General features: G+C 47.6%; 50 protein-coding genes and 2 pseudogenes (1 of these 52 running past the window's edge). 35 read left to right on the top strand and 17 right to left on the bottom strand.

All coding sequences use genetic code 11. The features are described from left to right. Positions 1–425 carry the 5' end (the start) of a low affinity potassium transporter Kup gene (gene kup / locus ATB02_RS19690; protein ID WP_000102319.1) on the bottom strand. The gene continues 1,444 nt to the left of window position 1, outside the view, so only the first 425 of its 1,869 coding nucleotides appear in the window; it begins with the start codon at positions 423–425; its stop codon lies off the left edge, out of view. Positions 426–647: 222 nt separating this feature from the next. Here kup and ravA point away from each other — a divergent pair, with 222 nt between their 5' ends. Together ravA and viaA are read left to right on the top strand one after the other, a co-directional pair. After that, on the top strand, positions 648–2,144 hold the full coding sequence (gene ravA, locus ATB02_RS19685) for an ATPase RavA (RefSeq protein ID WP_001353548.1): 1,497 nt from the start codon (positions 648–650) through the stop codon (positions 2,142–2,144). Further along, entirely contained in the window at positions 2,138–3,589 is a 1,452-nt protein-coding gene (viaA, locus tag ATB02_RS19680; protein ID WP_105272129.1) for an ATPase RavA stimulator ViaA, read from the top strand. The genes ravA and viaA overlap by 7 nt, the downstream gene beginning before the upstream one ends. A 4-nt stretch (positions 3,590–3,593) precedes the next feature. Here viaA and asnA read toward each other — a convergent pair whose 3' ends face one another. Beyond that, positions 3,594–4,586 (bottom strand): aspartate--ammonia ligase, encoded by a 993-nt coding sequence (asnA, locus tag ATB02_RS19675; RefSeq protein WP_105272128.1) that lies wholly within the window; start codon positions 4,584–4,586, stop codon positions 3,594–3,596. Between the two features lie 151 nt (positions 4,587–4,737). Between asnA and asnC the strand changes: the two genes are divergently transcribed. The 27 genes and pseudogenes from asnC (at position 4,738) to ATB02_RS19535 (ending at position 33,758) form a co-directional block, all read left to right on the top strand. Further along, on the top strand, positions 4,738–5,196 hold the full coding sequence (asnC, locus tag ATB02_RS19670; RefSeq protein WP_000432970.1) for a transcriptional regulator AsnC: 459 nt from the start codon (positions 4,738–4,740) through the stop codon (positions 5,194–5,196). An 89-nt stretch (positions 5,197–5,285) separates the two neighbouring features. Beyond that, entirely contained in the window at positions 5,286–5,729 is a 444-nt protein-coding gene (gene mioC, locus ATB02_RS19665) for an FMN-binding protein MioC (protein WP_000763742.1), read from the top strand. Between the two features lie 378 nt (positions 5,730–6,107). Then, positions 6,108–7,997 (top strand): tRNA uridine-5-carboxymethylaminomethyl(34) synthesis enzyme MnmG, encoded by a 1,890-nt coding sequence (gene mnmG, locus ATB02_RS19660; RefSeq protein ID WP_105272127.1) that lies wholly within the window; start codon positions 6,108–6,110, stop codon positions 7,995–7,997. A gap of 63 nt (positions 7,998–8,060) precedes the next feature. After that, complete coding sequence (gene rsmG, locus ATB02_RS19655; protein ID WP_000932851.1) at positions 8,061–8,684, top strand: 16S rRNA (guanine(527)-N(7))-methyltransferase RsmG; 624 nt, start codon at positions 8,061–8,063, stop codon at positions 8,682–8,684. 616 nt (positions 8,685–9,300) lie between these two features. Continuing rightward, positions 9,301–9,681, top strand: a complete 381-nt coding sequence (gene atpI / locus ATB02_RS19650) for a F0F1 ATP synthase subunit I (RefSeq protein WP_000116699.1) — start codon at positions 9,301–9,303, stop codon at positions 9,679–9,681. A gap of 8 nt (positions 9,682–9,689) precedes the next feature. Continuing rightward, entirely contained in the window at positions 9,690–10,505 is an 816-nt protein-coding gene (gene atpB / locus ATB02_RS19645; protein WP_000135618.1) for a F0F1 ATP synthase subunit A, read from the top strand. 46 nt (positions 10,506–10,551) lie between these two features. Beyond that, on the top strand, positions 10,552–10,791 hold the full coding sequence (gene atpE / locus ATB02_RS19640; protein ID WP_000429386.1) for a F0F1 ATP synthase subunit C: 240 nt from the start codon (positions 10,552–10,554) through the stop codon (positions 10,789–10,791). 61 nt (positions 10,792–10,852) lie between these two features. Continuing rightward, positions 10,853–11,323, top strand: a complete 471-nt coding sequence (atpF, locus tag ATB02_RS19635; RefSeq protein WP_001052219.1) for a F0F1 ATP synthase subunit B — start codon at positions 10,853–10,855, stop codon at positions 11,321–11,323. Positions 11,324–11,337: 14 nt separating this feature from the next. Beyond that, positions 11,338–11,871 carry a F0F1 ATP synthase subunit delta gene (atpH, locus tag ATB02_RS19630; protein WP_001288587.1) on the top strand — a complete coding sequence of 178 codons (534 nt, stop codon included), beginning with the start codon at positions 11,338–11,340 and terminating at the stop codon, positions 11,869–11,871. Between the two features lie 12 nt (positions 11,872–11,883). Beyond that, positions 11,884–13,425, top strand: a complete 1,542-nt coding sequence (atpA, locus tag ATB02_RS19625) for a F0F1 ATP synthase subunit alpha (RefSeq protein ID WP_001176745.1) — start codon at positions 11,884–11,886, stop codon at positions 13,423–13,425. A 50-nt stretch (positions 13,426–13,475) separates the two neighbouring features. Beyond that, positions 13,476–14,339: a F0F1 ATP synthase subunit gamma gene (gene atpG / locus ATB02_RS19620; RefSeq protein ID WP_000896498.1), complete on the top strand. Its 864-nt coding sequence runs from the start codon at positions 13,476–13,478 to the stop codon at positions 14,337–14,339. A gap of 26 nt (positions 14,340–14,365) precedes the next feature. Further along, positions 14,366–15,748 (top strand): F0F1 ATP synthase subunit beta, encoded by a 1,383-nt coding sequence (gene atpD / locus ATB02_RS19615; protein ID WP_000190506.1) that lies wholly within the window; start codon positions 14,366–14,368, stop codon positions 15,746–15,748. A 20-nt stretch (positions 15,749–15,768) separates the two neighbouring features. Continuing rightward, positions 15,769–16,188, top strand: a complete 420-nt coding sequence (locus ATB02_RS19610; RefSeq protein WP_001251965.1) for a F0F1 ATP synthase subunit epsilon — start codon at positions 15,769–15,771, stop codon at positions 16,186–16,188. A gap of 196 nt (positions 16,189–16,384) precedes the next feature. Then, the gene (locus tag ATB02_RS19605) at positions 16,385–17,083 is read left to right on the top strand and encodes a Bax inhibitor-1/YccA family protein (protein ID WP_000008757.1); all 699 of its coding nucleotides are present in this window, start codon (positions 16,385–16,387) and stop codon (positions 17,081–17,083) included. Positions 17,084–17,358: 275 nt separating this feature from the next. Next, positions 17,359–18,729: a bifunctional UDP-N-acetylglucosamine diphosphorylase/glucosamine-1-phosphate N-acetyltransferase GlmU gene (gene glmU / locus ATB02_RS19600; protein WP_000933745.1), complete on the top strand. Its 1,371-nt coding sequence runs from the start codon at positions 17,359–17,361 to the stop codon at positions 18,727–18,729. Positions 18,730–18,890: 161 nt separating this feature from the next. Next, positions 18,891–20,720, top strand: coding sequence for a glutamine--fructose-6-phosphate transaminase (isomerizing) (gene glmS, locus ATB02_RS19595; RefSeq protein ID WP_000334093.1), 1,830 nt, complete (start codon positions 18,891–18,893; stop codon positions 20,718–20,720). Between the two features lie 305 nt (positions 20,721–21,025). Next, positions 21,026–21,598: a long polar fimbria major subunit LpfA-O113 gene (gene lpfA-O113, locus ATB02_RS19590; protein WP_032185533.1), complete on the top strand. Its 573-nt coding sequence runs from the start codon at positions 21,026–21,028 to the stop codon at positions 21,596–21,598. Between the two features lie 47 nt (positions 21,599–21,645). Continuing rightward, entirely contained in the window at positions 21,646–22,377 is a 732-nt protein-coding gene (gene lpfB-O113, locus ATB02_RS19585) for a long polar fimbrial chaperone LpfB-O113 (RefSeq protein ID WP_105272126.1), read from the top strand. A 24-nt stretch (positions 22,378–22,401) separates the two neighbouring features. Then, on the top strand, positions 22,402–24,924 hold the full coding sequence (lpfC-O113, locus tag ATB02_RS19580) for a long polar fimbrial usher protein LpfC-O113 (RefSeq protein ID WP_105272125.1): 2,523 nt from the start codon (positions 22,402–22,404) through the stop codon (positions 24,922–24,924). A 9-nt stretch (positions 24,925–24,933) separates the two neighbouring features. Beyond that, positions 24,934–26,007 carry a fimbrial protein gene (locus ATB02_RS19575; protein WP_105272124.1) on the top strand — a complete coding sequence of 358 codons (1,074 nt, stop codon included), beginning with the start codon at positions 24,934–24,936 and terminating at the stop codon, positions 26,005–26,007. A gap of 246 nt (positions 26,008–26,253) precedes the next feature. Next, on the top strand, positions 26,254–27,294 hold the full coding sequence (pstS, locus tag ATB02_RS19570) for a phosphate ABC transporter substrate-binding protein PstS (protein WP_000867152.1): 1,041 nt from the start codon (positions 26,254–26,256) through the stop codon (positions 27,292–27,294). Between the two features lie 85 nt (positions 27,295–27,379). Then, positions 27,380–28,339: a phosphate ABC transporter permease PstC gene (pstC, locus tag ATB02_RS19565; RefSeq protein ID WP_000741620.1), complete on the top strand. Its 960-nt coding sequence runs from the start codon at positions 27,380–27,382 to the stop codon at positions 28,337–28,339. After that, entirely contained in the window at positions 28,339–29,229 is an 891-nt protein-coding gene (gene pstA, locus ATB02_RS19560) for a phosphate ABC transporter permease PstA (protein WP_001251991.1), read from the top strand. Before pstC ends, pstA begins: the two co-directional genes overlap by 1 nt. 90 nt (positions 29,230–29,319) lie before the next feature. Beyond that, positions 29,320–30,093: a phosphate ABC transporter ATP-binding protein PstB gene (gene pstB, locus ATB02_RS19555; RefSeq protein ID WP_000063126.1), complete on the top strand. Its 774-nt coding sequence runs from the start codon at positions 29,320–29,322 to the stop codon at positions 30,091–30,093. 14 nt (positions 30,094–30,107) lie between these two features. Further along, entirely contained in the window at positions 30,108–30,833 is a 726-nt protein-coding gene (gene phoU, locus ATB02_RS19550; RefSeq protein WP_000377789.1) for a phosphate signaling complex protein PhoU, read from the top strand. Positions 30,834–31,259: 426 nt separating this feature from the next. After that, positions 31,260–31,407: pseudogene (locus ATB02_RS26210) on the top strand (hypothetical protein). Then, positions 31,374–33,758 carry a type III effector protein gene (locus ATB02_RS19535; protein ID WP_157945212.1) on the top strand — a complete coding sequence of 795 codons (2,385 nt, stop codon included), beginning with the start codon at positions 31,374–31,376 and terminating at the stop codon, positions 33,756–33,758. Before ATB02_RS26210 ends, ATB02_RS19535 begins: the two are co-directional and overlap by 34 nt. A 469-nt stretch (positions 33,759–34,227) precedes the next feature. On the opposite strand, the gene ATB02_RS19530 is transcribed toward ATB02_RS19535, so the two are convergent. Then, a complete protein-coding gene (locus ATB02_RS19530; protein WP_105272122.1) occupies positions 34,228–35,415 on the bottom strand; it encodes a pentapeptide repeat-containing protein in 1,188 nt (395 codons plus the stop codon). Between the two features lie 297 nt (positions 35,416–35,712). On the opposite strand from ATB02_RS19530, the gene ATB02_RS19525 reads away from it, so the two are divergent. Beyond that, the gene (locus ATB02_RS19525; RefSeq protein WP_105272121.1) at positions 35,713–38,115 is read left to right on the top strand and encodes a type III effector; all 2,403 of its coding nucleotides are present in this window, start codon (positions 35,713–35,715) and stop codon (positions 38,113–38,115) included. Between the two features lie 136 nt (positions 38,116–38,251). On the opposite strand, the gene yieH is transcribed toward ATB02_RS19525, so the two are convergent. After that, complete coding sequence (gene yieH, locus ATB02_RS19520; protein ID WP_105272120.1) at positions 38,252–38,917, bottom strand: 6-phosphogluconate phosphatase; 666 nt, start codon at positions 38,915–38,917, stop codon at positions 38,252–38,254. Positions 38,918–39,083: 166 nt separating this feature from the next. Between yieH and adeP the strand changes: the two genes are divergently transcribed. Next, positions 39,084–40,421, top strand: coding sequence for an adenine permease AdeP (adeP, locus tag ATB02_RS19515; RefSeq protein WP_001353551.1), 1,338 nt, complete (start codon positions 39,084–39,086; stop codon positions 40,419–40,421). Positions 40,422–40,477: 56 nt separating this feature from the next. On the opposite strand, the gene yieF is transcribed toward adeP, so the two are convergent. The 7 genes from yieF to tnaC all read right to left on the bottom strand — a co-directional run bounded on the left by yieF (position 40,478) and on the right by tnaC (position 47,263). Next, entirely contained in the window at positions 40,478–41,044 is a 567-nt protein-coding gene (gene yieF / locus ATB02_RS19510) for a class I chromate reductase YieF (protein ID WP_105272119.1), read from the bottom strand. A 21-nt stretch (positions 41,045–41,065) separates the two neighbouring features. Next, the gene (locus ATB02_RS19505) at positions 41,066–41,815 is read right to left on the bottom strand and encodes a 4'-phosphopantetheinyl transferase family protein (protein ID WP_001355068.1); all 750 of its coding nucleotides are present in this window, start codon (positions 41,813–41,815) and stop codon (positions 41,066–41,068) included. 156 nt (positions 41,816–41,971) lie between these two features. Next, complete coding sequence (gene yidZ / locus ATB02_RS19500; RefSeq protein WP_105272118.1) at positions 41,972–42,931, bottom strand: HTH-type transcriptional regulator YidZ; 960 nt, start codon at positions 42,929–42,931, stop codon at positions 41,972–41,974. Continuing rightward, complete coding sequence (gene mdtL, locus ATB02_RS19495; RefSeq protein WP_105272117.1) at positions 42,906–44,081, bottom strand: multidrug efflux MFS transporter MdtL; 1,176 nt, start codon at positions 44,079–44,081, stop codon at positions 42,906–42,908. Before mdtL ends, yidZ begins: the two co-directional genes overlap by 26 nt. A gap of 132 nt (positions 44,082–44,213) precedes the next feature. After that, positions 44,214–45,461, bottom strand: a complete 1,248-nt coding sequence (gene tnaB, locus ATB02_RS19490; RefSeq protein ID WP_000131914.1) for a low affinity tryptophan permease TnaB — start codon at positions 45,459–45,461, stop codon at positions 44,214–44,216. A gap of 91 nt (positions 45,462–45,552) precedes the next feature. Next, complete coding sequence (tnaA, locus tag ATB02_RS19485) at positions 45,553–46,968, bottom strand: tryptophanase (protein ID WP_015953902.1); 1,416 nt, start codon at positions 46,966–46,968, stop codon at positions 45,553–45,555. Positions 46,969–47,188: 220 nt separating this feature from the next. Continuing rightward, positions 47,189–47,263, bottom strand: a complete 75-nt coding sequence (gene tnaC / locus ATB02_RS19480) for a tryptophanase leader peptide (RefSeq protein ID WP_001364348.1) — start codon at positions 47,261–47,263, stop codon at positions 47,189–47,191. Between the two features lie 400 nt (positions 47,264–47,663). On the opposite strand from tnaC, the pseudogene ATB02_RS19475 reads away from it, so the two are divergent. Continuing rightward, positions 47,664–49,834: pseudogene (locus ATB02_RS19475) on the top strand (ShET2/EspL2 family type III secretion system effector toxin). Positions 49,835–49,981: 147 nt separating this feature from the next. Here ATB02_RS19475 and mnmE read toward each other — a convergent pair. From mnmE to ATB02_RS26205, 6 genes are all read right to left on the bottom strand, one after another. Further along, the gene (mnmE, locus tag ATB02_RS19470; RefSeq protein ID WP_001282361.1) at positions 49,982–51,346 is read right to left on the bottom strand and encodes a tRNA uridine-5-carboxymethylaminomethyl(34) synthesis GTPase MnmE; all 1,365 of its coding nucleotides are present in this window, start codon (positions 51,344–51,346) and stop codon (positions 49,982–49,984) included. 105 nt (positions 51,347–51,451) lie between these two features. Next, positions 51,452–53,098, bottom strand: coding sequence for a membrane protein insertase YidC (gene yidC / locus ATB02_RS19465; RefSeq protein ID WP_000378258.1), 1,647 nt, complete (start codon positions 53,096–53,098; stop codon positions 51,452–51,454). A 2-nt stretch (positions 53,099–53,100) separates the two neighbouring features. After that, a complete protein-coding gene (yidD, locus tag ATB02_RS19460) occupies positions 53,101–53,358 on the bottom strand; it encodes a membrane protein insertion efficiency factor YidD (protein WP_001307474.1) in 258 nt (85 codons plus the stop codon). Continuing rightward, positions 53,322–53,681: a ribonuclease P protein component gene (gene rnpA / locus ATB02_RS19455; protein ID WP_000239730.1), complete on the bottom strand. Its 360-nt coding sequence runs from the start codon at positions 53,679–53,681 to the stop codon at positions 53,322–53,324. The genes yidD and rnpA overlap by 37 nt, the downstream gene beginning before the upstream one ends. A gap of 16 nt (positions 53,682–53,697) precedes the next feature. Continuing rightward, entirely contained in the window at positions 53,698–53,838 is a 141-nt protein-coding gene (rpmH, locus tag ATB02_RS19450) for a 50S ribosomal protein L34 (RefSeq protein WP_000831330.1), read from the bottom strand. A 229-nt stretch (positions 53,839–54,067) separates the two neighbouring features. Further along, on the bottom strand, positions 54,068–54,148 hold the full coding sequence (locus ATB02_RS26205) for a hypothetical protein (RefSeq protein WP_122134670.1): 81 nt from the start codon (positions 54,146–54,148) through the stop codon (positions 54,068–54,070). A gap of 296 nt (positions 54,149–54,444) precedes the next feature. Here ATB02_RS26205 and dnaA point away from each other — a divergent pair, with 296 nt between their 5' ends. The 3 genes from dnaA to recF form a co-directional block, all read left to right on the top strand. Next, entirely contained in the window at positions 54,445–55,848 is a 1,404-nt protein-coding gene (gene dnaA / locus ATB02_RS19440; protein ID WP_000059102.1) for a chromosomal replication initiator protein DnaA, read from the top strand. A gap of 4 nt (positions 55,849–55,852) precedes the next feature. Further along, positions 55,853–56,953 carry a DNA polymerase III subunit beta gene (dnaN, locus tag ATB02_RS19435; RefSeq protein ID WP_000673464.1) on the top strand — a complete coding sequence of 367 codons (1,101 nt, stop codon included), beginning with the start codon at positions 55,853–55,855 and terminating at the stop codon, positions 56,951–56,953. Beyond that, positions 56,953–57,671: DNA replication/repair protein RecF (gene recF / locus ATB02_RS19430; protein WP_105272116.1), on the top strand; the 719-nt coding region annotated here is incomplete at its 3' end. The genes dnaN and recF, both read left to right, overlap by 1 nt.

Here is a 57,671-nt window from a genome sequence, read left to right as displayed (position 1 = left end):
CAGGTATCCAGCTGCGGGGCGACGATTTCCAGACCTTCAATGGCAGACATCACCGAAATAGCGGGTGTTATGACGACTTCACCATAGAAAAAGCTGCCGCCGATTAGCCCCATAATCACCAGCATTGATGTGGTTCGCGCCGACGTATTACGCCCGGCAAGCGACATCAACGTCAGGATCCCCCCCTCACCGGCGTTATCTGCCCGCATCACGAAGGTGAGATATTTAATGGAAACCACAAAGATTAGCAGCCAGAAGATCAGCGATAAAAAGCCAAACACGGCATCGCGTTCAACGCCAAAACCAAACTGGCCGGACAAACATTCACGAAGTGTATATAACGGGCTGGTACCAATATCGCCGTAGACAACTCCAATCGCCGCGAGGGTAATCGCGGGCAACGATTGCTTATTATCAGTGCTCATAGACTAGTCTTTCGTTGAAATATGAAATGTGTGCTTAGTCCCTTGGCCCACAAAAAAGCGCACAGTATGCACGATTAACGGCAAAATCGTACTCCTAAATGCGGCCACATTAACCTGGCTCAAAGAAAAATAACCCCTCTTTGAGACTATTTTAGCCACCAGCAAGAAACGTCTATACTCGCAATTTACGCAGAACTTTTGACGAAAGGACGCCACTTCATTATGGCTCACCCTCATTTATTAGCGGAAAGAATTTCCCGCCTGAGCAGTTCGCTGGAAAAGGGGCTTTATGAACGTAGCCACGCTATTCGCTTATGTTTGTTAGCGGCATTAAGTGGTGAAAGTGTTTTTCTGCTTGGCCCGCCAGGTATTGCAAAAAGTTTGATCGCCCGGCGCTTAAAATTCGCCTTTCAGAATGCCCGTGCGTTTGAATATCTGATGACCCGCTTCTCCACGCCGGAAGAAGTTTTTGGTCCCCTTTCCATTCAGGCGCTAAAAGATGAAGGGCGCTATGAACGTTTAACCAGCGGTTACCTGCCAGAAGCAGAAATCGTCTTTCTGGATGAGATCTGGAAAGCGGGCCCGGCAATACTTAATACCCTGCTCACTGCCATTAACGAACGCCAGTTTCGCAACGGCGCACACGTAGAAAAAATCCCGATGCGCTTGCTGGTGGCTGCCTCCAACGAACTGCCGGAAGCAGACAGCAGCCTGGAAGCGTTATATGACCGTATGCTGATTCGTCTGTGGTTAGATAAAGTGCAGGATAAAGCGAATTTCCGCTCCATGCTGACCAGTCAACAGGATGAAAATGACAATCCGGTTCCTGCCTCCTTGCAGGTCACAGATGAAGAATATGAACGCTGGCAGAAAGAGATTGGTGAAATTACGCTGCCCGATCATGTATTTGAGCTGATTTTTATGCTGCGCCAGCAACTGGATAAATTACCGGATGCGCCTTATGTCTCGGATCGTCGCTGGAAAAAAGCGATCCGCTTATTGCAGGCCAGCGCCTTTTTTAGCGGTCGCAGTGCTGTTGCCCCGGTAGATCTCATTTTGCTGAAAGATTGCCTGTGGTATGACGCGCAAAGCCTGAATTTGATACAACAACAAATTGATGTATTGATGACCGGTCATGCCTGGCAACAGCAAGGGATGTTGACCCGCCTGGGCGCGATTGTGCAACGTCACCTGCAACTACAGCAGCAACAAAGCGATAAAACAGCCTTAACGGTAATTCGTCTGGGCGGCATTTTCAGCCGTCGTCAGCAGTATCAACTCCCTGTTAACGTTACTGCTTCCACTCTGACTCTGCTGCTGCAAAAACCGTTAAAACTGCATGATATGGAAGTGGTTCATATCTCCTTTGAGCGTAGCGCGCTGGAACAGTGGCTGAGCAGAGGTGGTGAAATTCGCGGCAAACTGAACGGTATCGGCTTTGCCCAGAAACTGAATCTGGAAGTTGATAGCGCCCAACATCTTGTCGTACGCGATGTAAGTTTACAAGGCAGTACGCTGGCACTTCCCGGTTCATCGGCTGAAGGTCTGCCAGGTGAAATAAAACAACAACTGGAAGAGCTTGAAAGCGACTGGCGCAAGCAACACGCTTTATTCAGCGAACAGCAAAAATGTCTGTTTATCCCTGGCGACTGGTTAGGTCGCATTGAAGCCAGCCTACAGGATGTCGGCACCCAGATTCGCCAGGCACAACAATGCTAACGCTGGATACGCTTAATGTGATGCTGGCCGTCAGCGAAGAGGGATTGATCGAAGAGATGATCATCGCGCTGCTGGCCTCACCGCAGCTGGCAGTCTTCTTTGAAAAATTCCCACGACTGAAGGCGGCAATCACTGATGATGTTCCCCGCTGGCGTGAGGCGCTGCGCAGTCGGCTGAAAGATGCCCGAGTCCCGCCGGAACTCACCGAAGAGGTGATGTGCTATCAGGAAAGCCAGCTCCTCTCCACGCCGCAGTTTATTGTGCAGCTACCACAGATCCTGGACTTACTGCATCGTCTGAATTCCCCATGGGCAGAACAAGCCCGACAGTTGGTTGATGCTAACAGCACGATCACTTCAGCGTTACACACACTTTTTCTCCAGCGTTGGCGTTTAAGTCTGATCGTGCAAGCAACGACGTTAAATCAACAGCTATTAGAAGAAGAACGCGAACAACTGTTGAGTGAAGTTCAGGAACGCATGACGCTGAGCGGGCAACTTGAACCGATTCTCGCAGATAACAATACCGCAGCTGGTCGTCTGTGGGATATGAGCGCCGGTCAGCTTAAACGTGGTGACTATCAGTTGATTGTGAAATACGGTGAATTTCTTAACGAACAGCCGGAACTGAAACGCCTGGCAGAACAGTTGGGGCGTTCCCGGGAAGCCAAATCAATACCGCGCAACGATGCGCAGATGGAAACCTTCCACACCATGGTGCGCGAACCGGCGACAGTTCCTGAGCAGGTTGATGGTCTGCAACAAAGCGACGATATTTTACGTCTCCTGCCGCCAGAACTGGCGACACTGGGGATAACGGAACTGGAGTATGAGTTTTACCGTCGGCTGGTGGAAAAACAGTTGCTCACCTATCGCCTGCACGGTGAGTCGTGGCGTGAAAAAGTGATCGAACGCCCGGTGGTGCATAAAGATTACGACGAACAGCCGCGCGGACCGTTTATTGTCTGCGTGGATACTTCCGGCTCAATGGGCGGCTTTAATGAACAGTGTGCGAAAGCGTTCTGTCTGGCATTGATGCGCATAGCCCTCGCTGAAAATCGTCGCTGCTTTATTATGTTATTTTCCACCGAGATCGTCCGTTATGAGCTTTCAGGCCCACAAGGCATCGAACAAGCAATCCGTTTTTTAAGCCAGCAGTTTCGTGGCGGTACCGATATTGCCAGTTGTTTCCGCGCCATTATGGAACGCTTGCAAAGCCGGGAATGGTTTGATGCCGATGCGGTGGTGATTTCTGATTTTATCGCCCAGCGGTTGCCTGATGATGTGACGAGTAAAGTAAAAGAGTTGCAGCAGATACATCAGCATCGCTTTCATGCCGTGGCGATGTCAGCGCACGGCAAACCCGGCATCATGCGCATTTTCGATCATATCTGGCGCTTTGATACCGGGATGCGAAGCCGCCTGCTCAGACGCTGGCGGCGATAAATTATTACAGCAGAGAAGGGACGCTCTCGCGAACAGCAGTAGGCCATACACCACACTGAACCTGACCGATATGTGGTAGTTGCAACAGCAGCATGGTCAAACGAGACTGGCCGATACCGCCGCCAATGGTCTGCGGCATTTCACCGCGCAGCAGCGCCTGATGCCACTCCAGCTGCAGGCGATCTTCGTCACCGGTCAGCGCCAGCTGATGCTTCAGCGTTTCGGCATCCACGCGAATCCCCATGGAAGAAAGCTCAAACGCATCTTCCAGTACCGGGTTCCACACCAGAATATCGCCGTTCAAACCCGCATGGCCCAGCTCTGACGGGGTGCTCCAGTCATCATAATCAGGTGCGCGCACGTCGTGGCGATGACCATCACTCAACTTGCCGCCAATCCCGACGAGAAATACCGCGCCAAGATCTTTCGCAATCGCCCGCTCACGCCCTTTGGCATCGAGATCCGGATAACGAGACAGTAACTCCTGGCTATGTACGAAGTGGATCTGATCCGGCAGGAACGGTGCCAGGCCAAACTCTTCGCTAACCGCAGCTTCGGTTGCTTTAATTCCCGCCCAGATCGCCTCTACCGTGCTTTTCAGAGTCGAGAATTGACGCTCGCCGTCGCCCATTACGCGTTCCCAGTCCCACTGGTCAACATAGACCGAGTGCAACGGGGAAAGACGGTCTTCATCGGGGCGAAGGGCTTTCATGTGCGTGTACAGCCCTTCGCCCGCGCTGAAGTCGTGTTGCCCTAAGGTCTGACGTTTCCACTTCGCCAGTGAATGAACCACTTCGAACTGGGCATCAGGCAGAGCTTTCACTTTTACCTGCACCGCTTTTTCACAGCCCGACAAGTTATCCTGCGTGCCATCCCCCACACGGCTAAGAATCGGTGCCTGGACTTCGATCAGCCCCAGACGTTCTTCCAGTTGACGAGAAAAGTGAGATTTCACGAAGCTAATTTGACGTTGTTTGGCAATGTAAGCGGTTTTCATTTTTTATACTCCTGCGTCCTGTTGCTTATGATTAAGCAACAAAAACCGACACACATGCAATAATCATTCAATAAAAAGACTCACATACTTTTGATTCATTAAAAAAGAAGGCTAAAATAGAATGAATCATCAATCCGCATAAGAAAATCCTATGGAAAATTATCTGATCGACAATCTGGACCGTGGCATCCTGGAAGCATTAATGGGCAATGCGCGCACCGCTTACGCCGAACTGGCGAAACAATTTGGCGTCAGTCCGGGGACAATTCACGTTCGAGTAGAGAAAATGAAGCAGGCGGGGATCATTACCGGGGCGCGTATTGATGTCAGCCCGAAGCAGCTCGGTTATGACGTAGGCTGCTTTATCGGAATTATATTAAAGAGCGCCAAAGACTATCCTTCCGCGCTGGCAAAGCTGGAAAGCCTCGATGAAGTCACTGAAGCCTATTACACAACTGGCCACTACAGCATCTTTATCAAAGTGATGTGCCGTTCGATCGATGCTCTCCAGCATGTACTTATCAACAAGATCCAAACAATTGATGAAATTCAGTCCACCGAGACACTGATCGTCCTGCAAAACCCGATCATGCGTACCATTAAGCCATGATCAGCTTTTTTAATCCCATACTTTTCCACAGGTAGATCCCAACGCGTTCACAGCGTACAATACGCCACTCTTAATAAAGGTGGCGGTTTATGGCAGATATCACTCTTATCAGCGGCAGCACCCTCGGCGGTGCCGAATATGTGGCAGAACACCTGGCTGAAAAGCTGGAAGAGGCGGGTTTTACCACCGAAACGCTGCACGGTCCGCTGTTGGAAGATTTATCTGCCTCGGGGATCTGGCTGGTTATCAGCTCAACCCACGGTGCCGGAGATATTCCGGACAACCTTTCTCCTTTCTATGAAGCATTGCAGGAACAGAAGCCCGATCTTTCTGCGGTCCGCTTTGGCGCTATCGGTATTGGCAGTCGTGAATATGACACCTTTTGTGGGGCTATCGATAAACTCGAGGCAGAACTCAAAAATTCCGGTGCAAAACAGACAGGCGAAACACTGAAGATCAACATCCTTGATCACGACATTCCGGAAGATCCGGCAGAAGAATGGCTGGGATCGTGGATTAATTTACTCAAATAAGTATACAGATCGTGCGATCTGTTGTGGATAACTCTGTCAGGAAGCTTGGATCAACCGGTAGTTATCCAAAGAACAACGGTTGTTCAGTTTTTGAGTTGTGTATAACCCCTCATTCTGATCCCAGCTTATACGGTCCAGGATCACCGATCATTCACAGTTAATGATCCTTTCCAGGTTGTTGATCTTAAACGCCGGATCCTTGTTATCCACAGGGAAGTGCGATCCTAATAAGAGATCACAATAGAACAGATCTCTAAATAAATAGATCTTCTTTTTAATACCCAGGATCCCAGGTCTTTCTCAAGCCGACAAAGTTGAGTAGAATCCACGGCCCGGGCTTCAATCCATTTTCATACCGCGTTATGCGAGGCAATCACCATGTTTTATCCGGATCCTTTTGACGTCATCATCATTGGCGGGGGTCATGCAGGCACCGAGGCCGCGATGGCCGCGGCGCGTATGGGTCAACAGACTCTGCTTTTGACACACAATATCGACACGCTGGGGCAGATGAGCTGCAACCCGGCGATCGGCGGTATTGGGAAGGGACATCTGGTAAAAGAAGTGGATGCACTCGGCGGCCTGATGGCTAAAGCGATCGATCAGGCGGGTATCCAGTTTAGGATACTAAACGCAAGCAAGGGACCGGCAGTTCGCGCTACCCGAGCTCAGGCGGATCGTGTGCTCTACCGTCAGGCGGTACGTACGGCGCTGGAGAACCAACCGAACCTGATGATCTTCCAGCAGGCGGTTGAAGATCTTATTGTCGAAAACGATCGCGTGGTCGGTGCTGTTACCCAAATGGGACTGAAGTTCCGTGCCAAAGCCGTCGTGCTCACCGTTGGGACGTTCCTCGACGGTAAAATTCATATCGGTCTGGATAACTACAGCGGTGGCCGTGCTGGTGATCCGCCGTCCATTCCGCTCTCTCGCCGTTTGCGTGAACTGCCGCTGCGCGTTGGTCGTCTGAAAACCGGGACACCGCCGCGTATTGATGCGCGTACTATCGACTTCAGCGTGCTGGCGCAACAGCATGGCGATAACCCAATGCCGGTATTCTCGTTTATGGGCAATGCGTCCCAGCATCCCCAGCAGGTGCCGTGTTATATCACCCATACCAACGAGAAAACCCATGATGTGATCCGCAGTAACCTCGATCGTAGCCCAATGTACGCAGGGGTGATCGAAGGTGTCGGCCCACGCTACTGCCCGTCGATCGAAGACAAAGTCATGCGCTTCGCCGACAGAAATCAGCATCAGATCTTCCTTGAACCGGAAGGGCTGACCTCTAACGAAATTTATCCGAACGGTATCTCCACCAGCCTGCCGTTCGATGTGCAGATGCAAATCGTCCGCTCCATGCAGGGGATGGAAAACGCGAAGATCGTGCGTCCGGGTTATGCCATTGAGTATGACTTCTTCGATCCACGCGACCTGAAACCGACGCTGGAGAGCAAGTTTATCCAGGGACTGTTCTTTGCTGGTCAGATTAACGGCACTACCGGTTACGAAGAAGCCGCTGCGCAAGGTTTGCTGGCCGGTCTTAACGCTGCCCGTCTGTCTGCTGACAAAGAAGGTTGGGCTCCGGCGCGTTCTCAGGCGTATCTCGGCGTACTGGTTGATGACCTGTGCACTTTAGGAACCAAAGAACCGTACCGTATGTTTACCTCGCGTGCAGAATATCGCCTGATGCTACGCGAAGATAATGCAGATCTGCGTTTGACTGAAATCGGTCGTGAACTGGGCCTGGTGGATGACGAACGTTGGGCGCGCTTTAACGAGAAACTTGAGAATATCGAGCGTGAGCGTCAGCGTCTGAAATCGACTTGGGTAACCCCGTCGGCGGAAGCTGCAGCCGAAGTGAATGCTCACCTGACTGCGCCGCTTTCCCGTGAAGCCAATGGTGAAGATCTGCTGCGTCGTCCGGAAATGACTTATGAAAAATTAACCATGCTGACGCCTTTTGCCCCTGCGTTGACAGACGAACAGGCGGCGGAACAGGTTGAGATTCAGGTTAAATACGAAGGTTATATTGCGCGCCAGCAAGATGAGATCGAAAAGCAGCAGCGTAACGAGAATACCTTGCTGCCAGCGACGCTGGATTACCGCCAGGTATCCGGTCTTTCTAACGAAGTGATCGCCAAACTTAACGATCACAAACCGGCTTCTATCGGTCAGGCTTCGCGTATTTCTGGCGTCACGCCTGCTGCCATCTCCATTCTACTGGTGTGGCTAAAAAAACAGGGTATGCTGCGTCGTAGCGCATAACGCATTAAAAATGCCTGGTAAGCACCCGCTTACCGGGCTACGCATCAAGAACAGGTAATCACCGTGCTCAACAAACTCTCCTCTCTGCTGAAAGACGCAGGAATTTCGCTTACCGATCACCAGAAAAACCAGCTAATTGCCTACGTGAATATGCTGCATAAATGGAATAAAGCGTACAACCTGACTTCGGTCCGCGATCCTAATGAGATGCTGGTACGCCATATTCTCGATAGCATTGTGGTGGCACCGTATCTGCAAGGTGATCGGTTTATCGATGTCGGCACCGGACCAGGACTGCCTGGCATTCCACTCTCTATCGTGCGTCCTGAAGCCCATTTCACGTTGTTGGATAGCCTTGGTAAACGCGTGCGTTTCCTTCGTCAGGTGCAACATGAGCTTAAACTGGAGAATATTGAGCCAGTACAGAGCAGGGTAGAAGAGTTTCCTTCTGAGCCGCCATTTGATGGCGTAATTAGCCGCGCCTTTGCCTCTCTGAACGATATGGTGAGCTGGTGCCACCATCTTCCTGGTGAGCAAGGTCGTTTCTACGCGCTGAAAGGCCAAATACCGGAAGATGAAATCGCTTTGTTGCCCGAAGAATATCAGGTCGAATCAGTGGTTAAACTTCACGTTCCGGCCCTGGATGGCGAACGTCATCTGGTGGTGATTAAAGCAAATAAAATTTAATTTTTATCAAAAAAATCATAAAAAATTGACCGGTTAGACTGTTAACAACAACCAGGTTTTCTACTGATATAACTGGTTACATTTAACGCCACGTTCACTCTTTTGCATCAACAAAGTAACGTGGCTTTTTTTGGTAAGCAGAAAATAAGTCATAAGTGAAAATATCAGTCTGCTAAAAATCGGCGCTAAGAATCATCATTGTCTGTTAAAACATTATTAAAAATGTCAATGGGTGGTTTTTGTTGTGTAAATGTCATTTATTAAAACAGTATCTGTTTTTAGACTGAAATATCATAAACTTGCAAAGGCATCATTTGCCAAGTAAATAAATATGCTGTGCGCGAACATGCTCAATATGTGATCTGAAGCACGCTTTATCGCCAGTGTTTACGCGTTATTTACAGTTTTTCATGATCGAACAGGGTTTGCAGAAAAGTCGCAATTGTATGCACTGGAAAAATATTTAAACATTTATTCACCTTTTGGCTACTTATTGTTTGAAATCACGGGGGCGCACCGTATAATTTGACCGCTTTTTGATGCTTGACTCTAAGCCTTAAAGAAAGTTTTATACGACACGCGGCATACCTCGAAGGGAGCAGGAGTGAAAAACGTGATGTCTGTGTCGCTCGTGAGTCGAAACGTTGCTCGGAAGCTTCTGCTCGTTCAGTTACTGGTGGTGATAGCAAGTGGATTGCTGTTCAGCCTCAAAGACCCCTTCTGGGGCGTCTCTGCATTAAGTGGAGGCCTGGCAGTCTTTCTGCCTAACGTTTTGTTTATGATATTTGCCTGGCGTCACCAGGCACATACACCAGCGAAAGGCCGGGTGGCCTGGACATTCGCATTTGGCGAAGCTTTCAAAGTTCTGGCGATGTTGGTGTTACTGGTGGTGGCGTTGGCGGTTTTAAAGGCGGTATTCTTGCCGCTGATCGTTACGTGGGTTTTGGTGCTGGTGGTTCAGATACTGGCACCGGCTGTAATTAACAACAAAGGGTAAAAGGCATCATGGCTTCAGAAAATATGACGCCGCAGGATTACATAGGACACCACCTGAATAACCTTCAGCTGGACCTGCGTACATTCTCGCTGGTGGATCCGCATAACCCCCCAGCCACCTTCTGGACAATTAATATTGACTCCATGTTCTTCTCGGTGGTGCTGGGTCTGTTGTTCCTGGTTTTATTCCGTAGTGTAGCCAAAAAGGCGACCAGCGGTGTGCCAGGTAAGTTTCAGACCGCGATTGAGCTGGTGATCGGCTTTGTTAATGGTAGCGTGAAAGACATGTACCATGGCAAAAGCAAGCTGATTGCTCCGCTGGCCCTGACGATTTTCGTCTGGGTATTCCTGATGAACTTGATGGACTTACTGCCTATCGACCTGCTGCCGTACATCGCTGAACATGTACTGGGTCTGCCGGCACTGCGTGTGGTTCCGTCTGCGGACGTGAACGTAACGCTGTCTATGGCACTGGGCGTATTTATCCTGATTCTGTTCTACAGCATCAAAATGAAAGGCATCGGCGGCTTCACGAAAGAGTTGACGCTGCAGCCGTTCAATCACTGGGCGTTCATTCCTGTCAACTTAATCCTTGAAGGGGTAAGCCTGCTGTCCAAACCAGTTTCACTCGGTTTGCGACTGTTCGGTAACATGTATGCCGGTGAGCTGATTTTCATTCTGATTGCTGGTCTGTTGCCGTGGTGGTCACAGTGGATCCTGAATGTGCCGTGGGCCATTTTCCACATCCTGATCATTACGCTGCAAGCCTTCATCTTCATGGTTCTGACGATCGTCTATCTGTCGATGGCGTCTGAAGAACATTAATTTACCAACACTACTACGTTTTAACTGAAACAAACTGGAGACTGTCATGGAAAACCTGAATATGGATCTGCTGTACATGGCTGCCGCTGTGATGATGGGTCTGGCGGCAATCGGTGCTGCGATCGGTATCGGCATCCTCGGGGGTAAATTCCTGGAAGGCGCAGCGCGTCAACCTGATCTGATTCCTCTGCTGCGTACTCAGTTCTTTATCGTTATGGGTCTGGTGGATGCTATCCCGATGATCGCTGTAGGTCTGGGTCTGTACGTGATGTTCGCTGTCGCGTAGTAAGCGTTGCTTTTATTTAAAGAGCAATATCAGAACGTTAACTAAATAGAGGCATTGTGCTGTGAATCTTAACGCAACAATCCTCGGCCAGGCCATCGCGTTTGTCCTGTTCGTTCTGTTCTGCATGAAGTACGTATGGCCGCCATTAATGGCAGCCATCGAAAAACGTCAAAAAGAAATTGCTGACGGCCTTGCTTCCGCAGAACGAGCACATAAGGACCTTGACCTTGCAAAGGCCAGCGCGACCGACCAGCTGAAAAAAGCGAAAGCGGAAGCCCAGGTAATCATCGAGCAGGCGAACAAACGCCGCTCGCAGATTCTGGACGAAGCTAAAGCTGAAGCAGAGCAGGAACGTACTAAAATCGTGGCCCAGGCGCAGGCGGAAATTGAAGCCGAGCGTAAACGTGCCCGTGAAGAGCTGCGTAAGCAAGTTGCTATCCTGGCTGTTGCTGGCGCCGAGAAGATCATCGAACGTTCCGTGGATGAAGCTGCTAACAGCGACATCGTGGATAAACTTGTCGCTGAACTGTAAGGAGGGAGGGGCTGATGTCTGAATTTATTACGGTAGCTCGCCCCTACGCCAAAGCAGCTTTTGACTTTGCCGTCGAACACCAAAGTGTAGAACGCTGGCAGGACATGCTGGCGTTTGCCGCCGAGGTAACCAAAAACGAACAAATGGCAGAGCTTCTCTCTGGCGCGCTTGCGCCAGAAACGCTCGCCGAGTCGTTTATCGCAGTTTGTGGTGAGCAACTGGACGAAAACGGTCAGAACCTGATTCGGGTTATGGCTGAAAATGGTCGTCTTAACGCGCTCCCGGATGTTCTGGAGCAGTTTATTCACCTGCGTGCTGTGAGTGAGGCTACCGCTGAGGTAGACGTCATTTCCGCTGCCGCGTTGAGTGAACAACAGCTCGCGAAAATTTCTGCTGCGATGGAAAAACGTCTGTCACGCAAAGTTAAGCTGAATTGCAAAATCGATAAGTCTGTAATGGCAGGCGTTATCATCCGAGCGGGTGATATGGTCATTGATGGCAGCGTACGCGGTCGTCTTGAGCGCCTTGCAGACGTCTTGCAGTCTTAAGGGGACTGGAGCATGCAACTGAATTCCACCGAAATCAGCGAACTGATCAAGCAGCGCATTGCTCAGTTCAATGTTGTGAGTGAAGCTCACAACGAAGGTACTATTGTTTCTGTAAGTGACGGTGTTATCCGCATCCACGGCCTGGCCGATTGTATGCAGGGTGAAATGATCTCCCTGCCGGGTAACCGTTACGCTATCGCACTGAACCTCGAGCGTGACTCTGTAGGTGCGGTTGTTATGGGTCCGTACGCTGACCTTGCCGAAGGCATGAAAGTTAAGTGTACTGGCCGTATCCTGGAAGTTCCGGTTGGCCGTGGCCTGCTGGGCCGTGTGGTTAACACTCTGGGTGCACCAATCGACGGTAAAGGTCCGCTGGATCACGACGGCTTCTCTGCTGTAGAAGCTATCGCCCCGGGCGTTATCGAACGTCAGTCCGTAGATCAGCCGGTACAGACCGGTTATAAAGCCGTTGACTCCATGATCCCAATCGGTCGTGGTCAGCGTGAATTGATCATCGGTGACCGTCAGACCGGTAAAACCGCACTGGCAATCGATGCCATCATTAACCAGCGCGATTCCGGTATCAAATGTATCTATGTCGCTATCGGCCAGAAAGCGTCCACTATTTCTAACGTGGTACGTAAACTGGAAGAGCACGGCGCACTGGCTAACACCATCGTTGTGGTAGCAACCGCGTCTGAATCCGCTGCACTGCAATACCTGGCGCCGTATGCCGGTTGCGCAATGGGCGAATACTTCCGTGACCGCGGTGAAGATGCGCTGATCATTTACGATGACCTGTCTAAACAGGCTGTTGCTTACCGTCAGATCTCCCTGCTGCTCCGTCGTCCGCCAGGACGTGAAGCATTCCCGGGCGACGTATTCTACCTCCACTCTCGTCTGCTGGAGCGTGCTGCGCGTGTTAACGCCGAATACGTTGAAGCCTTCACCAAAGGTGAAGTGAAAGGGAAAACCGGTTCTCTGACCGCGCTGCCGATTATCGAAACTCAGGCGGGTGACGTTTCTGCGTTCGTTCCGACTAACGTAATCTCCATTACCGATGGTCAGATCTTCCTGGAAACCAACCTGTTCAACGCCGGTATTCGTCCTGCGGTTAACCCGGGTATTTCCGTATCCCGTGTTGGTGGTGCAGCACAGACCAAGATCATGAAAAAACTGTCCGGTGGTATCCGTACCGCTCTGGCACAGTATCGTGAACTGGCAGCGTTCTCTCAGTTTGCATCCGACCTTGACGATGCAACACGTAAGCAGCTTGACCACGGTCAGAAAGTGACCGAACTGCTGAAACAGAAACAGTATGCGCCGATGTCCGTAGCGCAACAGTCTCTGGTTCTGTTCGCAGCAGAACGTGGTTACCTGGCGGATGTTGAACTGTCGAAAATCGGCAGCTTCGAAGCCGCTCTGCTGGCTTACGTCGACCGTGATCACGCTCCGTTGATGCAAGAGATCAACCAGACCGGTGGCTACAACGACGAAATCGAAGGCAAGCTGAAAGGCATCCTCGATTCCTTCAAAGCAACCCAATCCTGGTAACGTCTGGCGGCTTGCCTTAGGGCAGGCCGCAAGGCATTGAGGAGAAGCTCATGGCCGGCGCAAAAGAGATACGTAGTAAGATCGCAAGCGTCCAGAACACGCAAAAGATCACTAAAGCGATGGAGATGGTCGCCGCTTCCAAAATGCGTAAATCGCAGGATCGCATGGCGGCCAGCCGTCCTTATGCAGAAACCATGCGCAAAGTGATTGGTCACCTTGCACACGGTAATCTGGAATATAAGCACCCATACCTGGAAGACCGCGACGTTAAACGCGTGGGCTACCTGGTGGTGTCGACCGACCGTGGTTTGTGCGGTGGTTTGAACATTAACCTGTTCAAAAAACTGCTGGCGGAAATGAAGACCTGGACCGACAAAGGCGTTCAATGCGACCTCGCAATGATCGGCTCAAAAGGCGTGTCGTTCTTCAACTCCGTGGGCGGCAATGTTGTTGCCCAGGTCACCGGCATGGGGGATAACCCTTCCCTGTCCGAACTGATCGGTCCGGTAAAAGTGATGTTGCAGGCCTACGACGAAGGCCGTCTGGACAAGCTTTACATTGTCAGCAACAAATTTATTAACACCATGTCTCAGGTTCCGACCATCAGCCAGCTGCTGCCGTTACCGGCATCAGATGATGATGATCTGAAACATAAATCCTGGGATTACCTGTACGAACCCGATCCGAAGGCGTTGCTGGATACCCTGCTGCGTCGTTATGTCGAATCTCAGGTTTATCAGGGCGTGGTTGAAAACCTGGCCAGCGAGCAGGCCGCCCGTATGGTGGCGATGAAAGCCGCGACCGACAATGGCGGCAGCCTGATTAAAGAGCTGCAGTTGGTATACAACAAAGCTCGTCAGGCCAGCATTACTCAGGAACTCACCGAGATCGTCTCGGGGGCCGCCGCGGTTTAAACAGGTTATTTCGTAGAGGATTTAAGATGGCTACTGGAAAGATTGTCCAGGTAATCGGCGCCGTAGTTGACGTCGAATTCCCTCAGGATGCCGTACCGCGCGTGTACGATGCTCTTGAGGTGCAAAATGGTAATGAGCGTCTGGTGCTGGAAGTTCAGCAGCAGCTCGGCGGCGGTATCGTGCGTACCATCGCAATGGGTTCCTCCGACGGTCTGCGTCGCGGTCTGGATGTAAAAGACCTCGAACACCCGATCGAAGTCCCGGTAGGTAAAGCGACTCTGGGCCGTATCATGAACGTACTGGGTGAACCGGTCGACATGAAAGGCGAGATCGGTGAAGAAGAGCGTTGGGCGATTCACCGCGCAGCACCTTCCTACGAAGAGCTGTCAAACTCTCAGGAACTGCTGGAAACCGGTATCAAAGTTATCGACCTGATGTGTCCGTTCGCTAAGGGCGGTAAAGTCGGTCTGTTCGGTGGTGCGGGTGTAGGTAAAACCGTAAACATGATGGAGCTTATTCGTAACATCGCGATCGAGCACTCCGGTTACTCTGTGTTTGCGGGCGTAGGTGAACGTACTCGTGAGGGTAACGACTTCTACCACGAAATGACCGACTCCAACGTTATCGACAAAGTATCCCTGGTATATGGCCAGATGAACGAGCCGCCGGGAAACCGTCTGCGCGTTGCACTGACCGGCCTGACCATGGCTGAGAAATTCCGTGACGAAGGTCGTGACGTTCTGCTGTTCGTTGACAACATCTATCGTTACACCCTGGCCGGTACGGAAGTATCCGCACTGCTGGGTCGTATGCCTTCAGCGGTAGGTTATCAGCCGACCCTGGCGGAAGAGATGGGCGTTCTGCAGGAACGTATCACCTCCACCAAAACTGGTTCTATCACCTCCGTACAGGCGGTATACGTACCTGCGGATGACTTGACTGACCCGTCTCCGGCAACCACCTTTGCGCACCTTGACGCAACCGTGGTACTGAGCCGTCAGATCGCGTCTCTGGGTATCTACCCGGCTGTTGACCCGCTGGACTCTACCAGCCGTCAGCTGGACCCGCTGGTGGTTGGTCAGGAACACTACGACACCGCGCGTGGCGTTCAGTCCATCCTGCAACGTTATCAGGAACTGAAAGACATCATCGCCATCCTGGGTATGGATGAACTGTCTGAAGAAGACAAACTGGTGGTAGCGCGCGCTCGTAAGATCCAGCGCTTCCTGTCCCAGCCGTTCTTCGTGGCAGAAGTATTCACCGGTTCTCCGGGTAAATACGTCTCCCTGAAAGACACCATCCGTGGCTTTAAAGGCATCATGGAAGGCGAATACGATCACCTGCCGGAGCAGGCGTTCTACATGGTCGGTTCCATCGAAGAAGCAGTGGAAAAAGCCAAAAAACTTTAACGCCTTAATCGGAGGGTGATATGGCAATGACTTACCACCTGGACGTCGTCAGCGCAGAGCAACAAATGTTCTCTGGTCTGGTCGAGAAAATCCAGGTAACGGGTAGCGAAGGTGAACTGGGCATTTACCCGGGCCACGCACCGCTGCTCACCGCCATTAAGCCTGGTATGATTCGCATCGTGAAACAGCACGGTCACGAAGAGTTTATCTATCTGTCTGGCGGCATTCTTGAAGTGCAGCCTGGCAACGTGACCGTTCTGGCCGACACCGCAATTCGCGGCCAGGATCTCGACGAAGCGCGAGCCATGGAAGCGAAACGTAAGGCTGAAGAGCACATTAGCAGCTCTCACGGCGACGTAGATTACGCTCAGGCGTCTGCGGAACTGGCCAAAGCGATCGCGCAGTTGCGCGTTATCGAGTTGACCAAAAAAGCGATGTAACACCGGCTTGAAAAGCACAAAAGCCAGTCTGGAAACAGGCTGGCTTTTTTATATGTATTTTGCTGATTGATACAAAAATTATATTATTCATCAAAAAGTTAGCGTCTTGTTAAGTCGTTAATTGTCACCTTTTCTCCATAGTGATATCGTCCCTGTTGTTATTATTATTTCTATAATTATATGAGGGATCATATCTATGTCTTTTAAAACGTCTTTTGAAGGTGTCCAACCGGTTGTGATGACCGATCGCGCCACCTTTATCCGCCGTGCTTATATGCATCTGGCTGGGGCAGTTGTCGGGTTCATCATTCTCAGCGCGCTGTTTATCTTTAGTGGGCTTGGCAAAATGATGCTTAGGGTGCTGATGAACAGTGGTCAGTTTGGTTGGCTGGTGGTGCTGGGTGCTTTTATTCTGGTCAGCATGCTGGCGACTCGTCTGGCAGATAATGTGGAGTCTAATCAGACCCAACTGATTGGACTGGGGATATACGTACTGGCAGAAGCGTTAATTTTTGCACCTTTACTGACACTGGCAGCGTATATTAATCCAGCAATTATTGGCGCGGCGGGCATCACCACAGCACTGCTTGTGGGTGGTCTGACATTCACTGCCTTCACGACCAAAAAAGATTTCTCTTTCATGCGTTCGTTTTTAACCATGGCGGGCTTTATCGCTTTCGGTGCCATTATCGCGAGCATTTTTATGGGATTCTCACTGGGCGTCTGGTTCTCGGCGGCAATGGTGCTGTTGTGTGCTGGCTTCGTGCTGTACGACACGTCTAATATTATTCATCATTATCCTACCGATCGTCCGGCAGGCGCGGCGCTACATCTCTTCGCCTCTATCGCTACCATGTTCTGGTATGTTCTGCGCATTTTCATGTCCCGCGATTAACCCTGCTTGTATAAACCAGCGAAATTATTCGCTGGTTTTCCCGTTTATTCATTGATCGAAATAAGAGCAAAAACATCCACCTGACGCTTAAATGAAGGTACTGCCTTAATTTTCTGCAGACAAAAGGCGTGACGATGGTCGAAAATGGCGCTTTCGTCAGCGGGGATAATCCGTTATTGAACAATTTATCCTCTGTCCATTTCACGATGAAAAAAATGTAGTTTTTTCAAGGTGAAGCGGTTTAAATTCGTTCTCAAATTACAGTCAGGACGCGTATGTTGAATAATGCTATGAGCGTAGTGATCCTTGCCGCAGGTAAAGGCACGCGCATGTATTCCGATCTTCCGAAAGTGCTGCATACCCTTGCCGGGAAAGCGATGGTTCAGCATGTCATTGATGCTGCGAATGAATTAGGCGCAGCGCACGTTCACCTGGTGTACGGTCACGGCGGCGATCTGCTTAAACAGGCGCTGAAAGACGATAACCTGAACTGGGTGCTTCAGGCAGAACAGCTGGGTACGGGTCATGCAATGCAGCAGGCTGCACCTTTTTTTGCCGATGACGAAGACATTTTAATGCTCTACGGCGACGTGCCGCTGATCTCTGTTGAAACACTCCAGCGTCTGCGTGATGCTAAACCGCAGGGTGGCATTGGTCTGCTGACGGTGAAACTGGATGATCCGACCGGTTATGGACGTATCACCCGTGAAAACGGCAAAGTTACCGGCATTGTTGAGCACAAAGATGCCACCGACGAGCAGCGTCAGATTCAGGAGATCAACACCGGTATTCTGATCGCCAACGGCGCAGATATGAAACGCTGGCTGGCGAAGCTGACCAACAATAATGCGCAGGGCGAATACTACATCACCGACATTATTGCGCTGGCGTATCAGGAAGGACGTGAAATTGTTGCCGTTCATCCGCAACGTTTAAGCGAAGTAGAAGGCGTGAATAATCGCCTGCAACTCTCCCGACTGGAGCGCGTTTATCAGTCCGAACAAGCTGAAAAGCTGCTGTTAGCAGGCGTTATGCTGCGCGATCCGGCGCGTTTTGATCTGCGCGGTACGCTTACTCACGGGCGCGATGTTGAAATTGATACTAACGTTATCATCGAGGGCAACGTGACTCTCGGTAATCGCGTGAAAATCGGCACCGGTTGCGTGATTAAAAACAGCGTGATTGGCGATGATTGCGAAATTAGCCCGTATACCGTTGTGGAAGATGCGAATCTGGCAGCGGCCTGTACCATTGGCCCGTTTGCCCGTCTGCGTCCTGGTGCTGAGTTGCTGGAAGGCGCACACGTCGGTAACTTCGTTGAGATGAAAAAAGCGCGTCTGGGTAAAGGCTCGAAAGCTGGTCATCTGACTTACCTGGGGGATGCGGAAATTGGCGATAACGTCAACATCGGCGCAGGAACCATTACCTGCAACTACGATGGTGCCAATAAATTTAAAACCATTATTGGCGACGATGTGTTTGTTGGATCCGATACTCAGCTGGTGGCCCCGGTAACGGTAGGCAAAGGCGCAACCATTGCTGCGGGTACAACTGTGACGCGTAATGTTGGCGAAAATGCTCTGGCAATCAGCCGTGTGCCGCAGTCGCAAAAAGAAGGCTGGCGTCGTCCGGTAAAGAAAAAGTAATTCTGGCTGGGTAATCCGGCCATATGGGGTGAGGAGATAACATAATCTCCCGCCCACAAGCAGTAACTATAAAAATAACCCCACTCTCTACAAAGGCTCGGGGCGCCCGAAAAACGGGCATACAGGTTGACCGACAACGATATAAATCGGAATCAAAAACTATGTGTGGAATTGTTGGCGCGATCGCGCAACGTGATGTAGCAGAAATCCTTCTTGAAGGTTTACGTCGTCTGGAATACCGCGGATATGACTCTGCCGGTCTGGCGGTTGTAGATGCAGAAGGTCATATGACCCGCCTGCGTCGCCTCGGTAAAGTCCAGATGCTGGCCCAGGCAGCGGAAGAACATCCTCTGCATGGCGGCACCGGGATTGCTCACACTCGCTGGGCGACGCACGGCGAACCTTCAGAAGTGAATGCGCATCCGCATGTTTCTGAACACATTGTGGTGGTGCATAACGGCATCATCGAAAACCATGAACCGCTGCGTGAAGCGTTAAAAGCACGTGGCTATACCTTCGTTTCTGAAACCGACACCGAAGTGATTGCACACCTGGTGAACTGGGAACTGAAACAAGGCGGTACTCTGCGTGAGGCTGTTCTGCGTGCTATTCCGCAACTGCGCGGCGCGTACGGTACGGTAATTATGGACTCCCGTCACCCGGATACCCTGCTGGCGGCTCGTTCTGGTAGCCCGCTGGTGATTGGCCTGGGCATGGGCGAAAACTTTATTGCTTCTGACCAGTTGGCGCTGTTGCCAGTGACCCGTCGCTTTATCTTCCTTGAAGAAGGCGATATTGCGGAAATCACTCGCCGTTCGGTAAACATCTTCGATAAAACTGGCGCGGAAGTGAAACGTCAGGATATCGAATCCAATCTGCAATATGACGCGGGCGATAAAGGTATTTACCGCCACTACATGCAGAAAGAGATCTACGAACAGCCGAACGCGATCAAAAACACCCTTACCGGGCGCATCAGCCACGGTCAGGTTGATTTGAGCGAGCTGGGACCGAACGCCGACGAACTGCTGTCGAAGGTTGAGCATATTCAGATCCTCGCCTGTGGTACTTCTTACAACTCCGGTATGGTTTCCCGCTACTGGTTTGAAGCGCTGGCAGGTATTCCGTGCGATGTTGAAATCGCCTCTGAATTCCGCTATCGCAAATCAGCCGTGCGTCGTAACAGCCTGATGATCACTCTGTCGCAGTCCGGTGAAACCGCGGATACCCTGGCGGGTCTGCGTCTGTCAAAAGAATTGGGTTACCTTGGATCGCTGGCAATCTGTAACGTTCCTGGCTCTTCGCTGGTACGTGAATCCGATTTGGCGCTGATGACCAATGCGGGTACGGAAATTGGCGTGGCGTCCACCAAAGCATTCACCACTCAGTTAACCGTGTTGTTGATGCTGGTGGCGAAGCTGTCTCGCCTGAAAGGTCTGGATGCCTCCATTGAGCATGATATCGTGCATGGTCTGCAGGCGTTACCGAGCCGTATTGAGCAGATGCTGTCTCAGGACAAACGCATTGAAGCACTGGCAGAAGATTTCTCTGACAAACATCACGCGCTGTTCCTGGGCCGTGGCGATCAGTACCCAATCGCGCTGGAAGGCGCATTGAAGCTGAAAGAGATCTCTTATATTCATGCGGAAGCCTACGCAGCAGGCGAACTGAAACACGGTCCGCTGGCGCTGATTGACGCGGATATGCCGGTTATCGTCGTCGCACCGAACAACGAACTGCTGGAAAAACTGAAATCCAACATTGAAGAAGTTCGTGCGCGTGGTGGTCAACTGTACGTCTTCGCCGATCAGGATGCTGGTTTTGTGAGCAGTGATAACATGCACATCATCGAGATGCCGCATGTGGAAGAGGTGATTGCACCGATCTTCTACACCGTTCCGCTGCAGCTGCTGGCCTATCACGTTGCGCTGATTAAAGGCACTGACGTTGACCAGCCGCGTAATCTGGCAAAATCGGTAACGGTTGAGTAATTTTCATCATTGATATAAAAGGGCTGCCGACGGGCGGCCTTTTTTATAAAGTGTATCAACGGTTTATTATTGATGCACAAATTAATATAAATATATTCTGAATTATTGGTGATGTCCTATTACGCACTTGATTTTTTACTGTTTTAATAATATTTATATAATAAATTTATATTTAATTTCGCATAATTAATATTATTTTTAGATAAAAATACCCCTTTGGTGTACTATGCCTCTGAATCATAAAATCACTTATTAATTTAAGTTATGATTTAGACTGAAGGATATATTATATCAATGGAGTTTGTATGAAACGTAATATTATTGGCGGTGCAATTACGCTGGCATCTTTAATGTTAGCCGGAAATGCACTTGCAGAAGATGGCGTTGTTCACTTTGTCGGTGAAATTGTCGATAGCACATGCGAAGTGACTTCCGATACCGCCGATCAAACAGTACCTCTTGGTAAGGTCAGTAAAAGTGCGTTTTCAGGAGTAGGCAGCCTGGCGTCACCACAGCAATTTAGTATTAAACTGGAAAATTGCCCAGCAACCTATACTCAGGCAGCCGTCCGTTTCGATGGTACTGAAGCACCTGGCGGAGACGGTGACCTGAAAGTGGGTACACCGCTGACATCAGGTACACCTGGTGATTTTACCGGTACAGGACAAGCGATTGCGGCAACCGGCGTCGGTATTCGTATTTTTAACCGGGCGGATAATTCTCAGGTTAAACTTTATAACGACTCTGCTTATAGCACAATCGACGCTGACGGTAAGGCTGAAATGAAGTTTATTGCACGCTATGTTGCTACCAATGCGACCGTAACGGCGGGTACAGCAAACGCGGATTCACAATTCACCGTCGAATATAAGAAATAATTAATACAGGGCCTTTTTATTCAGTTGGCTTTGGCCAGGGAGTCGTTATGTCCAGAAAAAGTTGTTTAATCAGGCTCTTTAAAACAACAATTTCGTGTAATTTATTGAGGATTATTATTCTAAGCATCTTTTTCCTCCAGCCGACATTGACCTGTGCAGGTGTTGTCATTGGCGGTACACGGGTTGTTTATTTGAGTAATAATGCAGATAAATCTATTTCTGTATTTAGTAAGGAAGAAAAAATTCCTTATCTCATCCAGGCATGGGTGGACCCATTTAATAAAGATGATAAAACTAAAGCGCCATTTATTGTTATTCCTCCGGTATCACGGTTAGAACCCGCACAAGAAAAAATATTACGTATTGTCCACACCAAAGGTTTGTCATTACCAGAGGATCGTGAGTCTGTCTTCTGGCTAAATATCAAAAACATTCCGCCCTCTGCGAGCAACAAAGAAGCGAATTCGCTGGAAATCGCCGTTAAAACGCGAATTAAGCTGTTCTGGAGACCGGCATCTATCCGCATGATTCCCGAAAATGCCGCACCAAAGGTGAAGTGGCATCGGGAAGGCCGAAATCTTATTGCTGAGAACCCTAACCCGATTCATATCAGCGTGATGGATGTCATTGTTGATGGCCATGATGTGCCTCTCAACATGATCCGACCTTTCGAGACGCTCACATTACCGTTGCCTGCTAATTCTTCGGGTAGCCAAATGACCTGGCGATTTATTAATGACTACGGCGCGATAAGCGAGCCAATAAAGCAAGCGTTGTAAGCATTGCATAAGGATAGGCGAATTATGGTTACGACCAGAATAGCGGTTGGTCTGACGGCAGGGACGTGTCTCGTTTTCTCGCAAAGCCTGATGGCCGAGGTCAGCGTATTTAATCCGGCGCTGCTGGAAATAGACCATCAATCCGGAGTCGATATTCGCCAGTTTAACAAAGCGAATCACATACCTCCCGGCGTCTACAGTGTTGATATTTTTATCAATGGCAAAATGTTCGAGCGTCAGGATGTGACTTTTGTTCAGGATAACCCTGATGCCGATCTGCACGCTTGCTTTGTCGCGGTTAAAAAAACGCTGACTTCCTTTGGCGTAAAAGTTGACGCGCTGAAAGCGCTCAATAAGGTGGATGACAAGGCCTGTATTGACCCTGCACCACGCATTGAAGGCTCAACCTGGCAACTGGACAGCGATAAGCTGCAACTGAATATCACCATTCCCCAGATCTATATGGATGCGATGGCTTACGATTACATAAGCCCCACGCGTTGGGATGAGGGAATTAACGCACTGACTATCAACTACGATTTTTCCGGTTCACATACTCTGCGCTCGGATTACAGCTCACAGGAGACCGATACCAGTTATCTCAACCTGCGTAACGGACTCAATATTGGGCCGTGGCGACTCCGCAATTACAGCACCTTGAACACCACCGATGGTCGTGCGGAATACAACTCTATCAGTACCTGGATACAACGTGATATTGCTGCGTTAAGAAGCCAGATTATGATTGGCGATACGTGGACGGCGAGCGATATTTTCGACAGCACGCAAATCCGTGGTGCACGACTTTATACTGATAAAGATATGTTACCCGCCAGCCAGAATGGCTTCGCGCCTGTGGTTCGTGGGATTGCAAAATCCAACGCCACCGTCATCATTCGACAGAACGGCTACGTAATTTATCAGTCAGCCGTTCCACAAGGTGCCTTTGAAATCACCGACCTCAATACTGCCAGCTCAGGCGGCGACCTGGATGTGACTATCAAGGAAGAAGATGGTAGTGAACAACGATTCACCCAGCCTTATGCGTCGCTGGCAATCCTCAAACGTGAAGGTCAGACCGATGTAGATGTTAGCGTGGGGGAGCTGCGCGATGAAGATGGTTTTACTCCTGACGTGCTTCAGGCACAGATCCTTCATGGCTTGCCCCACGGTTTTACCTTGTATGGTGGCGTACAGGCTGCTGAAAAGTATGGTTCTGTTGCTTTGGGGGTAGGTAAAGATCTCGGTTCTCTGGGAGCCATCTCTTTAGATGCGACACATGCCAGAGCGAAATTTGCAGATGATGATACGGAAACGGGTCAGTCATATCGTTTTCTGTATTCAAAACGTTTTGACGATACAGACACCAGCTTACGCCTGGTTGGCTATCGTTACTCCACCGAAGGCTACTATACCCTCAATGAATGGGCATCCCGGCAAAATAGTCCCGAAGATTTCTGGCAAACCGGAAACCGTCGCAGCCGTGTGGAAGGAACGTTAACGCAATCGCTGGGCAGAGATTATGGCAACTTATACCTGACATTAAGCCGCCAGCAATATTGGCACACAGATGATGTCGAACGATTAATCCAATTTGGTTACAGCAGTAGCTGGAAGCGACTCTCGTGGAACGTCTCGTGGAGTTATTCCAATACGGCCCGGCAAGGGACGAGTAATAGTTATGCCAGTGATAACACCAGCGAACAAATCTACATGCTCTCTTTATCAGTTCCATTATCGGGCTGGTGGGGAAATAGTTATGCCACCTATTCGGTTTCGCAAAATGATGATTCTGGTAGCTCGCATCAACTTGGCCTAAGCGGTACGGCGCTGGAGAAAAATAATCTCTCCTGGAATCTCATGCAGTCCTATAACAGCCGCGATGATCAAGTAGGCGGTAATATGTCGCTGACCTATGACGGTACCTACGGCACGTTAAACGGCAGTTATAACTACAGCCAAAATTCTCAGCGACTCAATTATGGTATCCGGGGTGGCATTCTGGCGCACAGTGAAGGGATAACGTTTAGCCAGGAACTGGGTGAAACCATTGCCCTTATTAAAGCACCGGGAGCCGCAGGTCTGGAAATTGATAATATGCGCGGGGCGGCAACAGACTGGCGTGGTTACACCGTTAAGACACAGCTAAATCCTTATGATGAAAACCGGGTAGCGATCAGCGACAACTATTTCTCTAAGTCGAATGTTGAACTCGATAATACCGTCGTTACGATGGTTCCTACCCGCGGCGCGGTGGTTAAAGCGGAGTTTGTGACGCATGTGGGTTACCGCGTTCTCTTCAGAGTGGTAAATGCAAATGGTAAACCGGCACCTTTTGGCGCCATTGCCTCAGTTCAAAACACAAGTACCGCCGATTCAGGAATAGTCGGTGATTCTGGTGAGCTTTATCTCTCGGGTCTGTCAGATAAAGGACAGGTCACTTTATCCTGGGGAGGAGACGCAGTCACGAAATGTACCTTTGGCTACTCACTTTCAGTACCAGAAAATGAGAATGGTTTAATTGAGCAGAGTGTCACCTGTAATTAAAGGTTTTTTATGAGAAATAATATTCTGTTGTGGTGTTTTTCTATTGTCGCCATTTTTTACACGAGTACGACTCTTGCGGCCCCTCAAGGTATCTGTACTCCGGATAATGGCGTTTTTCATAGTGTGCTTGATTTTCCTGGATATGTTATTACGGCAACTCAGAATAAAGCGGGGACCACATTTAATACAACAGTAACTAATGGCGGGTCTTATCCGGCACATTGTCACTGTAATACAGGAAAGGTCGGTGAATTTCCCTATATTTACTACACGGCAAAAATAAATGATGCTTTAAGTTATGCTGGGGTTCATTCTAATGTAAATTACTATAATCTTAATCCACATCTGGATGTGGGTATAGCAATTGATCTTTTGGGGGTCGGATTTGTTAATGCACCATTCGAGTATCATGCTAATGATCCTGATGTAACTACAGTATATAAGTGTGGAAGAGAGGAGCCATTAGATATTTCTAGTGGTGCCAAGGCTAAGATTTATTTTTATATTAAAAAACCCTTTGCGGGAAAGGTAACTATTCCCACAACGCTTGTTGCGAAGTTGTACGGAACTATCAGCCGTGACACACCGATTGATTATTCGCAGCCGATGGCTGATGTTTATGTTCGTGGAGACATCACTGCGCCACAAAGTTGTGAAATTAATAGTTTACAGCCAATTAATTTTGATTTTAGTACTATTCCAGCCGCAGATTTTTCATCTGTTGTCGGGAGTGCTGTGTCAGCGCATAAAATCACCAAAACTGTCACTATTAAGTGTGAGTATTTAGGAATAATGAATACGGATGATGTCACTACCTCTTTTTATGCTACTGAACCCAGTAGCGATAATTCGATGGTTGTAACATCAAACCCAAATGTAGGGATAAAAGTCTACGATAAAAATAACAGGGAAATCAACGTAAACGGTGGCGAACTACCAACTGATATGGGAGCAACAAGCGTTATTGGTGAGAAAGCTGGCAATGTAACTTTTTCTGCTGCGCCTGCGAGCCTCACTGGTGCACGACCCGCGCCAGGAACATTTACCGCTACGGCAACTATCACCATCGAAATTGTTCGTTAATCAAAGGACAATGGTGCTCCTCGCACCGTTGTCATCAGACACCTCTTTCTAACCTATTTGCACATGACATGACAAAAAGATGACATGGTTTTTCTTTTTGCCTGGTTATAAAAATCAATAAATTACGCATAAATCTCGTTGTGTCATAAAACTGTCATATTCCATACATATAACTGTCACCTGTTTGTCCTATTTTGCTTCTCGTAGCCAACAAACAATGCTTTATGAATCCTCCCAGGAGACATTATGAAAGTTATGCGTACCACCGTCGCAACTGTTGTCGCCGCGACCTTATCGATGAGCGCTTTCTCTGTGTTTGCAGAAGCAAGCCTGACAGGTGCAGGTGCAACCTTCCCTGCGCCGGTGTATGCCAAATGGGCTGACACTTACCAGAAAGAAACCGGTAATAAAGTTAACTACCAGGGTATCGGTTCTTCCGGCGGCGTAAAACAGATTATCGCCAACACCGTTGATTTCGGTGCTTCTGACGCGCCGCTGTCTGACGAAAAACTGGCTCAGGAAGGTCTGTTCCAGTTCCCGACCGTAATTGGCGGCGTGGTGCTGGCGGTTAACATTCCGGGGCTAAAATCTGGCGAACTGGTGCTGGATGGTAAAACCCTCGGCGACATCTACTTGGGCAAAATCAAAAAGTGGGATGATGAAGCCATCGCCAAACTGAATCCGGGTCTGAAACTGCCTTCACAGAACATTGCTGTAGTGCGCCGCGCAGATGGCTCCGGGACATCCTTCGTCTTCACCAGCTACCTGGCGAAAGTGAACGAAGAATGGAAAAACAACGTTGGTACTGGCTCTACCGTAAAATGGCCGATCGGTCTGGGCGGTAAAGGTAACGACGGTATCGCCGCGTTCGTTCAGCGTCTGCCGGGGGCAATTGGTTACGTTGAATATGCTTACGCTAAGCAGAACAACCTGGCATACACCAAACTGATCTCCGCTGATGGTAAACCAGTTAGTCCGACCGAAGAAAACTTCGCTAATGCAGCAAAAGGCGCAGACTGGAGCAAAACATTCGCTCAGGATCTGACCAACCAGAAAGGCGAAGATGCATGGCCTATTACCTCAACCACGTTCATTCTGGTCCACAAAGATCAGAAGAAACCAGAGCAGGGTGTAGAAGTGCTGAAGTTCTTCGACTGGGCGTACAAAACCGGGGCTAAACAGGCGAACGACCTGGATTATGCCAGCCTGCCGGATAGCGTAGTTGAACAGGTTCGCGCTGCGTGGAAGACCAATATTAAAGACAGTAGCGGCAAGCCACTGTACTAATAAAACACCATGCCGGATAAGGCATTAACAGCTTATCCGGCATTACAAAATGACTTTGTAAACGCGTTTAACTGAAGAGTAACTTATGGCTGCAACCAAGCCTGCTTTTAACCCACCGGGTAAAAAGGGCGACATAATTTTCAGCGTGCTGGTAAAACTGGCGGCGCTGATTGTGCTATTGATGTTGGGTGGCATTATTGTCTCTCTGATCATCTCCTCCTGGCCGAGCATTCAGAAATTTGGTCTGGCTTTCCTGTGGACCAAAGAGTGGGATGCGCCGAACGATATCTACGGGGCGCTGGTGCCGATCTACGGTACTCTGGTGACCTCGTTTATCGCGTTGCTGATCGCCGTCCCGGTGAGTTTCGGTATCGCCCTGTTTCTGACCGAGCTTGCGCCTGGCTGGCTGAAGCGCCCGCTGGGTATCGCCATTGAGCTGCTGGCAGCCATTCCAAGTATCGTGTACGGCATGTGGGGCCTGTTTATCTTCGCGCCACTGTTCGCCGTTTACTTCCAGGAGCCGGTCGGCAATATCATGTCGAATATCCCGATTGTTGGCGCGCTGTTCTCCGGCCCGGCCTTTGGTATTGGCATCCTCGCGGCAGGCGTGATCCTCGCCATCATGATTATTCCGTACATTGCAGCGGTAATGCGCGATGTATTCGAGCAAACCCCGGTGATGATGAAAGAGTCAGCCTACGGTATCGGCTGCACCACCTGGGAAGTTATCTGGCGTATCGTTCTTCCGTTCACCAAAAATGGGGTAATCGGCGGCATTATGCTGGGTCTGGGGCGCGCGCTCGGTGAAACCATGGCAGTGACCTTTATCATCGGTAACACCTACCAGCTCGACAGCGCCTCGCTGTACATGCCGGGCAACAGTATCACCTCTGCGCTGGCGAACGAATTTGCTGAAGCGGAATCCGGTCTGCACGTTGCCGCACTGATGGAACTGGGCCTGATCCTGTTTGTGATTACCTTCATCGTCCTCGCTGCATCGAAATTTATGATTATGCGCCTGGCTAAGAATGAGGGGGCACGCTAATGGCTATGGTTGAAATGCAAACCACTGCGGCGCTGGCAGAATCCCGCCGCAAAATGCAGGCGCGTCGCCGCCTCAAGAACCGTATTGCACTGACGCTCTCAATGGCGACGATGGCCTTCGGCCTGTTCTGGCTGATCTGGATTTTAATGTCCACCATCACCCGCGGTATCGACGGTATGTCGCTGGCGCTGTTCACTGAAATGACGCCGCCGCCAAATACGGAAGGCGGTGGTCTGGCGAACGCCCTGGCGGGTAGCGGCCTGTTAATTTTGTGGGCCACGGTATTCGGTACGCCACTGGGCATTATGGCGGGGATTTATCTGGCGGAATATGGACGTAAATCCTGGCTGGCAGAAGTGATTCGCTTCATTAACGACATTCTGCTCTCCGCGCCGTCGATTGTGGTTGGTTTGTTTGTTTACACCATCGTGGTGGCGCAAATGGAGCACTTCTCCGGCTGGGCGGGCGTGATTGCCCTGGCGCTGTTGCAGGTACCGATTGTTATCCGCACCACCGAGAACATGCTGAAACTGGTGCCGGACAGCCTGCGTGAAGCGGCTTATGCGCTGGGTACACCGAAGTGGAAGATGATCTCCGCGATTACGCTAAAAGCGTCGGTGTCCGGGATTATGACCGGTATCCTGCTGGCGATTGCCCGTATTGCTGGTGAAACCGCGCCACTGCTGTTTACTGCGCTCTCCAACCAGTTCTGGAGCACGGACATGATGCAGCCGATTGCCAACCTGCCGGTAACGATCTTTAAGTTTGCGATGAGCCCATTTGCAGAATGGCAGCAATTGGCCTGGGCCGGGGTGTTGATTATTACCCTGTGCGTCCTGCTGCTGAACATTCTGGCGCGCGTTGTTTTTGCGAAGAATAAACACGGTTAACACTTTGCCGGATGCGGTGTGAACGCCTTATCCGGCCTACGGTAAGCCTGATTAGCGAAGTGCATCAGGCACGATGAGGAAAAGATTGCAATGAGTATGGTTGAAACTGCCCCGAGTAAAATTCAGGTTCGTAATTTGAACTTCTACTACGGCAAATTCCATGCCCTGAAAAACATCAACCTGGATATCGCCAAAAACCAGGTTACGGCGTTTATCGGGCCGTCCGGCTGCGGTAAATCGACGCTGCTGCGTACTTTCAATAAAATGTTTGAACTGTATCCGGAGCAGCGTGCGGAAGGTGAGATTCTGCTCGATGGCGACAACATCCTGACTAACACTCAGGATATCGCCCTGCTGCGTGCGAAAGTGGGCATGGTGTTCCAGAAACCGACGCCGTTCCCGATGTCCATTTACGACAACATCGCCTTTGGTGTTCGTCTGTTTGAGAAGCTCTCCCGTGCGGATATGGACGAGCGCGTGCAGTGGGCATTGACCAAAGCCGCATTGTGGAACGAAACCAAAGATAAATTGCACCAGAGCGGTTACTCTCTCTCTGGTGGTCAGCAACAGCGTCTGTGCATTGCGCGTGGTATCGCCATTCGCCCGGAAGTGCTGCTGCTCGACGAACCGTGTTCGGCGCTCGACCCTATCTCTACCGGGCGTATTGAAGAGCTGATCACCGAACTGAAGCAGGATTACACCGTAGTGATCGTCACCCACAACATGCAGCAGGCTGCTCGTTGTTCCGACCACACGGCGTTTATGTACCTGGGCGAATTGATTGAGTTCAGCAACACGGACGATCTGTTCACCAAGCCAGCGAAGAAACAAACAGAAGACTACATCACCGGTCGTTACGGTTGATTCAGGAGTGCGTTATGGACAGTCTCAATCTTAATAAACATATTTCCGGCCAGTTCAACGCCGAACTGGAAAGTATCCGCACGCAGGTGATGACCATGGGCGGCATGGTGGAACAGCAGCTTTCTGATGCAATCACCGCGATGCACAACCAGGACAGCGATCTGGCGAAGCGGGTGATCGAAGGCGACAAAAACGTCAATATGATGGAAGTGGCGATCGATGAAGCCTGCGTGCGCATTATTGCCAAACGTCAGCCGACGGCGAGCGACCTGCGTCTGGTGATGGTGATCAGTAAAACCATTGCCGAGCTGGAGCGTATTGGCGACGTGGCGGACAAAATCTGCCGTACTGCGCTGGAGAAATTCTCCCAGCAGCATCAGCCATTGCTGGTAAGTCTGGAATCACTGGGGCGTCACACTATCCAGATGCTGCATGACGTGCTGGACGCGTTCGCGCGAATGGATATTGACGAAGCGGTGCGAATTTATCGGGAAGATAAAAAAGTCGATCAGGAGTACGAAGGTATTGTTCGTCAACTGATGACCTACATGATGGAAGATTCGCGCACCATTCCGAGCGTCCTTACCGCGCTGTTCTGTGCGCGTTCAATCGAACGTATCGGCGACCGCTGCCAGAATATTTGTGAATACATCTTCTACTACGTGAAAGGTCAGGATTTCCGTCACGTAGGCGGTGATGAGCTGGATAAACTGCTGGCCGGAAAAGACCCGAAAGAGTAACGCTAACTGTAGGTCAGATAAGGCTTTTACGCCGCATCTGGCAATCAGCCCGGTCATACATAGTTACCGGGCTGATAAACTTTCTCCTTGAAATATTGCCACACAAACTCACCTCGAAACTCTCCCCAGTGCAATGCAAATATATTATTTCATTTGAATTATTTTACTTTTAATGTAGTGCCCCGTTATAAATTTTTTTTGTTATTCCTTTCATTTATATCGTTACCCGCACAGAAAATGGAAAAGAAAACAAAAAAACCAGGGTAAAAGCCCTATATCGGAACATAAAAAATGAGCGATTTTTTACAGTATTCATAGGTGGTTTAGTCATAATCGTATCAAAACAACACCAAAGTGTTCTTTTTTATACAAAACGGTTATGTATTGTGAGCGGGCGAATAAATATTGTGTTCAGGAGAAATGATTATGGCTATATCATCATATAGTACAGTTACAGATAAATTTGCTACTCTGACTAAAATGCCAGATGAAAATCTGAATGAAAAAAATAGAACGCAAAAATATTCAGGAAAAATTGGTTTGTCTCTTGATGATGTGGGTAAGTATTCAGTAACTCATAAAGATATAACAAATATTTTAGCTGGTGATAGTCAATCTTTTCTTAAACGAAGTCTTTGGGAGTTTATACTCGATCTTTTTCCCATGTCTCATATTAAGGAGGCTAAACAAGCCATTGTAGATTTTGTGACGAAAACTGATGATAAAGTTGAGATGTTTAATAGAGTTAAATCTCTCGCCGATCAAGATCAACAATGGCGCTTTAATACGACTACAGAATTTACTGTAGATGAAAATAAAGACATTATTGTTAGTAGAGTATTTAATATAAATATTAATGCGCAAGATTATCATAATGATGCTGAAAAAAACACAATGCGTTCTTTATTTTCTGAAGAGCTCAGCTTGGATATTTATAAGCATGATATTCATTTTGATCAGAAGGCTTTTCAATCAGGGATGCTGAAAATACAGTTCCCAAATGATAATGAAAAGCTTAGCGTATATTTAAAAAATAAAATCCCCTTTGAAAATATCACAATCGATTTATCTGCGCTGGAAAAAGAAGCCCTGGCATCTCTAAAATATTGTAACTTTAAAAAAGTGACATTCACTGGTGCTATATCTTACGAAAATCTTAATGGTTCAGTATTTGGAAATTGTTTTTTTGAGGACTGTATTTTTGAGAATGTGTCACTTGTTAGCTCCAGGTATCGAGTAAAACCAAATAATGAAATACCTATTTACGGCGTGTTTAAAGAGTGTTTTCTGTATCGATGTGAAATAAAAAATTTTAACATAGATACATCAAAAATATACTCTGTAAATCAAGATCCCAATGTGGGTAAGCCAGTTGGTGCATATCTGTTTATGCAGTCATTTGTAGATGAGTGTACTCTTCAGGATGGAGTGTGTAAAAATGCAAGTGTTATTGCAAGCAGTTTGTTATGTTGTAAAATAGCAAAGCTTAATGGTGCTGAAATGGATTTCATAGGGACTTCGTTTTATCACAAATATAAATGTGAATTAAAATATGATAATCATTTTTATAATTGTGATTTTAGCTCCTCTGATATGACATACAAGCGAAATGGAATTCGCAAAGATTTACTGGATTTTGATCCCAGAGAGTATTTCAAAAAGGATGGAGGTAAACTTAATCTGGATAAACGCATTTCTGACCTTATCTACATTAATCTTTTCCCTAATATGAGTGGCGGTCGTTATATAAATGATAAATACGTTGCTGATGATATAGATAAATATTTAAAACTTAGTAATTGCAATTTACTTAAAACTTGTTTGGGCGAGTCAATCAATGGAATTAAATTGGATGATTGTGCTATTGATCATTTAACCACTTGGTTAAGTGGTAATCTTGCTGCGAACACCCAGATTAGAATTCCTGTTTATATGGACATGAAAGGAGCTATAGCTGAAAATGGCATTTCAGATTTCATGAAAAATTTAATGGAAATTAATTCATGGGTAGAAGAATTTAATAATTATGGCAAGGATGCGGAAAGTCATTACCAAAAGGAACTATTATATTTACAATCTTTGTTGGTCAAGCTGGGGCGCTTCAATCTTGATGATGAAGGAAAAAAATATCAACTTAATGGTGAAGCTATCCAGTATATTATATTAAAAGTTTTGTACAATATAGAAAAAGATATAGCCAATGAAATAGATATTGATAAAGTGAATTTCATGCATAAGCTCTATACTGGATTCTTTTGGCAAAGACCTTACGATCAACGTAACTATTTAAAAATAAATCGTTCTGCTATTTCAAACAGCAAAACATTTCACTTCCACTTTGATTTTAATGATTTGCGAAATATTTACAAAGAATATAATAAAAATCATAAAGATGATAGTTTTGATAAAATGCAAAAGATTTTTTTAGCATTGAATGAATTTAAGGAAAGAACGAAAATAAATTATAGGGATTATAGAAAAGTATCAAAATATGTAGATGATAAAGTCGATTTATTCTCTGGCATTGAGCAATACTTACGGTGGGTAATTGAGAAAAATAATGACTATAATAAGGAAAATTATGGCGATATAAAAGACAAATATGCCAAACTTATTGTCGAAAGAAATGATTTAGTCGATACTAAGGATCAATTGATTAAAGAGGATTTTTACTTAAATAATAAAGACAATAAAGATAAAAAAGATGCGGAAAGAATTAATGAGATTAAGGGGATAATAAAGGTGATAGATGGAAAAATACCAAATATAAGTAAAGAGATTCTACATCTTAAGGATGAAACAGAGAGATTGGAGAAAGAGTATCAACAAGAAAATACACTTAATGATGTAGTTCAAAATATCAGGAGTTGGCTAAAAGAAAATGAAAATATGGTGAAAGCTATTAAGAAAATTGATACTGAATAACATGGCGAATAAATAAACGGATCAAGTCGTTCCTGTGACAATGAGGTTATACGAAAAGACGCTTACTCATCAGAAATTTGGTATGCTTTAATTAAACCAGTGTCGCTGATGTGTAAGCGTTGACGTTGGGAGGCGATTAAATGGTTATACCACTCCTACGCCTTTTCCAGACGGCGTATAAGAGTGCAACATGTTGAGTTTTCCGAGCGAATGGTGCATTTTACTAACCGAGCCATTTGAAACAACCAACGCAATAAAAAAGACTGGAATAATAAGCCTGTATTTATTATTCATCGCAATCGCACTCTACGGTTTTATCCTGCAGAAATGAGACTACTTCCAGCGGTTGTGGATTATCCCTGGGCGATAGTCATAGTCTGGTGTCAGGATTCACAAATGACCTGTTACCTGACATGGATATAAACACAACATAGAGTGCGGTAGTTAATCTGAATCATCTATTTTTCGGCTACACAGCACAAAACAACATTATTGATTCTTTATAAGAGAGAATCTCTCCATTATTTTTATATAAATCATTATTAAGAAAATCCAGAAGCTCTTGCCTTACACTATAAATATTGACTTTTTGGTCAACCAACGACAGTAATATATCCTTGATACCTTTTAATTTCATATTTCTATCAGATATTGTATTAAAAGTGAAGATGATATTACGTTTATTACAACTGGAGAACCAATATTTTAGAGTATTATTCGTCCACTTTGTTGGTGTCTTAATTAGTTGCGCTGTTGTTGTTTTTACATTGTTAAATGTAGAACCGCTAAAATTTGTCCCGACGCACGAAATGAAATTCATCTCTGAATTGTCAAAATTGCAATTCTTTATCTCACACATATCAAGGTTAACATCATGAAATGTCGAATATTTCATGTTTGCATGTGAAAATAAACATGCAATAAACGTTATATATTGCAACCTGGCATTACAAAAAGATTTATTTTTAAAATCAAAACAAAAGGTTTTTTTTATTTTGAAATTGTTATTATATCTGCAATGTAAAGAAATCATGTTTTTTATTAACTGATAACACCATTGTGATGATTCTGGTAATTCATAGGGATGTAAATGGATGTTTTCATCGAATATAACCTGTGAGTTATGGTTGTTTATTGAAGATATATGGAAGCTATCATTTGTTAAAGCTATGGTTGTGCTAAAATTATGGTGGTGATCAGCGCTCATGAAATCAAATGTAACAATGTCGTTGTTTTCTTTCTTTTCTTTGTGATATGCGTTTAAAAAAGAAATATTTTCGATCTGTTCATCAGTTAATGTCAATGGCATTTCGTCATCAAAGAAAGCGTAATCGGCATTTGGGACTGGAATATTTTCAATTGAGCATAGTTTTAATAAAAAAATATGAAAACAATGGAACTTATTTTTATGCATAAGAGAACTTAATCTCTGTTGTATCTTCTGTAGTTGTCCTTTGGGAAGTAAATGCTGTAAATTTGAAAATGAGCCATCTAAAATATATTTATATGTAAAAAGGTCCTCTCTCTGACCAGTTATCAAAAAATCGTCAGGTATTTTAGAAAAACGATTGATATGACATAAATATTCCATTTGCTCCATGTCTATATACTTATGGGGAACTGCGTGGTTTGGTGGTGTGCCAATAAGATTATCCATAAATCACCTTGATAAAATTTAATAAAATCTCTTTATTCTAACATTGACAATATAACCAGCTATAAAAAATCGCTCATTTTCGGATATTGCGGTTTACCTGAGGGATGGTTCGTTATGCCTAAAAATTGGGAATCCAGGGTAAACACCCTGGATTAAATCGAGGGAAATGAGCTATTTTTTACAGTATTCACTGGTAATATAAGTAACACTTGTTGCTAACCTGGCTAGCGGTAGTGTTAATTAACAATCTAGATGTCGTTATTTTTAAACACCCCAATATTGCACATCGGAGGATTTATGGTTGCTAAATTAAGATCAGATGTTCTTATAAATACTAATCCCTTTTCAGAAGTGAAAAATGAGAAGCATAAGCATAACGGATATTCTGACAAGGTTACTTTAGATATTAATAATAAGAAATACGATGTAAATTTTAAGGATATTGAAAATATTCTGGATGGTAATGGGGCATTATTTAAAAAACGTACACTGTGGGAGTTTATTCGCGATCTTTTTCCCGGATCGCATATTAAACAAGTTAAAAGCTTAATTTACGAATTTGTGACAAAAAATGATAATAAAGCGGAGATGTTCAAGAATATTAAATCTCTGGCCAAAGTAGAAGAACAATGGCGATTTAGTACTACTACAGATTTTACCACAAATGAAAATAATGAAGTGGTTGTGTGTAGATCTTTTAATCTCTACACGGGGGAGACTGTAAATGAGGCCGATAAGCATCAAGTTTTTTCTGAAAGATTCACTCTTGATAACTATCTTGATGATTTACATTTTGATAATTCTCCCATGAAGAGATTAAAGTTTTCTGATAATGCTGTAAAACTTACGACGCTTATTAAAAATAAAATCCCTATTTTTGATACAACTATCAATTTAACTTCGTTGCCTAAAGATGTATTAAATTCATTAAAATATTGTAGTTTTAAAAATGTAACTTTTTCAGGAAATATAGAAACTCCGACCCTTGAAGGCCCAATTTTTGAAAATTGTTATTTCGAAGATTGTAAGTTCAACAACATACATTTTTATGATCCTAATGAAAAAACTGCAGAGTCAGGAAATGAAAAATCAATAATAGGTATGTTTAAAGGTTGTTTTATTTCTAAATGCGAAATAAAACAATATAGTTGTGAGACGTCTCAAGTCTACACCGTTAAACAACCCGTCAATATCCAAGAAAAATTAGGGGCTTATCTCTTTATGCAGTCTTTTGTTCAAGACTGTACAATTCAGGGAGGTAGTTGTCCTGGATCGAGTATACTTCTGAGTCATTTTTATAACTGTGATATCACAGGACTTGAAGCTCCTGGAATGAAATTTTTGGCAAACTCATTCAACAAGTCTAATAATAATTACATCAGGGGGAGGGATCATGGGATAGTATTTAATAATTGTACTTTGAACTATATTAAAATAAACAGTGGTCTTGGTGAAGCTGGTTCAGGTAAATATATGTTTAACCCCGTTGAGTATTTTTCTGATCGCATTGAAAGAAGATCGAGAACTCTTAAGTTAGATGATAATTTTATTAAATGTGCAGACAATATTAATAAAGGTATTAACTCTTCATATAGCAATGAAAATACAGAGAATAATAACATTTTCTTTAAAAATAGTCGTTTGCACGGGGCGGATCTGGGCTATTGTTACAGAGAAGACAGACTCGAAGGCTGTGCTATCGATTCTGCTACAATTTATTCACAAGGTAGTCTTACCGATAAAAAATACATTTATATGAATATAGACGGAGCTATAAGTAAAGAACAAATACCTAATTTCATAAATCAGGCAGATGCTCTATATAAAGACATAGGGGAACTTGAAAAATCCTTGCCAAATACTCGGCTAATATATGAAAAAGCATTTGCAGAATTACAGTCGTTTTTAGCCGCACTCTATAATGAAAATGGATCGTTTAAAGAGGAATTTTCTTTTGATATTGAAAAAGCTAATTTTTTTATCTTCAAAGATATGCATGGTAGGGCACAACATATCATTAACAATATGATGGGACGTGACAGAATTAACTTTGTTGAATCTGTCATAAAAGAAAAAATTTCGCAGTCAAATGCACAAGAAGATCTTAAATATTCAGAAGAATTTATCCGAAAAGAAAGGCAAGAGTCTCATAACCAATTTGATAGAAATTTAAATTTCAAATTTAAAGATCTTGTCCACCTATTTGACGATGTTGATATAGACAAAATAGAGCTAAAAAAACAACTAGAAAAAATAAAATCTTTTAAAGAACTTTACGACTCAGCACTCAATAATTTTGCTTTCGATTTTCAAAATTTAGCAGGTATATTTAAAATTAACAAGGAAAGTTTAACCAAATATTATCAGGAAGTAAAAGAGTCCAATGAAGGTTACGAGGACATATTGCAAAAAATTAACGAATTAACAAAAGAACATAATGAAATTGTGAAAGAGAAAGCACAACTAGTTAGTGAAAACAAAGATAATTTGACGCGTAATGATATACAAAGAAAATTAAATAACTTTAAGATTGATATTGATAAAATAGATGATGAAATACGAACTTACCAGGATATTGTTCAAAATTATAGTCGGGAGAAAAAATATAAAAAGTATAAAAAACTCAGTGAAATAATCTTGAATATTATTACATGGTTCGATAAATATCCCGATATTGTGAAAAATATAACCCAGGCTTAGCTAAGCAGAGAGTGATTGACTGGACGAATAACGACATAAATTTTTGAAAGGGAAACATACGCTTACTCATCAGACACTTGGTAGTCTTTATCTCAAACCAGCGTGACTGATGTGTAAGCGTTAAAGTTCGGAGCAATTAACGCGCTATATCCCAGCCGCGTGCCTTCCAGAGCGCAGGCAGCTGCCCCAGCTCGGTAAAGGTGGTGACTTTCGGGTGAACGATCGGCTTATTGTGCGGGTCAGCGCAGAAGTAAAACACTTCCATACCGGCATCTATCCCTGACTGCGCACCGGCGCTGGAGTCATCGACCAGAATGCAGTTTTCAACGTTCACATTCATCGCTTTTGCCGCATGGAACATTAATGCCGGATCGGGCTTCCAACGCTGGATATCGTAGCCGCTGAACAGTTTTTCCGGGAAGTAGTGCAGCATATTGAGCTTACCAAGCGAATGCTGCATTTTGCTCACCGGGCCATTAGAAACCACGCACATCGGCACGTTAACGCTCGCCAGCAATTCGTTCGCTCCCGCGATGACCTCTAGTTCGCTATCAAACAGGCGGGTGACTTCTGCGCGGTAAACGTGCTCTGCATCGGCCTGGACCATCGTCACGCCCTGCTCTTTACTGATGATATCGATGATTTCATAGAGTTTTACGCCTTTAAAACGGGTAAAAATCTCTTCCAGGTCAACGTTAATGCCAAATTCCCTGAACATCGTCACATATGCGCGAGAGCAAATGACCTCGCTATCGACCAGCGTACCGTCGCAGTCAAAAAATACCGCTTCTATCTGGGACATGTCTTTCCTTTATCATTAGTTTAACGTTTTCGTCATGCAAATTTGCACAACGCAATCGTTGCCGTATAAGCAAATACAATGAAAAAAAGTTATCTTCAGCCGTCCATATTGTCTCATTTTGGTATACGATAGCGACGGATTTTCCCTCCTTGTTCGGAAATAGATAATGAGTCAACAACACACAACCCAGGCTTCTGGTCAGGGGATGCTGGAACGCGTGTTTAAACTGCGCGAACATGGCACGACGGCTCGGACCGAAGTGATCGCCGGTTTTACCACCTTCCTGACGATGGTTTACATCGTTTTTGTTAACCCGCAAATTCTTGGCGTTGCTGGCATGGACACCAGCGCCGTCTTCGTCACCACTTGTCTGATTGCTGCATTTGGCAGCATTCTGATGGGACTGTTTGCTAATCTGCCAGTTGCACTGGCACCAGCAATGGGCCTGAACGCATTCTTCGCTTTTGTGGTTGTACAGGCGATGGGCTTGCCGTGGCAGGTCGGGATGGGCGCAATCTTCTGGGGCGCGATTGGTCTATTGTTACTGACAGTTTTCCGCATTCGCTACTGGATGATTGCTAACATTCCGGTAAGTCTGCGTGTGGGCATCACCAGCGGTATCGGCCTGTTCATTGGCATGATGGGGCTGAAAAACGCGGGCGTGATTGTCGCGAATCCCGAAACGCTGGTGAGCATCGGTAACCTGACTTCTCACAGCGTGCTGCTGGGGATCCTCGGCTTCTTCATCATCGCCATTCTGGCCTCGCGCAACATTCACGCGGCGGTGCTGGTTTCCATCGTGGTGACGACGCTGCTGGGCTGGATGCTGGGTGATGTCCACTACAATGGCATCGTTTCTGCGCCGCCGAGCGTAATGACAGTCGTGGGTCATGTAGATTTAGCCGGGTCGTTTAACCTCGGGCTGGCAGGGGTGATTTTCTCTTTCATGCTGGTCAACCTGTTTGACTCCTCCGGTACGCTGATTGGCGTGACCGATAAAGCAGGTCTGGCGGATGAGAAAGGTAAATTCCCGCGCATGAAGCAGGCGCTGTATGTCGACAGTATCTCTTCGGTGACCGGTTCGTTTATCGGTACTTCTTCTGTTACGGCGTATATTGAGTCCTCTTCCGGCGTTTCCGTTGGCGGTCGTACCGGTCTGACGGCAGTGGTTGTTGGTCTGCTGTTCCTGCTGGTTATCTTCCTGTCGCCGCTGGCGGGAATGGTGCCGGGATATGCCGCAGCTGGCGCGTTGATCTACGTTGGTGTGCTGATGACCTCAAGTCTTGCTCGCGTGAATTGGCAGGATCTTACCGAATCCGTTCCAGCGTTTATTACCGCCGTGATGATGCCGTTCAGCTTCTCGATTACCGAAGGTATCGCACTGGGCTTTATCTCCTACTGCGTGATGAAAATCGGTACCGGACGTCTGCGTGATCTTAGCCCGTGTGTGGTTGTGGTGGCGCTGCTGTTTATCCTGAAGATTGTATTTATCGACGCTCACTAAAACCGATAGTTCGTTAAAAAAACCCGCCACGCGCTACCGCAGGCGGGTTTTTTTATTTAGCGTTTTACCCTTTGAATAAACTCGCTAAATGCGGTCAATTGTCCGGTCAGGTGATCCAGCGTTCCCTGATCAATCACTTCTCCGGTTTGCGGATCGATTTTGTTTTGAATCACGCCGCCCATAAATTCCGGCTTGTTCATCACCATTGCATCGAGAAAAACCAGAATCTGGCGCAGGTGATACTGACAGCGCGCGCCGCCAATCACGCCCATTGAGCTGGTCTGAATCAACACCGGTTTACCAGCCAGAGGTTGATCCGGCAGGCGGGAAAGCCAGTCGATGGCATTTTTCAGCCCGCCCGGTACCGAGTAGTTATATTCCGGCGTGACGATCACCACACCGTCAGCCTGACGGATCTGCTCCGCCATAGCTTCTACCGTTGCGGGAAAACCTTCTTCCTGCTGTACATCAGCGTCATACAGGGGAATGTCGGCAATGGAAGGTAATGCATTGATTTCCATGCTAGCAGGAGCAATTTTCGGCAGGGTACGTGCAACCATGCCATTAAATGAGCCTTTGCGCAGGCTTCCCAGTAACGTAACCACCTTCAATTTTTCAGACATGATGACTCCTGTGGTTGTCTATCAATTTGGCGAAAAAGACTTCATGGTAGAGAGTTGGGCAAAACGCATCATCCTGCTGGTAGGATTGTTGGCGCGGCTGTGAATATCCGGCAGGCTTTTCCAGCCGCGTTTGCCATCTAACTCCCAGACACTGAGCTTTTCAATTGTGGGCGTGACCGCCACGGACCACACCAGCACGTCCTCCGCGTCGCATAACGCTTCTACATGATTTACATGAGCACATTTCAGGCGTCCGGCAATGGGCAGCAGCTGCAGATCGCGCGGATCGTCATTCAAAACATCACCGGTTAGTTTTAGCACGCTTCGGCGCAACGTGATGAGTTGCGCCCGCGCTTCGTTAGGATCGTTTTGTTTACTGATCCATAGCGATTCATTGCTGGAAAAGGTGTGGTTATCGAGCGCGTGTGGGCTATGAAACCCGCGCGTCGCACGCTGCAGTTCCATATCGAGGCCACATTCACCTTCGGTTGTTAGCGCCACGCCAACCATATTCCCGGCATAGGAAATAGAAAACGAGGGCAAATTTTTATCACTGAAAACCGGTTTTCCTTTCGGCAGGGTGACGATTTCCGGTAATTCGCCGATGCCATACAGCATGAACATCAGTTCTGCGAGTAAACCTCTGGACGCCAGGAAACGGCTTTGACGATGAGGGGGAATATTTCGGGCTTCTTGATGACACTGGGAGGAGAGACGAACAGAAATCAGATGTCCTTCCGTTAAAATCCCTCGGGCAAAGTGAGTCGCCATTTTTCGCTCCATGCTTAATGGTCCATTATGAATACAAGAGTAATCATTTACTGGAATGATGGACAGACTAAAGCAGCTAAAAGTTCGATTCAGACAATCTTATTACAACTATTTTACATTTTATTGTGAAATAGGGTTGCGTTTCATACGATTCGGTTATGCCATCGACGCGTAAAGATTTTTAATGGTTTCCCGTAACCAGACGATCTTCGGATTATGGCTGTTCCGTTTATGCCACAGTAGGGTAAAAGGGACTTCCAACTTTTTTTGCTGGCTTTCGTCAAACGGGAGAGGTAGAGCAACTAACGGCAGTTGGTGGAGTTGATTGTAGTACTGACAGTAGCGTGGTGCGGTCGCCAGTAGCAGATTGTCGGGCTGCGCTGCCATAAACAGTGACTGCTCGAATTCCGGCAAACTCATAGCAATCGTGCGTTCGCGCCCCAGCTCCTGTAACACATTGTCCAGCGCCCAGGTATCGCTCTGTTCCCAGCAAATGCTGATATGTGGGTAACGTAAAAAGGTATCCAGATCCCACGCTTCATGCAGTGCTGGATGATCTTTGCGCAACCAGACGCAGGGCACATCACTAAACAGTACTTCATAATCAATGGCTAATGGCAGCGAACTTAGCAGCTCCCGCGAACGGGGATGGCTTTCGCGACCGGAAAAACCAATATCCACTTCGCCACGGGTAATCGCATCCAGTGAATCATAATCCCAGTTGCGCAATTTGATCGTCGCCTGGGGGTAACGCTGGTAGATCTGCTTAGTCAGCGTATTGAACATGATCATCATCAGCGGCGATTCCGCCGCCAGTTCAAACTTAAGACCGCGCGGCGTTTGGTGGTGCGGTTTATCCAGCAGCAGATTGCTCATTTGCATCCACTCCGCCAGATTTTGCTCCATGCTGACCATTAGCGGTGTGGGCGACAGGCCCAGCGGTGAGTTCACAAAGAGCGGGTCGTCAAACCACGCTCTTAACTTTGCCAGCGACTTACTCACCGCCGAAGGTGTCACGTTCATCCGCTTCGCCGCTTTGGTTACGCTGCGCTCCTGCATCAGCAGTTGCAGACAGAGCAGCAGATTGAGATCAAGCGTGGTGATGGATTTCTTCATGAGCGGCAACCGGGCGTCCAGGCGCGACGAACATAATCAGCAACAGGCTCACTATGCTACAGGCAATCAGAATCCCGATCAGCATATTCCATGCGCCGATACCAACCACCGCTGCCAGCCAAATCCACAGTGACGATCCGCAAACTTGCGCAATACCTAAGGTCGAGCTGGCTACGCCCGCGCGTAATGAAAACGGCCCTAACGCCTGACTCATCGCTACGCCAAAACCTACCGAGAAACCGGAGCAAATCAGCGTGATACCAAACAGAGAAACCGCATGGGAAGGTGAAACGGCAAGAGTGATACCTGCCGCCAGAAATAACACCTGTGAGGTGATCATCAACGTACGTGGCTTAAAGATCCCCAGTGCAAATGGCGTGGAGAATGAAACGGTCATGCTGACTCCTGCGGTCAACGCCATTATGGTGGCGTATTCTCCGCGCTCAAAACCCATGATTTCCATCAGCAATGCCGGCGACGTATTCACGAAGGTGAGGATCACCGAAACGCTGAGGGTGGTGATAACAACACGGCTGAGGAAAAACCGGTTAAGCAGCGACTCGCTATTTTCTCGTGGTTTGTCAGAAGCTGCGGGGGCGGCAGGGCGCGTTTCTTTTAAAATAAACAAAGACAACATCAGTACTGCGATGCCCATCGTTGCCATCGTCCAGAACAGACTCTGCCACGGGAATTTAAGCATAATCAGGTGTCCGAGCACTGGCGCTAACACCGGAATGATGCAGGTAATACCGTTGAGTAACGACAGCACTTTTGCCCGACGTCGATCATCCAGTGTGTCACGTAAAATGGCGAACGCCACCACGTAACAACAGCCTGCGCCCAGCCCCTGTAGAAATCGTCCTGCAAGAAATAACGTGCTGGTTTCAGCCAGTGAACAAAACACCGAGGCAATAATAAATAGCGCCGCGCCGGGTATGGCGACAGGCTTTCTCCCTGAACGATCGGCCACTTTACCGGCAAATAACATCGCTGCCGCCATACCTGCCAGATAAACGGAAAACGCAATATGCAACTGCGCTTCGCTGGCATTGAGATCGGCGGCGATGCGCGGTAAACCAACGAGGTACATATCAATCCCTGCGGGATAAAGTAAAACCAGGGCAAAACTACAAATCAAAAAGCGGGACATGGGCTAAAGCGTCCTGATAGTAAGGTGACGCAAAGCATACGTGGTGAAGCAGAATCAGGCGAGTTGCCATTTGGACATAAGTGATTTCCTGACAGGCAAGAAGCCAGCTATTTCGCTGGCTTCTTGAACGGATTAGCCAAATTTAGGTAACACATTAAAGACGTTACCGAACCAGCATAAAATTACGGTTATACCAAAGAGAATGACAATCGCCGGAATAAGATTGCCGCCCCAGACCGTGAACATCTGGTTGGGAAACTTCTTGCGAGCTTTGATTGCCAGCACCGCGGGGATAATGACTGCCCAGATGGTGGCGCACAACCCGGCACCGCCGATCCCGTAAATAAAGCCGTTTGGGAAGACGAGATATAACAAAGCAGGTGGCAGGAAGGTTAACAGCACGGTTTTGAAACGCCCGCCGTGGGAGTTATCAATCTTAAACAGATCCGCCAGATAATCGAACAACCCCAGCGTGACACCAAAGAACGAACTGGCGACAGCTAAGTTAGAGAACACCAGCAGGCAAAACTCGATAATGCCGTGCTGTTTGGTGCCGAGGAACGATTTCACCAGCGAATCAACGTTGCCGCCTGAAGAGATAATCGCCTTAAAGCTTTCTCGCGGAATATTCCCCATCGTGCAATAGAGCCAGAAGAGATAAATCACCAGCGCCAGCAGCGAACCAAAAACCACACTTTTGATTAGCTTATCTTTGCGTTTGCCATAGCAAATAATCAGGCTGGGAATATTGCCGTGGAAACCAAATGACGCCAGACACACCGGCAAAGCCATAAAGATATACGGGAAGTAAGACGTTCCCGCAGTGGTGCTGGTGGCATCGCGCAGAATGGAGTAATCGACCTGGAAGAAGAAAGAACCAAACACGATCACAAAGGAGATAATCTTCAGCCCGAGGAACAACGAGGTAATACGGCTGGCGGCTAACGAGCTTATCCACAATACGCTGGCAACGAAAATGGCTGTGCAGATCCCGACAATACGTGGATTAGCGTGATAACCCAAATTCATTGATATCGTTTCACTAATGATCGCACCATTAGCAGAGATATAGGCATAAGTGAGGATATAGAGAACGAAGGCAACGGTAATACCGCTGATAATGTTCCAGGTGTTACCGATTAAATCTTTGGTGATGGTGTTAAAACTGGAGCCGACGGGATAATTTAAATTTGCTTCTAATAATAATAACCCGGAATGAAGCATCGAAAACCAGGCAATGATAAGGATAAAGGCACCCCAGAAAAACCAGGCACCGGCAAGATCAACAGGTAAAGCAAACATACCTCCACCGATTACTGTACCTGCTATAACCATAACACCCCAAAATGCAGAGTGCTTTTTTTCAGCTTGATCAGTCATGATGCCACCTTTAGAGGAAGGCTATTTTTGTTATTGAAGATGTAGGGAGTTAGAGTGGCTAACATCCTTATAGCCACTCTGAATGTATTAATTAAACTTCTTTCAGTTTTGCGGTGAAGTGACGCAATACTTTTGGCTCATAGGTAAAGGTTAAACCTTTAATATTCGCCGCGTTCTCTTTCACATGTTTGAAGGCTTCAATAATGAAGTCCATATGTGTTTGAGTATATGTTGCGCGCGGAATGGTTAAACGCAGCAGTTCAGCCGGGCATGGCAGTTGTTTACCGGTTTTCGGATCGCGGCCTAACAGGAAAGAGCCAATTTCTACCGCACGGATACCGGCGACTTTATACAGCTCGCAGGCCAGCGCCTGTGCCGGGAACTGATCTGCCGGGATATGCGGCAACAGTTTACCTGCATCAACGAATGCCGCGTGACCGCCCGCCTGCTGGCAGACAACGCCAATCTCTTCCAGACCATCGACCAGATACTGTACCTGCGCGATACGATAAGCCAGCCAGTCCAGATTCATGCCGTCATACAGACCTACCGCCAGACGCTCCATCGCACCGCCTTCCAGGCCGCCATATGTCGGGAAGCCTTCCTGTACCACGCAAAGGGTTCTGCACTCGGTGTACACATCAAACAAGCTGTCGTCTTTCACGCACAGCAGACCGCCCATCGGCACCATCGCATCTTTCTTGGCGGACATCGCCAGCATATCGGCATATTTGTAGGTTTCGCGGGTGATCTGCTCGATGGTCCAGTCTTTGTATTCTGCTTCACGTTGCTTGATGAAATAGGCGTTTTCGGCAAAGCGTGCGGAGTCCATGACCACCGGAATATCGTATTTCTTCGCTATGCTGTACATCGCTTTTAAGTTTGCCAGTGAAACCGGCTGACCACCTGCAGAGTTACTGGTGATGGTTGCAACGATATACGGCACGTTATTCGGGCCAACTTCTTCAATACCGCGTTCTAATCCCTCAAGGTCAAAGTTGCCTTTAAAGTCGTAACGCACGCCCGTATCGAAGGCTTCTTTGATATAGACGTTACGCACGGTACAGCCGTTAATCTGGCTATGGCCCTGCGTGGTATCAAAGAAATAGTTAGAGAACGCCACCATTTTGCTGCGATCCAGGCCCTTTTCCTGCTCGCGTTTTTTAATCAGAACAGGAATATAGATTTGCTCTGCACCACGGCCCTGGTGAGTCGGAATAGTGTATTGATAACCAAAGATATTTTTCACTGATTCGGCTAACGCATAGTAGCTGCGGCTGCCGCTGTAGGCTTCGTCGCCGCGCATCATCGCGGCCTGCATACTCTGCGTCACTGCCCCGGTGCCGCTGTCGGTCAGTAAATCGATAAACACATCTTCACTATCCAGCAGGAACGGGTTCATACCGGATTTAATAATTGCCTCTTCACGGTAAGCGCGAGTCGTACGTTTTACAGGCTCAATAACACGAATGCGGAATGGTTCAGGGAGATGTTTAAAGTTTTCCATTACATAATCCTTCATTTATTTTAATTACAGTGATCCCTGTGAATATGATATTTGCAATATCTATTAATTCGCCAGTTATATATGCCAAGACCATCATTTACTAAAACAAGTAAATAAATGAGAGACAGCCTTTGCAAAAGGCAAAATTAAGATATAGCAAACAAATAGATCACATTGAATCTAATCGGTTTGGCTTTGGTGATGGTTACAGAAGGGCAAATCAAGGGCGGTGATCGACAATCTTGTTGTCAATATTGAACCATTTTGAGGTCACACATATATGTAAGATATTCATAATGCACTTATCCTCGAAAGACACGAGGCTACAGTATAATACTCAAGAAATTTGTCTATGCTGAAATTGTTTAAATGTGAATCGAATCACAATTAGTTATTGGCTGTGTTTGTGGGAGCTGGCGCATACGGAATATTAACATAAATCCGTGGGTGGATAATTTTTTAATTTTTATCATTATTGTTGAAGGTGATGGCATTGATTATAGGGATACCATTACAAGGAGCTTTTTCCCACGTTGACGTGTCGCGGTTTACTCACCTCATTACCAGGTCGATGACCTTATAGGGAAATGACGTAAAAAGACGAATAACTCTATAAATGAGCGAAATTTGATAGTTGATATTTAAATAGTAACCTTATTATTACTACAACTTTCATATGAATGAGGAGAAAGAAAATGGTTGATAACGTAACTGTTAGCAGAGTATGTGTACAATCTTCTTCTTTCATACCTGATTTGGATGGAGGAAAAAATAAAACTCAATTAATCGTTGACGATATAGTGTCGTATCTTAAAAATCCTTCAGTTTATTCACTTGAAAAAGCGGGTTCATTAAGTGATTTTGTTAATAATAGCAGTGAGATTGAACCATGGGTTTTTATCGGTGGTGGACTTATTATTATTGTCTCCACATCTGAGCAAGACCCTGAAAGTATGATTGTAACTGTGGGGGATGCTGAAGGAAAGTATGCTACACAGATTTTTGTACCGCCTGCGCTTACAACATCCCTCAAAGATATTTTTATTCGCTCTCATACGAACGCAGATGATGAGAGTTTTACTAAAGAGCAGAAAAAAGCTAATAGTAAATATGATATTGTAGATTATAACTGTAAGGTTTATTTTAATGAAAAACCAGAAGATTTAGTCGTGTGCAGGCATATTTCTCTGCAGTATTGTATAGATTCAATGAATGAAAATACAGGTAAAGTTCCATTGAAGGAATGCTATTCAACTCCAGAAGGGATACAGCAACATTTTCCATACGAGCTTGATCAGCAATTTGATAATCTAATAAACAATCCACCACCAGGTACATGCGTCGTTGCTAGTGACAAGTTCGGGGAGATATTATCTGTCTTCTTTCACAGAATGGAAAAAGAGAAGTTAACGCATATGGCGGCAATCGTTAAATCTCAAAAACACGCTATGGCCGTCCGCTTGAGGATAAAACAAACGCCTGCCGGAGAAACTGAATATGTTGTATCCTTTTATGATCCTAATGCAACCAATACTGCAGTACGCTATAAAGCAAAAAACTGTGATTCTTTTGGGTCATTACAATCATTTATAAATATTGAGTTGGCGAATATAAAATGGGTAAAAACAGAGATTTGCTCCGAGTGTGTAGGCATAATTCCTTATCTCCCTCGAGAGCAGGCCCATTTATTAAGTGGTATAGAAAATGAATTGCAACCACCATTATCACCATCAGCATTATATCTATTAATGCAAATGGGGACGTATGAAAATATTGTTCTTTTTTTCGATAAGTTAAGAAATTCCCAAGAAATGACAGTATCAAAGGTTCTTGAGATTCTTGCTGCTAAAGGACCAGGGGGAACATATGGGTTATATATGTCACTGCAACACGATAATCTTAATAAGATTAATGAATATATAACAAATTTAAAAGAGTTGGCCCGAAAATTTAACTTTAGCCGGGAAGACCTGGAAACTCTACTCCTTGCGAAAGATAACCGTGGTGTGAGCGCGATTTCTGTAGCGTTATCAAAAAATAAAAAAGAAAGTGTCAAGGCATTGTTCTTGGCGATAGATGACTTTGAGAAAGAGTTTGGGGTAAATAAAAATGAAATACTTCTTAATATAGGAAAAAAATATGCTCAACTTATGATTTAAATAGCGCTATTAAAACCAATAATTATAATGTTGTTAATATATTGCTCGCCAATATAAAAGCTAAAATGTTTAAAAATGAAATAAATAAAGAAGATATATTGAAACTGATGGCTGCAAGAGAAAAATGGACGGGGGAGTCAGACAAATGGACGAAGGCATCAGGCTTATATTCTGCGATAGTGAAAGGGTATACGGAGATTGTTGCCGCCTGGATGGAGACAGCTGATGTGATAGCCAGCCATTATGAAAATGATAAAGATGTGGTGAGCGAACTACTGTCGCTGAGCAGAAATAATGCCGTCTGCTCTTTGCATATTGCAAGCTTTAAGAAAATGAGTAAACAGGTCATTGACGTATATCTGAATGCGGCGATTCGCCTGGCGTTGCAACACGGATTCACTTTCGATGAAATTGTGGAGCAGTTTACCCGTGACTTTGATGGCAAGCCATTCTCTCATGTGGTAAATAACGGGGATGATATACATATGGGACTCTGGCTGAAAATATTCAAAATTGTGGTTGGTGAAAATGAAAATTACCTTAAAGATGTGATGATGCAGCTGGAAGAAAAGAATAATGAAGGTAAATCTGTAATAAGTCAGGCAAATGGCAATCCTGTACTTAAAGAACTATTCTGGAAAGCAGTAGACGAATTTAACTTTCCGCAAGAGGAGCTTAATAGGTTAAAGCAATATCGTTCTCTGTAAAGACAGGACTGCAAGGTGTTTAAAGTCGCTCCAGCCAGTAGCAAATGCAGTTTTGGTGCAGGATGTTCATAAAAAACAAGCGCTGTTCCGTTCTAATAGTTAGTTTCCCCAGAACGGAACAGTGCCCTTTATATCAATTTAGACGACTCACTTACCAATACAGAAGCTGGAGAAAATCCGCCCCAGTAGGTCGTCTGAAGTAAATTCCCCGGTGATCTCGCTTAAGTTCTGCTGCGCCAGGCGCAACTCTTCCGCCAGCAGTTCACCCGCCCAGGCACCTAACAGTTGCGCTTTACCCTGTTGCAGGTGCTCTGCCGCCTGTTCCAGTGCCTGTAGGTGACGACGACGCGCCAGGAAGCCGCCTTCCATGTTGGTGTCAAAGCCCATGCTCTGTTTGAGATGGTTACGCAGCACGTCCACACCTTCACCAGTCCTTGCAGAGAGACGAATTAACGCGTGACCGTTCACTTCGCTCATCCCCAACGTTTCGCCGGTGATATCGGCTTTATTGCGTACCACGGTGATCGGCAGTTTCGCTGGCAGACGGGCGATAAACTCCGGCCAGATCTCTGCTGGATCAACGGCATCCGTGGTGGTGCCATCAACCATAAACAGCACACGGTCGGCCTGTTCAATTTCCTGCCATGCGCGCTCGATACCAATACGCTCCACTTCGTCACTGGCTTCGCGTAATCCGGCGGTATCGATGATATGCAGCGGCATTCCGTCAATGTGGATATGCTCACGCAGTACGTCACGCGTGGTTCCGGCGATATCAGTCACGATTGCCGCTTCACGGCCCGCCAGCGCGTTCAGTAGGCTTGATTTACCGGCGTTTGGACGCCCGGCAATGACGACTTTCATCCCTTCGCGCAACAAGCTGCCCTGACGAGCCTCGGCGCGTACTGCGTCGAGATCGGCAATCACGTCATTGAGCTGGGCTTCAATTTTGCCGTCGGAGAGGAAATCGATCTCTTCATCGGGGAAATCAATTGCCGCTTCGACGTAAATGCGCAAGTGGGTGAGGGCTTCCACCAGATGGTTAACCCGTGCGGAGAACGCGCCTTGTAGCGAGTTTAGCGCTGAGCGCGCCGCCTGTTCCGAGCTGGCGTCGATAAGGTCTGCAATCGCTTCGGCCTGGGCTAAGTCGAGTTTATCGTTAAGAAACGCGCGTTCGGAAAACTCACCAGGACGGGCAATCCGCAGGCCGGGAATAGTCAGAATGCGTTTTAACAGCAGGTCGAGGATCACCGGACCGCCATGGCCTTGCAGTTCCAGCACATCTTCGCCGGTGAACGAGTTCGGGCCAGGGAACCATAGCGCAATCCCCTGATCGAGCACGCTGCCATCGGCGTCTTTAAACGGAAGATAATCGGCGTAGCGCGGCTTAGGCAGTTTACCCAGCACGGTTTCGGCAACCTCACGGGCTTTGAGGCCGGAGATGCGCAGGATGCCAACGCCGCCACGTCCCGGAGGCGTGGCCTGGGCTACGATAGTGTCATTATCGCTCATGATGTTCCTGTTGCTTTGTGTGGCGGATGCGCGGTGCTTATCCACCCTACGAAAAGAAAAAAGGCGGTCAACTGACCGCCCTTATTTTAGCGAAAACTCACCGAATCAGGATTTTTTCTTCTCGCGGCTATGCAGGCCACGTTTTTCCAGACCACGGTAAATCAGCTGCTGCTGAATAATGGTAACCAGGTTGCTGACGATATAGTACAGCACCAGACCTGACGGGAACCACAGGAAGAACACGGTGAAGATGACCGGCATAAAGGTCATGATCTTCTGCTGCATCGGGTCGGTCACAGTGGTCGGCGACATCTTCTGAATGAAGAACATCGTTACGCCCATCAGGATCGGCAGGATGTAGTACGGGTCCTGTGCTGACAGGTCGTGGATCCACAGTGCAAACGGTGCCTGACGCAGTTCAACGGAACCCATCAGCATGTAGTACAACGCCAGGAAGATTGGCATCTGGATCAGCAGCGGGAAGCAGCCGCCCAGCGGGTTAACCTTCTCAGCTTTGTACAGCGCCATCATTTCCTGGCTGATACGCTGTTTGTCATCGCCCAGACGCTCACGCATTGCCTGAATCTTCGGCTGCAGCATACGCATCTTCGCCATGGAGGTGTACTGCGCTTTGGTCAGCGGGTACATGATGCCACGAACGATAAAGGTGATGATGATAATGGAGAAGCCCCAGTTACCCACAAAGCTATGGATCCATTTCAGCAGTTTGAACAGCGGCTGAGAGATGAACCACAACCAACCGTAATCAACGGTCAGATCCAGGTGCGGAGCAACTGCTGCCATTTTGTCCTGGATTTCCGGGCCAACCCACAGGGTGCTGTTCATTGCGCCAGTCTGACCAGGCTGAACCAGTACCGGCTGAGATTTATAGCCGATAGCGGCGATGCCGTTACCCAGATTAGCGGTGTAGAAGTTGTTGGTACCGTCGTTATGCGGGATCCACGCAGTCGCGAAATACTGTTGCAGCATCGCCACCCAACCACCTTTCGAAGAGATGTTCAGGTTTTCGTTATCGGCAATGGTATCGAACTTATATTTCTCGTACTTCTCGTCAGGCGTGGAGTACGCCGCGCCACGGAAGGTGTGCAGTGCGAAGTTGCTGCTTCCGGTGTCGAGATGCGGTGGCAGTGTAATGGATTGCTTCAACTGACCAAAGGTGGAGATCTCCAGCGGTTTCTCGCCAGCGTTCTGCACGTTGTAGTTGACGTTGACAGCGTAATCACCACGTTTCAGGACAAACGTTTTGGTAAACGTGTTGCCTGCCGCGTCGGTATACGTCATCGGCACCTGCAGTTCGTTTTGACCTTCAGCCAGCACATAAGCGTCTTTTTCAACGTTATACAGCGGACGCGGGCCGTTAGCCGGATTATCCGGGCCATCACGACCGGTCAGACCGCTCTGTGCCTGATAAATAAACTGCGGTGAAGTTTCCAGCAGCTGGAACGGCTGGGTAGAGTTCAGCTCTTTCGGGTAAGCAGGCAGCAGAGCTTGCTCAACATCACCACCACGGGTGTTGATGGTCAGATCAAGCACGTCGGTCTTAACCGAGATCAGTTTCCCCTGGCCACTGGCCGGTACGCCCTGGTCGGCGGCGCTACCCGCTGCGGTGGTCGTTGTCTGCGTGGTCTGTTGGGCCTGAGGTTGCGGGTTTTTATCCTGCTCCCAGGCTTGCCAGATCATGAAAGACACGAACAGCAAAGCGATGACTAAAAGATTGCGTTGCGAATCCATCGTTAGTGTTCTCTGGTATCAAATGGTCCGGGCGGGACGGGATCGTCACCACCAGGGTGTAAAGGGTGGCATTTTAATACGCGTTTCACCGTCAACCAACTGCCTTTTATCACTCCAAACCTGCGCAATGCCTCAATTCCGTAGCTTGAACAGGTTGGAGTGAAACGACAATGCGGCCCGAGTAGCGGACTAATCAGGCGTTGATAGACCCGAATGAGGGCTATCAGGACCCGCGAGCCAGGCGACAGTGGCGGCGCCATAATTTTTCCAACGCTTCCGAGAGAGCACGGTTATCGAGGTCGGCAACCCCTTTTTTCGCCACCACCACGAAATCCATAGCCGGGAGTTCATGTTGGCGCAGACGGAAGCTTTCACGCGTCAGACGTTTAATCCGATTGCGTTCATGGGCGCGTCGAACGTTTTTCTTGGCGACTGTAAGACCGATACGGGGATGCCCCAGCGAATTCAGGCGGCCGAGAATGGTAATTTGCGGCGTGCCAGCCCGTTGTGGCTGCTGGAAGACGAATGTGAATTGACTGGGAGTTAACAAGCGTAACTCCCTGGGAAATGCGAGCTTAACCACTCAGGGGTTAGCTTTATTACTTAGAAACGGTCAGACGAGCGCGGCCTTTAGCACGACGACGTGCCAGAACCTGACGACCATTTTTAGTAGCCATACGAGCACGGAAGCCGTGAGAACGGTTGCGCTTCAGTACAGACGGTTGAAAAGTGCGTTTCATGGCGATTTCTACCTAAACTTGAATAAATTCAATGGCTTTATTGGATATCCGCCGAAAAATGAAACGATGGACACCGAAGCCATGGGTGATTAAAGAGGCCGGATTGTAATAATTGTACACTCCGGAGTCAATTCTCTTTCCTTATTTACCGCGCTTTTCCGCACCTTTTCGCAGGGAAAACGTACGGCCTCACACCAGTGAAAACCAGCATGGCGCGCCGGGTGGAGGATTATACGGGCTGACGGGTAAAGCGCAAGGATCGTCCTGGATCTTTATTAGATCGATTAAGCCAATTTTTGTCTATGGTCATTAAATTTTCCAATATGCGGCGTAAATCGTGCCCGCCTCGCGGCAGGATCGTTTACACTTAGCGAGTTCTGGATCATCCTGTGGATAAATCGGGAAAATCTGTGAGAAACAGAAGATCTCTTGCGCAGTTTAGGCTATGATCCGCGGTCCCGATCGTTTAGCAGGATCTTGATCGGGCATATAACCGCAGACAGCGGTTCGTGCGTCACCCTCAAGCAGGGTCTTTTCGACGTACGTCAACAATCATGAATGTTTCAGCCTTAGTCATTATCGACTTTTGTTCGAGTGGAGTCCGCCGTGTCACTTTCGCTTTGGCAGCAGTGTCTTGCCCGATTGCAGGATGAGTTACCAGCCACAGAATTCAGTATGTGGATACGCCCATTGCAGGCGGAACTGAGCGATAACACGCTGGCCCTGTACGCGCCAAACCGTTTTGTCCTCGATTGGGTACGGGACAAGTACCTTAATAATATCAATGGACTGCTAACCAGTTTCTGCGGAGCGGATGCCCCACAGCTGCGTTTTGAAGTCGGCACCAAACCGGTGACACAAACGCCACAAGCGGCAGTGACGAGCAACGTCGCGGCCCCAGCACAGGTGGCGCATGCGCAGCCGCAACGTGTTGCGCCTTCTACGCGTTCCGGTTGGGATAACGTCCCGGCTCCGGCAGAACCGACCTATCGTTCTAACGTAAACGTCAAACACACGTTTGATAACTTCGTTGAAGGTAAATCTAACCAACTGGCGCGCGCGGCGGCTCGTCAGGTGGCTGATAACCCTGGCGGTGCCTATAACCCGTTGTTCCTTTATGGCGGCACGGGTCTGGGTAAAACTCACCTGCTGCATGCGGTGGGTAACGGCATTATGGCGCGTAAGCCGAATGCCAAAGTGGTTTATATGCACTCCGAGCGCTTTGTTCAGGATATGGTTAAAGCCCTGCAAAACAACGCAATCGAAGAGTTTAAACGCTACTACCGTTCCGTAGATGCACTACTGATCGACGATATTCAGTTTTTTGCTAATAAAGAACGATCTCAGGAAGAGTTTTTCCACACCTTCAACGCCCTGCTGGAAGGTAACCAGCAGATCATTCTCACCTCGGATCGCTATCCGAAAGAGATCAACGGCGTTGAGGATCGTCTGAAATCCCGCTTCGGTTGGGGACTGACTGTGGCGATCGAACCGCCAGAGTTAGAAACCCGCGTGGCGATCCTGATGAAAAAGGCCGACGAAAACGACATTCGTTTGCCGGGCGAAGTGGCGTTCTTTATCGCCAAGCGTCTACGCTCTAACGTACGTGAGCTGGAAGGGGCGTTGAACCGCGTCATTGCTAACGCTAACTTTACCGGACGGGCGATCACCATCGACTTCGTGCGTGAGGCGCTGCGCGACTTGCTGGCATTGCAGGAAAAACTGGTCACCATCGACAATATTCAGAAGACGGTGGCAGAGTACTACAAGATCAAAGTTGCGGATCTCCTTTCCAAGCGTCGATCCCGCTCGGTGGCGCGTCCACGCCAGATGGCGATGGCGCTGGCGAAAGAGTTGACTAACCACAGTCTGCCGGAGATTGGCGATGCGTTTGGTGGTCGTGACCACACAACGGTGCTTCATGCTTGCCGGAAGATCGAGCAGTTGCGTGAAGAGAGCCACGATATCAAAGAAGATTTTTCAAATTTAATCAGAACATTGTCATCGTAAACCTATGAAATTTACCGTAGAACGTGAGCATTTATTAAAACCGCTACAACAGGTGAGCGGTCCGTTAGGTGGTCGTCCTACGCTACCGATTCTCGGTAATCTGCTGTTACAGGTTGCTGACGGTACGTTGTCGCTGACCGGTACCGATCTCGAGATGGAAATGGTGGCACGTGTTGCGCTGGTTCAGCCGCACGAACCAGGGGCGACGACCGTTCCGGCGCGCAAATTCTTTGATATCTGCCGTGGTCTGCCTGAAGGCGCGGAAATTGCCGTGCAACTGGAAGGTGAGCGGATGCTGGTGCGTTCCGGGCGTAGCCGTTTTTCGCTTTCCACCCTGCCAGCAGCAGATTTCCCGAACCTCGATGACTGGCAGAGCGAAGTCGAATTTACCCTGCCGCAGGCGACGATGAAGCGTCTGATTGAAGCGACTCAGTTTTCGATGGCGCATCAGGATGTTCGCTATTACTTAAACGGTATGCTGTTCGAAACCGAAGGTGAAGAACTGCGCACCGTGGCGACCGACGGTCACCGTCTGGCGGTCTGTTCCATGCCAATTGGTCAGTCTTTGCCAAGCCATTCGGTGATCGTGCCGCGTAAAGGTGTGATTGAACTGATGCGTATGCTCGACGGCGGCGACAATCCGCTGCGCGTGCAGATTGGCAGCAACAACATTCGCGCCCACGTTGGCGACTTTATCTTCACCTCCAAACTGGTGGATGGTCGCTTCCCGGATTATCGCCGCGTTCTGCCGAAGAACCCGGACAAACATCTGGAAGCAGGCTGCGATCTGCTCAAGCAGGCGTTTGCCCGTGCAGCGATCCTCTCCAACGAGAAATTCCGCGGCGTGCGTCTGTATGTCAGCGAAAATCAGCTGAAAATCACCGCCAATAACCCGGAACAGGAAGAAGCGGAAGAGATCCTCGACGTTACCTATAGCGGTGCGGAGATGGAAATTGGCTTCAACGTCAGCTATGTACTGGATGTTCTGAACGCGCTGAAATGCGAAAACGTGCGCATGATGCTGACCGATTCGGTTTCCAGTGTGCAGATTGAAGATGCCGCATCACAGTCGGCTGCCTATGTTGTCATGCCAATGAGACTGTAATGTCCCTCACCCGCTTGTTGATCCGCGATTTCCGCAACATTGAAACCGCGGATCTCGCTTTATCTCCCGGCTTTAACTTTCTGGTTGGTGCCAACGGCAGTGGCAAAACCAGCGTGCTGGAAGCCATCTATACGCTCGGCCACGGTCGGGCGTTTCGCAGTTTGCAGATTGGTCGTGTTATTCGCCACGAGCAGGAGGCGTTTATTCTCCATGGGCGTTTACAGGGCGAAGAGCGCGAGACGGCGATTGGCCTAACCAAAGATAAACAGGGCGACAGCAAAGTCCGCATCGACGGTACTGACGGGCATAAGGTCGCCGAGCTGGCGCACCTGATGCCGATGCAACTGATAACGCCAGAAGGGTTTACTTTACTCAACGGCGGCCCCAAATACAGAAGAGCTTTCCTCGACTGGGGATGCTTTCACAACGAACCCGGATTTTTCACCGCCTGGAGCAATCTCAAGCGATTACTCAAGCAGCGCAATGCGGCACTGCGCCAGGTGACTCGTTATGAACAGCTACGCCCGTGGGACAAAGAACTGATCCCGCTGGCAGAACAAATCAGTACCTGGCGCGCCGAGTACAGCGCCGGTATCGCCGCTGATATGGCCGATACCTGTAAGCAATTTCTCCCGGAGTTTACTCTGACTTTCTCTTTTCAGCGCGGCTGGGAGAAAGAGACAGAATATGCTGAGGTGCTGGAACGTAATTTTGAACG

It is taken from the genome of Escherichia sp. MOD1-EC5189, from assembly GCF_002966045.1.
In the GTDB taxonomy this organism is placed as follows: domain Bacteria; phylum Pseudomonadota; class Gammaproteobacteria; order Enterobacterales; family Enterobacteriaceae; genus Escherichia; species Escherichia coli_F.
The sequence above is the reverse complement of the archived record's forward strand: the minus strand, read 5'-3'. Positions and strand labels throughout refer to the sequence as shown.

Excerpts from the sequence above, each read along its gene's own strand:
- ravA (WP_001353548.1), top strand. The coding sequence starts at position 648 with ATGGCTCACCCTCATTTATTAGCGGAAAGAATTTCCCGCCTGAGCAGT.
- viaA (WP_105272129.1), top strand. The coding sequence starts at position 2,138 with ATGCTAACGCTGGATACGCTTAATGTGATGCTGGCCGTCAGCGAAGAG.
- asnA (WP_105272128.1), bottom strand. The coding sequence starts at position 4,586 with ATGAAAACCGCTTACATTGCCAAACAACGTCAAATTAGCTTCGTGAAA.
- asnC (WP_000432970.1), top strand. The coding sequence starts at position 4,738 with ATGGAAAATTATCTGATCGACAATCTGGACCGTGGCATCCTGGAAGCA.
- mioC (WP_000763742.1), top strand. The coding sequence starts at position 5,286 with ATGGCAGATATCACTCTTATCAGCGGCAGCACCCTCGGCGGTGCCGAA.
- mnmG (WP_105272127.1), top strand. The coding sequence starts at position 6,108 with ATGTTTTATCCGGATCCTTTTGACGTCATCATCATTGGCGGGGGTCAT.
- atpI (WP_000116699.1), top strand. The coding sequence starts at position 9,301 with ATGTCTGTGTCGCTCGTGAGTCGAAACGTTGCTCGGAAGCTTCTGCTC.
- atpB (WP_000135618.1), top strand. The coding sequence starts at position 9,690 with ATGGCTTCAGAAAATATGACGCCGCAGGATTACATAGGACACCACCTG.
- atpE (WP_000429386.1), top strand. The coding sequence starts at position 10,552 with ATGGAAAACCTGAATATGGATCTGCTGTACATGGCTGCCGCTGTGATG.
- atpH (WP_001288587.1), top strand. The coding sequence starts at position 11,338 with ATGTCTGAATTTATTACGGTAGCTCGCCCCTACGCCAAAGCAGCTTTT.
- atpA (WP_001176745.1), top strand. The coding sequence starts at position 11,884 with ATGCAACTGAATTCCACCGAAATCAGCGAACTGATCAAGCAGCGCATT.
- atpG (WP_000896498.1), top strand. The coding sequence starts at position 13,476 with ATGGCCGGCGCAAAAGAGATACGTAGTAAGATCGCAAGCGTCCAGAAC.
- atpD (WP_000190506.1), top strand. The coding sequence starts at position 14,366 with ATGGCTACTGGAAAGATTGTCCAGGTAATCGGCGCCGTAGTTGACGTC.
- ATB02_RS19610 (WP_001251965.1), top strand. The coding sequence starts at position 15,769 with ATGGCAATGACTTACCACCTGGACGTCGTCAGCGCAGAGCAACAAATG.
- ATB02_RS19605 (WP_000008757.1), top strand. The coding sequence starts at position 16,385 with ATGTCTTTTAAAACGTCTTTTGAAGGTGTCCAACCGGTTGTGATGACC.
- glmU (WP_000933745.1), top strand. The coding sequence starts at position 17,359 with ATGTTGAATAATGCTATGAGCGTAGTGATCCTTGCCGCAGGTAAAGGC.
- glmS (WP_000334093.1), top strand. The coding sequence starts at position 18,891 with ATGTGTGGAATTGTTGGCGCGATCGCGCAACGTGATGTAGCAGAAATC.
- lpfA-O113 (WP_032185533.1), top strand. The coding sequence starts at position 21,026 with ATGAAACGTAATATTATTGGCGGTGCAATTACGCTGGCATCTTTAATG.
- lpfB-O113 (WP_105272126.1), top strand. The coding sequence starts at position 21,646 with ATGTCCAGAAAAAGTTGTTTAATCAGGCTCTTTAAAACAACAATTTCG.
- lpfC-O113 (WP_105272125.1), top strand. The coding sequence starts at position 22,402 with ATGGTTACGACCAGAATAGCGGTTGGTCTGACGGCAGGGACGTGTCTC.
- ATB02_RS19575 (WP_105272124.1), top strand. The coding sequence starts at position 24,934 with ATGAGAAATAATATTCTGTTGTGGTGTTTTTCTATTGTCGCCATTTTT.
- pstS (WP_000867152.1), top strand. The coding sequence starts at position 26,254 with ATGAAAGTTATGCGTACCACCGTCGCAACTGTTGTCGCCGCGACCTTA.
- pstC (WP_000741620.1), top strand. The coding sequence starts at position 27,380 with ATGGCTGCAACCAAGCCTGCTTTTAACCCACCGGGTAAAAAGGGCGAC.
- pstA (WP_001251991.1), top strand. The coding sequence starts at position 28,339 with ATGGCTATGGTTGAAATGCAAACCACTGCGGCGCTGGCAGAATCCCGC.
- pstB (WP_000063126.1), top strand. The coding sequence starts at position 29,320 with ATGAGTATGGTTGAAACTGCCCCGAGTAAAATTCAGGTTCGTAATTTG.
- phoU (WP_000377789.1), top strand. The coding sequence starts at position 30,108 with ATGGACAGTCTCAATCTTAATAAACATATTTCCGGCCAGTTCAACGCC.
- ATB02_RS19530 (WP_105272122.1), bottom strand. The coding sequence starts at position 35,415 with ATGGATAATCTTATTGGCACACCACCAAACCACGCAGTTCCCCATAAG.
- ATB02_RS19525 (WP_105272121.1), top strand. The coding sequence starts at position 35,713 with ATGGTTGCTAAATTAAGATCAGATGTTCTTATAAATACTAATCCCTTT.
- yieH (WP_105272120.1), bottom strand. The coding sequence starts at position 38,917 with ATGTCCCAGATAGAAGCGGTATTTTTTGACTGCGACGGTACGCTGGTC.
- adeP (WP_001353551.1), top strand. The coding sequence starts at position 39,084 with ATGAGTCAACAACACACAACCCAGGCTTCTGGTCAGGGGATGCTGGAA.
- yieF (WP_105272119.1), bottom strand. The coding sequence starts at position 41,044 with ATGTCTGAAAAATTGAAGGTGGTTACGTTACTGGGAAGCCTGCGCAAA.
- ATB02_RS19505 (WP_001355068.1), bottom strand. The coding sequence starts at position 41,815 with ATGGCGACTCACTTTGCCCGAGGGATTTTAACGGAAGGACATCTGATT.
- yidZ (WP_105272118.1), bottom strand. The coding sequence starts at position 42,931 with ATGAAGAAATCCATCACCACGCTTGATCTCAATCTGCTGCTCTGTCTG.
- mdtL (WP_105272117.1), bottom strand. The coding sequence starts at position 44,081 with ATGTCCCGCTTTTTGATTTGTAGTTTTGCCCTGGTTTTACTTTATCCC.
- tnaB (WP_000131914.1), bottom strand. The coding sequence starts at position 45,461 with ATGACTGATCAAGCTGAAAAAAAGCACTCTGCATTTTGGGGTGTTATG.
- tnaA (WP_015953902.1), bottom strand. The coding sequence starts at position 46,968 with ATGGAAAACTTTAAACATCTCCCTGAACCATTCCGCATTCGTGTTATT.
- mnmE (WP_001282361.1), bottom strand. The coding sequence starts at position 51,346 with ATGAGCGATAATGACACTATCGTAGCCCAGGCCACGCCTCCGGGACGT.
- yidC (WP_000378258.1), bottom strand. The coding sequence starts at position 53,098 with ATGGATTCGCAACGCAATCTTTTAGTCATCGCTTTGCTGTTCGTGTCT.
- yidD (WP_001307474.1), bottom strand. The coding sequence starts at position 53,358 with ATGGCGCCGCCACTGTCGCCTGGCTCGCGGGTCCTGATAGCCCTCATT.
- rpmH (WP_000831330.1), bottom strand. The coding sequence starts at position 53,838 with ATGAAACGCACTTTTCAACCGTCTGTACTGAAGCGCAACCGTTCTCAC.
- ATB02_RS26205 (WP_122134670.1), bottom strand. The coding sequence starts at position 54,148 with ATGACCATAGACAAAAATTGGCTTAATCGATCTAATAAAGATCCAGGA.
- dnaN (WP_000673464.1), top strand. The coding sequence starts at position 55,853 with ATGAAATTTACCGTAGAACGTGAGCATTTATTAAAACCGCTACAACAG.